This window comes from Aquitalea aquatica (genome assembly GCF_013911085.1).
GTDB classification, from domain to species: Bacteria; Pseudomonadota; Gammaproteobacteria; order Burkholderiales; family Chromobacteriaceae; genus Aquitalea; species Aquitalea aquatica.
In genome coordinates this window covers 115,215-168,510 of sequence record NZ_JACERN010000017.1, presented here as the reverse complement: position 1 = coordinate 168,510, position 53,296 = coordinate 115,215, and the positions used below count along the sequence as shown (strand labels likewise).

Below are 53,296 nucleotides of genomic sequence, written 5' to 3'. Positions count from 1 at the left end.
GTCAGTTAATGATGGCGAGGGTGAGTTAAGCCTGACCTTGAAACTGCACAAGCGCGAATGAGTGTTGTTGCCATGATAAAAAAGCCCGTCAGAGATGACGGGCTTTTTACTTGGAGAGGTGAGGACGATTTTAGTCTTCCAGCACGCTGGCCATGGCTTGGGCGACATAGTCCACGTTGCGGCTGTTCAAGCCGGCTACGCACATGCGGCCGGAGCGCACCAGATAGACAGCAAACTCTTCACGCAGGCGGTCTACCTGTTCCGGGGTGAGACCGGTATAGCTGAACATACCTTGCTGGGTCGTGAAGTAGCTGAAGTCACGCCCAGGCAAGCGGGCGCTGAGTACGGCAAACAATTGCTGACGCATGGCCTTGATACGGACCCGCATCTGAGCCACTTCGCTTTCCCATTGGGCAAACAGTGCAGGATCGTTCATGACGGCGGCGGTAATCTGGCCACCGTGGGTGGGTGGGCTGGAGTAGTTGCGGCGTACGGTGGCTTTCATCTGGCCCAGTACGCGCTCTGCTTCTTCCTTGCTTTGGCAGAGGATGGACAGGCCGCCACAGCGTTCGCCGTAGAAGGAAAGATTCTTGGAAAAGGAGTTGCTGACAAAGAAGCTGACTTCTGCGTTGGCCAGTGCGCGGATGGCGTAGGCATCTTCATCTAGCCCTTGGCCAAAGCCTTGATAGGCAATGTCGAGGAAAGGCAGCAGCTTGCCCTCCTTCAGCACTGGAATCAGCGCATCCCACTGTGCAGTGCTCAGGTCAACACCGGTCGGGTTGTGACAGCAGGGGTGCAGCAGAACCACACTTTGCGCGGGCAACTGCTTGATTGTGGCCAGCATGTCATCAAACAAGAGGCCGCCGCTGTGGGCATCATAATAAGGGTAGTCATGTACCTGGATACCAGCACCTTCAAAGATGGCGCGATGGTTGTCCCAGCTGGGATTGCTGATCCAGGCTTCGCTCTGCGGGAAGTAGCGCTTGATGAAGTCCGCCCCCACTTTCAGCGCACCAGAGCCGCCGATAGTCTGGATGGTGGCGATGCGTTGTTGCTGCACTGCCGGGTGCTCTGCGCCAAATAACAGTTTTTGTACTGCAGTGCGGTAGTTGGCGGCGCCTTCCATCGGCAGGTAAGGGCGCGGTGCGGGAGATGCTGCACGGGCTGCTTCAGCCTGCTGGACCGAATCTAGCAGTGGGATGCGCCCCTCTTCGTCATAGTACAGGCCGATGCCCAGGTTTACTTTCTGGCTGCGAGTGTCGGCATGGAAGGTTTCCACCAGGGTCAGGATGGGGTCGCCGGGATAGGCTTCGACATGTTCGAACATGAGATGGCAATTCCTTGGTAGCGATCGTGATAAGTAGTGGGTAGCAGCTCGTCGGCAAGACAGGGCGGCAGTGATGCATAAGTCATGCATCTTCGCGCAAAGCGGCCAATAGCAGCAAGTCATGCACGGCTTGTGCCGCAGGATAAGGGAAATTGCGTGTGCAAAGGGTGACTCTGCGGCCGAGTGCTGGCATAATCCGCCACTCGGTGCGCCCATGGCGAAATTGGTAGACGCAAGGGACTTAAAATCCCTCGACTTCGGTTGTGCCGGTTCGACCCCGGCTGGGCGCACCAATACCATTGCCCGGTTCAAGCCGCCTGGCTGGCAGACCATTGGTCGATGCCGGCTTTTGCTGGCATGCGCTTGCAAGCTGCATTACCATACAGGGCGCAGCAGCGTCGTGAAGAGAGCGACATGCTGAGCTAGCGACGGGTTGTACACCGTCACCCCGTCTGGCAGGCTTGCCTGTCATTGAAAAGCATCACTGGATCTAGATAGAAGTTCATGAAGCCAAATACCGAAACGGCACTGGGTGCTGCTCTCAAGTCCGCAGTGCAGAGTCTGTCGAAGAAAAAGCAGACTGAAATGATTGCGGAACATGTTTACAGCAAGTTCGAAGTGTTTCGTCAGTTCCGTCCGCTGGCTCTGGGCATCCATGAGAGCCTGATTGCAGCCTTGACGCAATTTGATCCCACACTGATTTCCCGTGTGGTCGCCAATCATTGCCGCAAGCCTCGCTATGTCAAATCCCTGGCGCGTGGCGGCAAGCGTTTCGATTTGGCCGGCAAGCCGACTGGTGAAGTGACCGCTGAAGAGAAAAAAGCGGCCCAGCTGATGTCGGCACCCAAGGCCGCAGTTGAAACTACTGCTGTGCCCGAAGCCAGTACTGCCCCGGTTACGCCGGAAGGCCAGTCTGCTGAATAAGCGTTAATTCGCTCCCGTTACCAACCCCTTCTTGCCTTGGCAAGAAGGGGTTTTGCATTTATGTTGACCGTTTTCGGCTGGAGGATGACCTATGCGTTGGCTACTTGCACCGGATTCCTATAAAGGCTCGCTTGATGCTGCTGAGGTGGCAAAGGCGATGCAGCGTGGTATTGAACAAGCCGACTCGCAAGCAGAATGTATGCTGCGGCCAATGGCAGATGGCGGCGAGGGTACGCTGGATACCTTGTATGCCGCGGTAGGTGGTGAGTGGCTGCAGTTTCCTGTGTGCAATGCCACGGGTGAAACCATCATTGCACCTTGTCTGCTGCTACCGGATGGGACCGCCGTAGTGGAGGTGGCGCGCATTATCGGTTTGCCCGAAGCGGGGGATAGTCTGGTGGCGCAGCGTAGCAGCCGTGGTGTGGGTCAGATGCTGGCTGCTTTGCTGCAGTCGGGGCAGCGGCGTATCGCCGTCGCGTTGGGTGGTTCCAGTACCAATGACGGTGGGGCTGGCTGTCTGGCCGCTCTCGGTCTGCAGTTGCTGAATGCTCAAGGGCAGCGATTGGTCGGCGCGCTGCAGGATTTGCCGCAGCTGTTTACGCTTGATGCCGATGGCGTGCTGGATGCGTTTGCCGGTGTTGAGCTGGAAATCTGGTCGGATGTGGATAATCCCTTAAGCGGCTCGCGCGGTGCAACAGCGGTATTTGGCCCGCAAAAGGGCGTGGCCGCGGCGGATATCGCCCGCATTGATGGCGAGATTACGCATTTTGCACAGCTATTGGATGCAAGATTGCAGCAAGACACTCGGCACCTGCCGGGGAGTGGTGCTGCCGGTGGCTTGGGCTATGCCATGCTCTTGCTGGGCGGGCGCATGCAGTCGGGAGCCCAGGCGGTAGCACGTCACCTGGGCCTCGAACCAGCACTGCAAATGATTGACTGGGTGTTCACCGGAGAAGGGCGCAGCGACAGTCAGACGCTGGCCGGCAAGGCCCCGGCCTGCGTGGCTACTTTGGCACGTGCGGCTGGTGTTCCCGTCAGCCTGTTATCCGGCGCGGTGATCGCAGATGAGGAAGGCGTATTGGTCACCAGTTTTGATGGTTGTTACTCCCTGTGTAACCGGCCGATGTCGTTGGATAGTGCGATGCAGGAAGCTCCGCAACGTCTTGCCCAGCTGGCTGAACAAGTCGCGCGCACCATTCTGGCTGCCCGGGGTAGTCCTCGTTCTTGAGCTGATTTGTCAGGGCTAGCTGACTTCGCCCTTGGCTGGCCTGGGCAGTGTGCCCCCGCAATGCTTGCAAAAGCGGGCATCCCAATCATGGCCTTCGCTGAAACAGTGAGGGCAGAGGCGGGTTGCCGACTGATCATTTGCTGGCGTGGCGGAGGCCCCACGGGCGATTTCTGCTGTCACGATGCCGGTAGGTACGGCAATGATGCCATAGCCGGTAATCATCACCAGGCTGGCCAAACCCTGGCCGAGCGGAGTTTTGGGAGTGATGTCGCCAAAACCAACCGTGGTGAGGGTGACAATAGCCCAGTAGATGCCAACCGGAATGCTGGTGAAACCATTGGCCTCGCCCTCGATGACATACATCAGCGTACCCAGAATGATCACCAGCAGCACCACCGTGCCCAGGAAAACGATGATCTTGCGGCGGCTCGCCAGCATGGCTCGTTTCAGTTCACGCGCCTCGCCCATATAGCGGGTGAGCTTGAGGATGCGGAACATGCGTAGCAGCCGCAGTATGCGGATATCGGCGAGGAAGCGGCTTTCCGGAATGAACAAACCCAGGTAGAGCGGCAAGATGGACAGCAGATCGACCACACCGAAAAAACTACGGGCGTAGCGTAGTGGCTTGTGGATGCATGCCAGGCGCAGCAGGTATTCCAGCGTGAACAGAATGGTGAACAGCCAGTCCAGTACCTTTAATTGTGTGCCCCATTGCTGGCGGATGCTGGCCACACTCTCCAGGATCACGGTGAGCAGCGACAGGACGATGCTGACAATCAGCGCCAGATCGAACAGCCGGCCGCTGCGGGTGTCAGCTTCAAAAATGATGATGTACAGCTTGCGGCGCCAGCCGCTCAAGGGAATCAGCTCTTCTTGGGTCGGCATGATGAATGTGGGATCTGTTGGTTCATTGAATAGAAGTAAACACTATTAGAGTTTTTTTGCCGCTCATATATTATAAGCGTCATTAAACCTTGCATTAATGTTGCCCGGGAGAATAAGACGATGCGTATCGCCAATACCGTAACTGACCTGATCGGCAATACCCCTCTGGTCAAACTGAACCGTGTTACCGATGGCTGCGTCGCCACCGTGGTAGCCAAGCTGGAGTTTTTCAATCCGGCACACAGCGTCAAGGACCGTATCGCGGTTGCCATGATCGACGCTGCCGAGCAGGCTGGCAAGATTGGGCCGCAAACCACCATTGTCGAACCGACCTCCGGTAATACGGGTATCGGTCTGGCCATGGTCTGCGCTGCGCGTGGTTATAAGCTGGTGATCACCATGCCGGAAACCATGAGCCGTGAGCGCCGCCAGCTATTGAAAGCCTACGGTGCGGAGCTGATCCTGACCCCCGGGCCGGATGGCATGGGTGGTGCCATTGCCAAGGCACGTCAACTGGTGGAAGAGAACCCCGATAGCTGGTTCATGCCGCAGCAATTCGAAAATGCAGCCAATCCGGAGGTTCACCGCAATACGACGGCTGAAGAAATCTGGCGCGATACCGATGGCCAGGTAGATATTTTTGTGGCCGGTGTGGGTACCGGCGGCACCATTACCGGTGTCGGCGAAGTACTGAAGGCCCGCAAGCCGGGTGTACAGATCGTTGCGGTGGAGCCGGATGCTTCGCCGGTGTTGTCGGGTGGTCCCAAGGGCCCGCACCCCATCCAGGGTATCGGTGCCGGTTTTGTCCCGCCTATCCTGAATACCGAAGTCTACGACGAAATCATTCGCGTCAAGAATGACGATGCTTTTACCACTGCACGGGCGGTAGCTACCCAAGAGGGTGTGTTGGTCGGCATCTCTTCCGGGGCTGCTGTGTGGTCGGCCATTCAGTTGGCCAAGCGTACGGAAAATGCCGGCAAGCTTATCGTGGTGGTCATTCCTTCCTTTGGTGAGCGTTACTTGTCGACACCGCTGTTCGAACACCTGGCCTGATCGTTTCTGCCCAACAGCCTCACCCGGTATCGCCGGCCGCGCAGCTCCTGCCCGGCCGGTTTTGCGTCTGTGTGTGGGCTGGCAGCGAACTGCATTACGGCGTATTTTGTCCAATCTCCCTCTACATCCGCTACACTACCGCCCATGCATTCCACCCTTAAAGTGCTTAGCCGAGTAGCCGGCCTGTCGCTGATGTTGTCTGCCTGCAGCTTGCTGCAACAGCCGGCAGCCCCGCAAACTGGAGGGCGACCGGTTCATCCGCCAGTGGCCCAACCGGTGCCGGACAGCAAGGTCGACTTGCTGTTCAAGGAAGCTAACCGCCTGGCCAGCAAGGTGAAAAGCGGTGAGCTGAACCGTGTGGCGGCAGCAGACCAGCTTAATGTCTACCGCTTGCGCCTGATTGGTGCCAACCTGGTCGACGACAATAGCTTTGCCATGTATCGCTATCTGGCCGTGGAGCGGGATGCTGGACGGCTGACTCAAGAAGAGTCACAGGCACGCATGGAAATGCGCTTGCGCGAATGGATGCGTCGCTGGCCCAAGCTGCAGCCCAAGCCGCCGGTCCCGGTATTTACCAATTTTCTGTTGAAACTCTATGGATTGCCCGCCCTGGGCTGATAAAGCAATGAGCAAGAAGAAACATTCCAGTGCTTGCCCCTGTGGCCTGACTGCCTCCTTTGCCGACTGTTGCGGCCGCTATATTGACGGCGCGCAGCTGGCCCCTACCGCTGAGAGCCTGATGCGCTCCCGCTATGCGGCCTACACCATGAATAATGGCGACTATTTGCTGGCCAGCTGGCACTCTTCCACCCGTCCGGCAGAGCTGGATCTGTCGCGTGAAGAGCGCTTTGTAAAGTGGCTGGCACTGGACGTACTCAGCACCCAGGCCGGCACGGCTGCTGACGATGCTGGCGTGGTGGAGTTTGTTGCCCGCTATAAGGTCAACGGCCGTGCCCAGCGGTTACATGAGGTCAGCCGCTTTCGCAAGGAAGATGGTCGCTGGTTCTATGTGGATGGCGATGCTGAAGAAGGCTGAGCAACCAGTCTTGCGCCTGGGCAAATCATCGCCCGGTCAAGGTTGACCCCACCGCCCCATCGCGCCAGCATGGGGCTTTTTCTTGCCGGATATTTCCATGCTGACCATCTATAGCGACAAACACCGTCTGCAGCACGGCAAGGCCGAGTTGATTGATGGCACCCTCAAGCCTTGTTTCGAAAATCCATCACGTGCCGACATGGTATTGCAGGAAGTCAGATCACGTGGCCTGGGACCGGTAATCGAGCCGCTGGCACATGGGCTGGAGCCGGTGTTACGGGTGCATGATGCTGGCTATGTCGGTTTTCTGCAGACCGCCTGGCAACGTTGGACGGCCATGGGGCGTGACTATGATGCCCTGCCCAAGATGTGGCAGATCCGCCGTCTGCGCGCGGCCATTCCCGAGCATGTGGAAGGCCAGCTTTGCTATTACTCGATGGACTGCGGCACGCCGCTGACTGCGGGCACCTGGCCGGCCATCACCGCTGCAGCGGATGTGGCGCTAACGGCTATCGATCAGCTGGAGGCTGGCCAGCGTGGTGTATTTGCACTCACCCGGCCGCCCGGTCATCATGCCGCCCGTGATTATTGTGGTGGCTATTGCTTCTTCAATAATGCCGCGATTGCGGCGCAAAGCCTGCTGGACCGTGGTGCGAAACGGGTTGCCATCCTGGATGTCGACTATCACCACGGCAATGGTACGCAGGATATTTTCTACCAGCGTGATGATGTGTTGTTCCTGTCGATTCATGGCGATCCGGCTACCGAATACCCGTTTTTTCTCGGTTTTGCCGATGAACATGGCGAAGGTGCTGGGCTGGGTTTCAACTACAATTTTCCGCTGCCGGCAGCATCCAGTGTCGCCTTATGGTTTGCCGCACTGGAAACTGCGCTGGGCGAAGTTCGTCGCTATGCTCCTGATGCGCTGGTGGTGTCCTTGGGGGTGGATACCTTCGAGGGCGATCCTATCTCGCGCTTCTCCCTGGCCAGCACAGACTTTCTGCGGCTGGGCGAGCAGATTGGAAGCTTGGGTCTGCCAACGGCTTTCTGCATGGAAGGGGGCTATGCGGTGGAGCCTATCGGCTTGAATGCTGTCAATGTGCTCGAAGGATTCTCAATGTAACAGTAGCCCGCGCAGCTTGGACGCCCGGTACATTTCAGACTCTTGTTACTGCTATCCGGTCTGTCTTCCCATCGCCCTGTCATGCACTTGCATGGCGTACTAGCGGCAGAAATTAGGCCTATTGATGGCTATGGCGTATGAATATTTTGTTTCAAGTCAATATCTTGCTGACGTCAGCTTGGTTTTTTGACGGGCCAGGGCTAGCGTTAAAGTGTAGGCGAAAGGAGAGGGCAATGGGACTAGCTTTGAAAGGCTTGCTGGGTGAGCTGGAAAGCTGCCGCAGCAAGGGAGTGGATACCGATGCCGTGACACGGATTGAGGTAGTCCGCACTCTGGAAATACCGCTGGATCTGCATGCATGTCGCGAGTTGCGTGTATTGGCGCATGTGTTCAGTGGCGACCAGGCCGCATTGGCCGCCATGGTACTCAAGGCTGCCTTGCTGGATATGCAGGAACATCTGGATGAAGATCTGGACAAGTTGGCGGAAAGTGCCCGTGTTTTGCTGGAAGATCCTTGCCATAAGGCAAGCGAGGTTATCTAGATGGGATATAACAGGAGTCACCGGGGAATGAGGGAATAACAGGGTCGGCTTTGCCGGCCCTGTTTCTTTAAGTCGGTGCTGCTTCGCGATACGGTGTCATTCCTGTAGTAGTAAATTATTTACATAGGATGAAAATAATTAAAAAAAATGCCAATTGATTTTTTGTTGAATAAAAAAAGGGACGTTACGGCAAGGGGGAACCGCGACGTCCCAAGAAGAAACCATATGCTGTATTAGGTTTGCTGCTGAAATCGAGTAAGCCACAGTTCATCCTAGAACAGGCAGCGGAAATTGCCCGACAGATTTTCATGCGTATGAAATAAAAAAGGACAGCGCAGGCTGTCCTTGTCGTAGCGGCTTGTCGCGCAAGGCGACTATCAGGGACGCGGTAGTGTGACGCCAACCTGCCCCATGTATTTGCCGGCGCGATCAGCATAAGACACATCGCATACTTCATCAGACTCGAAGAACAGCACTTGTGCCACGCCTTCGTTGGCATAGATCTTGGCCGGCAGCGGGGTGGTATTGGAGAACTCCAGCGTGACATAGCCTTCCCACTCCGGTTCGAAGGGGGTGACATTGACGATGATGCCGCAGCGTGCGTAGGTTGATTTGCCTAGGCATACGGTCAGCACGGAGCGCGGTATGCGGAAATATTCCACCGTGCGAGCCAGAGCGAAGCTGTTGGGCGGGATGATGCAGTAGCCCTTGCCTGAGACTTCGACAAAGGAGTCCGGATCGAAATTCTTCGGGTCGACAATGGTGCTGTTGATATTGGTGAATACCTTGAATTCATCGGCACAGCGGATATCGTAGCCATAGCTGGAGGTACCGAAGGAGATCACCTTCTCGCCGTTCATGTTCTTGATCTGGTTGTATTCAAACGGCTCGATCATGTTGTGATCCTGTGCCATACGGCGGATCCACTTGTCGGATTTGATGCTCATGGTCGGGGGTCCGTTGCTGAAATTTAGATGGCTCCGATTCTAAACGGTATGACCCGGCACGGCCATATCTAGTCATGTTTTGCCGGCGCAGGTGAACGACTTGGGTTTGCCGGCAGTTGATATCGCGCAAACCTTGCTCAGATGCCGGGCAAGACACCTTATGGCAGTAAAGGTCTTTGCGCTTATAATAATGCAAACTATTCGCGTTATGGGTATGCAAGATGTTGTCACTCGACAAGTTTCCACCGGGGTGCAAAGGGGTGGTGGACAGCCTGGATTTGTCTGATGAGGCTTTCCGCCGTGTTGCCGCTTTTGGGCTGATTCCCGGCAGTCACTTCAATCTGACGCGCTGTGCACCCTTTGGCGGCCCATTGGTATTGGAGGTCGGTAGTACCCGCTTTTTGCTGCGTCGCAGCCTGGCCAGTTTGATTCAGGTACGGGTGGCTGAATGAAGCGTTTTGCTCTGTTAGGCCTGCCCAATACCGGCAAGTCCACGGTATTCAATCGCCTCACCGGTATGTCACAGCGCGTTGGCAATTGGCCCGGACTCACGGTCGAACTCACCAGCGCACGTCTGCTGCTGGGCGGCAAGATGGTGGAACTGGTTGATTTGCCCGGCGTGAATGATCTGACCGGCTATAGCGATGACGAAGCCGTCGTACGTGATGTGTTGATGAGCACCGCATTTGATGCAGCCATCCTGGTGCTCAATGCCGCCCAGCTGGACCGCCAGCTGCCGCTGGCCCTGCAGGTACTGGCCAGTGGGATCCCCGCGGTGGTGGTACTGAATATGGCGGATGAAGCCAGACTGCTGGGAATTACGCTTGATCTGGACGTGTTGCGCCAGCGTCTGGGCGTACCGGTGGTGCTGGTGTCGGCCAAGCGCATGGAGGGCTGGCCGGCGCTGATGGAAGCACTGAACCGCCAAGCCGCCAGCGCTGCCACCGCCAGCCACGCCCAGCTTGATCGTGTACCCGAGACACAGGATGCCATCATGCAGGCGCGGGCGAAGTTGGCTGCTTGCTGGAATTTGCCTGCCGTGCTGCCTGAGGGCATGACGGAAAAAGTGGATGCCTGGTTGATGCATTCCTGGTTGGGTTTGCCGCTGTTTTTCGCCTGCATGGCAGTGCTGTTCAATCTGACTTATCAGATTGGCACTCCGCTGCAAGGGCTGGTCGGTGATGGCCTGGACTGGTTCAAGACCGCAGCGTTACAGCAATGGCTCGCGCCATTGCCAGCCATTGTGCAAAGCCTGTTGCTGGAAGGTGTCTGGCAGGGGGTATCCACTGTCCTCACGTTTGCGCCCATTCTGTTCGTGTTTTTTATCCTGATGGCCATGGTGGAAGATAGTGGCTATCTGGCGCGGGCCGCCTATCTTACCGATGCCTTCATGGCCAAACTGGGGCTGGATGGTCGTGGTTTTGTCATGCAGCTGATGGGTTTTGGTTGCAATGTACCTGCCATCCTGGGAACGCGGGTGATGCGCGAGCGCAAGCAGCGTTTGCTCACCATGCTGATCATTCCCTTCTCGCTGTGTTCTGCCAGGTTGCAGGTGGTGGTGTTTTTTGCCGGTATTTTGTTTACCCCGCAGCAGGCTCCGTGGGTTTTGCTGCTGCTTTACCTGCTGAGTTTTGTGGTTGCCATTTTCACTGCCTGGGTGTTCAAGCATCGTTATCGTGGTAATGAGGCGTTCTTGCTGGAAGTACCGCCTTATCGTCTGCCGGGCATGCGTCATATGTTGATCCGTGCGGTAGCCGAAGTACGTGCTTTTCTTGAACTTGCCTCCAGTTTTATCCTGATGGGGGTGGTGCTGGTGTGGCTCGTCTCGCATATTCCGGCAGGGGATAACAAGACGCTGGCGGATGTGCTGGGTACGGTGATGGCACCTGTGCTGGATCCCATCGGTATCAAGCACGAACTGGCCGTGGCCCTGCTGGTGGGATTTGTTGCCAAGGAAATCTTGCTGGGCGGTCTGGCGGTGATCTATGGCGTGCCGGAAGCCGGATTGGGCGCTGCGCTACTGCACCACCTGGATTGGGCCTCGGCCATGAGTTTCCTGATCTTTACGCTGGTGTACGTGCCTTGTCTGTCTACTGTGGCAGCGATCCGTCGCGAATCCAAAAGCCGAGCCTTTACTGCGCTATCCGTCGGTTGGTCAGTGCTGTTGGCCTGGCTGATCTCTTTTGCCTTCTATCAGGGGGTACATCTGCTGCGCTAGTGTGTTGTGTCCTGCCAAGTAACGACCGCTGCGGCGGTCGTTTTGCATGGAGGCTTGACGTGGCGCAGAGCGACTGTGCTGTGGCTGGCGCAGACTGGTTTTTTTGTTTTGTCGGGAAATCCAAGGCATGTATGTAGACCTGTCTGTCTCCTGGCTTGGTCTTGCCATGGCCAATCCTCTGTATAACGCCTCGGGTGTTATGTGTCGTAGCGTGGCCGAACTGGAGCAAGTACGCACCTCGGCCGCGGGCGCGGTGATCACCAAGAGCTGTACGCCGCAGCCGCGTGTGGGTAATCCGGAGCCGCGCTATTGTGCAACGCCGCTGGGCAGTATCAATTCCATGGGGCTCCCCAACGCGGGCTATCACTATTACCGTGACTATGCGCGCAGCTATCCCTACGCCGCAGGCAAACCGCTGTTTCTGTCACTTTCCGGCATGACGCTGGACGAGAATCTGGACATGCTGCGTGATCTGGCTGCCGCAGAGCTACCCTGTTTGCCGGAAGTCAATCTGTCCTGCCCCAATCTGCCGGGCAAGCCACAGCTTGGTTACGATTTTCAAGCTTGCCGCGAGGCCCTGACACAGATTGCGCGTGTTTATCCCGGCGATTTTGGCGTTAAGTTGCCGCCGTATTTCGACCCGGTGCATTTTGCCCAGATGGCTGAGGTGCTCAACACTTTTCCCACCTTGCGCTTTGTTACCTGCATCAATTCCATTGGCAATGGTCTGGTGATTGATGTCGAGCATGAAAGCGTCGTGATCAAGCCCAAGGACGGACTGGGTGGCCTGGGCGGCAGCTATGTACTGCCGACGGCGCTGGCCAATGTGCGCGAGTTTTACCGCCTGCTGCCTGGCAAGCATGTGGTGGGCTGTGGCGGTATCAATAGTGGCCGGGAGGCCTTCATGCATATCCTGGCCGGGGCAACGGTGGTGCAGATTGGCACCTGCCTGTATGAGGAAGGCGAGGGGGCGTTTGCGCGTATTCTGGATGAGCTGCGGCAGCTGATGGCACAGAAGGGTTATCAATGCCTGGATGACTTCCGTGGCAAATTGAAAACCCTGTGAGCTGAGAAGCGGACTTGGACAGTAACAGGGCCATCTTGAAGATGGCCCTGTTACATTTCAGTCGAAGCGCCAGCAGGCCATGGATAGTGAGCCCATGCGCCAGTCATCGTGCAACTTGTGTGGTGGTGTGTCATCGGATGCCGCCCCCATGGCCACCAGCAAGGGATTGAAATGCTCGTCGCTGGGGTGGTTTTCCCGTGCATGGGGGGCCAGCTGCTTCCAGTTGAGAATGTCCTGTGGTCGGTTATGGCTTAAGGCATCGTCCATCCAGTGGGCAAAATCCTCTGCCCAGGATGCTGGTGCACTACCATCGCGGCCGAGCTGCCACAGATTATGGGTATAGCTGCCAGAGCCAATGATCATCACATTGTCGTCGCGCAGTGCCCGCAGTGCCCGGCCCATCTGGTAATAGGTGTCAGCCGTCGCGGTATGGGGTAGTGACACCATCACCAGCGGAATATCTGCCTGCGGGTACATCAGCATCAGCGGTGTCCACATGCCGTGGTCCAGGCCGCGCTGATCGGTGCTGCCTACACGCAGGCCGGATTGGCGCAGCAGATCCATTACCTCTGCCGCCAGGGTCAGATCAGTAGTGGCGGGATAGCGCAGGGTGTAAAGAATGGGCGGAAAGCCGCCAAAGTCGTATAGCGTGCCTGGTTTCTCGGCCAGATTGACCATGGGCAGCGTGCTTTCCCAGTGCGCAGACAGCACCACGATAGCCCGTGGGCGGGTAAGCTGCTGGCCAAGCTGCTGCAAAAAGTCGCGGGTAGGACTGTGTTCGATGGGGAGCGTCGGGGCACCGTGAGAAATAAACAGGGCGGGTTGTCGTGTGGTCATGGTGGTATTGCCTGCATTGATTGCCATGTGAACAGCTTAACCAGCTTTTCCCGTCAAAAAAACCGTGAATTTCTCACTATATTGTTTACTAATAGTAAATAAATGTCTGGCTCCAGCGTGGATGTGCCGTGCCTAGCTTAAGCCGGGCGACTGGCCACCGGCTGCTTATCAATATTGCTGTGTCCTGCTGGCTGCAATATCAAGGCCCAGCCTGCGCAGACGATGGCAAGGCCCACCAGTCGACGTGCCATCAGGGGAAGGCGGCTACGTGGTAATGCGGTGTGCTGTTGTTTCATGTCGTTCTCCCATTGAATGATCTCATTCTAATGAGAATAATTCGCAAGTAAAATTAATCTTTTAAAATTGTCGATTTGTTTTGACAATGATTGGCGGGAGTCGAGGCTTAGGGGCGGGGTCGAGGGAGTGTGTGGTAAGAAAAACCGGACAGCATGTGCTGTCCGGTTGATTTGGTCTGCTGTGACAGCGCTGGTAAGCGCCAGGTCGATTAGTTCAGATCAAAGCGATCTGCATTCATTACCTTGGTCCAGGCCGCCACGAAGTCCTTCACAAACTTCTCGCGACCATCGTCCTGGGCATAGACCTCGGCGTAGGCACGCAGCACCGAGTTGGAGCCGAATACCAGATCGACGCGGCTTGCCGTCCACTTGGTGGCACCGCTCTGGCGATCGCGCAGCTCGTAAAGATTGTGCGCGGTCGGTTTCCAGGTATTGGCCATATCAGTCAGATTGACAAAGAAGTCATTCGTCAGCTGGCCAACGCGGTCGGTGAACACGCCATGAGCGCTGCCGCCGTGGTTGGTGCCCAGCACCCGCAGGCCGCCGATCAAAGCGGTCATTTCCGGGGCGGTCAGGCGCATCAGTTGGGCGCGGTCCAGCAGCAGTTCTTCGGCGCTGACCGTGTAGTCCTTCTTGAGCCAGTTGCGGAAGCCGTCGGCCACCGGTTCCAGCACGTCGAACGATGCCGCATCGGTCTGCTCGGCCGTGGCGTCACCACGACCCGGCGCAAACGGCACGGCGATGTCGAAGCCAGCGGCCTTGGCCGCCGCTTCCACCCCCACGTTGCCGGCCAGCACAATCACGTCAGCCACGCTGATGCCGAACTTCGCAGCGATCGGCTCGAGCACCGACAGCACACGCGCCAGGCGAGCCGGCTCGTTGCCTTCCCAGTCTTTTTGCGGGGCCAGGCGGATGCGGGCACCGTTGGCACCACCGCGCTTGTCCGAGCCACGGAAAGTACGGGCGCTGTCCCAGGCGGTGCTGACCAGATCGGCCGTACTCAGGCTGGTGGCGGCGATGGCAGCCTTGACGGCGGCCACATCGTAGTCACTGCGGCCAGCCGGCACCGGGTCTTGCCAGATCAGGTCTTCCTGCGGCACATCGGGGCCGATGTAGCGGGTCTTGGGGCCCAGATCGCGGTGGGTCAGCTTGAACCAGGCGCGGGCGAACACCTCGGTGAAGTAGGCCGGGTCCTTGTAGAAACGCTCCGAGATCGCACGGTAGGCCGGGTCCATCTTCATGGCCATGTCGGCATCGGTCATGATCAGGCGGGTGCGCTGGGAGGCATCGTTCTCGACGTCGGCCGGGTACTCATCGTCCTTGGCATCGATCGGCTCCCACTGCCATGCGCCGGCCGGGCTCTTGCGGAGCTCCCACTCGTGGTTGAGCAGTATGTCGAAGTAGCCGTTGTCCCATTGGGTCGGGTGGGTGGTCCAGGCGCCTTCCAGGCCGCTAGTGACCGCATCGCGGCCAATGCCACGGCTGCTGTGGTTCATCCAGCCGAGGCCCTGCTCGTGCAGATCCGCGCCCTCAGGAGCCGGGCCCAGCTTGGCGGCATCGCCATTGCCGTGGGTTTTGCCCACGGTGTGGCCGCCAGCGGTCAGTGCGACGGTTTCTTCATCGTCCATGGCCATGCGGGCGAAGGTAACGCGCACGTCGTGGGCGGTCTTGAGCGGATCGGGCTTGCCATCCACGCCTTCCGGGTTCACATAAATCAGGCCCATCATGACGGCGGCCAGCGGGTTGTCCAGATCGCGCTCGCCCGAGTAACGGCTGTTGGGGCCGCCACTGGGTTCCAGCCATTGCTTTTCGGAACCCCAGTAGATGTCCTTCTCAGGGGCCCAGATGTCTTCACGGCCGAAGGCGAAGCCAAAGGTCTTCAGGCCCATCGATTCATAAGCCATGTTGCCGGCCAGGATCATCAGATCGGCCCAGCTCAGGCGGTTGCCGTATTTGCGCTTGATCGGCCACAGCAGGCGGCGTGCCTTGTCGAGGTTGCCGTTGTCCGGCCAGGAGTTCAGAGGGGCAAAGCGCTGGTTGCCCGTGCCTGCACCGCCGCGGCCGTCGGCGATGCGGTAGGTGCCGGCCGAGTGCCAGGCCATGCGGATCATCAGGCCGCCGTAGTGGCCCCAGTCAGCCGGCCACCAGGGCTGGCTGTCGGTCATCAAGGCCTTGAGATCACGCTTGAGGGCTTCGACGTCAAGCTTTTGCACTTCTTCACGGTAGCTGAAGCCCTCGCCCAAGGGCTGGGTCTTGCTGTCGTGCTGGTGCAGGATGTCCAGATTCAGGGATTTGGGCCACCAGTCCATATTGGACATGGTTGCCTGGGTCATCCCGCCATGCATGACTGGGCACTTGCCTGCAGAACTTGCGTTATTGTTCGCCATCACTTGCTCCTGTTGCGTGGGGTGTGGACTGTTGCGGGCAGGTTTCCCGTCAACAGATAGGGTTTTCAAGAATCCAGTGCAAGGGGTAGCGCTGTTTGCACTTTCAAGGCAAGCTCAAGCTCATCGTAGCCAGAGACATTGCACCTGATCGTTCTATTGCAAGCCTGCAAATGCGGCCAGCATGTCGAGCAGGATTTCCTGCCATGTCTGATTGTTTTGCATGACGTTCTCCCTGTGTACTGGATTGATAGCTTAATTTGTACTGCATCACCTGTTCTTTGTTACTGGGATAATTCCTTAATCTCGATAAGAAATTTCCTATCAGGTGCTTGGGCTGCGAAGTGGGTCGCCAAGTTCAAGCCTTCACTACCCAGTCAGTAACAGGGTGATGTGCTTAGTATGGTAATGATTGATAGATTTGTTAAATTGATTGTTGTTAATTGATTGTTAGATTTGTGCTATCAAAAAAAAAGAGCCCGCAGGCTCTTGGTCAATCCGAATGGGTGGGGTCTCAGTCCCAAGGCAGTTTCTCATCGCTGCCATTTGCCGCTGGCACCGCAATTTGTCCTGTCGGCGCTGGTGTAGAGACAGTCTCAGGCGATGCCTGGCTGTCTTCCAATCCACCCAATGCTTCAATCAAGGCTTCCACCAATTCACCCAGTTCTTCGCTCATCAGGGTGAAGGTGGCTTCAAACAGGCTTTCCCTGTCATCACCTGCCTGGCTGGCTTCTTCCTGCAGAACATCCAGAAACTGGATGCGCTTGAGTTGCAGGGTATCGGTCAGCATAAAGCGGACCTTCTCTTGCCAGATCAGACCCACGCGGGTTACCTGCTTGCCGGTTGCGATATGCTGGCGGATTTCATCTGCGGTCAGATCCATGCGCGTGCAACGAATGACTGCGCCATTCTCACTGCCATCTTTCAATTCGCAGTCGGCATCCAGTTCGAAGCCATAAGGCGCTTCACCAGCCGCCAGCCAGTCGGTCATGGCCGTATGCGGGGCCAGCTTGGTGCGGGGCAGGGCCGCCGGGAAGGGGGGGAGGGCCTCGCGCAGTTTGGAAACCAGTGATTCGGCCTTACTGGCCGTACCTGAATCGACCATCATCCAGCCGCGGCGGCAATCCAGATAAGCCGTTGTACGGTGAGTACGTACGAAGGCTCGTGGTAGCAGATCGTCGGTAACCTGCTCCTTCAGCGCCAGCTTCTCCTTACGGCCAACCTTGCGCAGCTCCTTCTCTTCGATCTCTTGCACCTTCTGCTCGACAAAATCGCGGATCACGCCAGCGGGCAATACCTTGTCTTCCCGTTTGAGTGACAGCAGCTGACAATCGCGGGCGGTGAACACCGGACTATCCAGGTGTGAAGCCGGTGCTACCCAGCCCTCACCGAACCAATCCAGCCCTCCACAATGCTGAAAGGGGCTTTTCTCCAGCGCAGCGGCTAGCTTGTCGGTTTCGTGGATAGATTCGGAAGTCAGACGATAAAAAGATAGTTGCTTAAACCACATAATTGTTCCATAATGCGCGTCCTCTGATGCCGCTGATTGTAACCCGGAAACGGGCCGCGCAGCAGACAACAGATTGCAGATATTAGTGGGAAGCGGAGTGTAGCTTAGCCTGGTAGAGCGCTACGTTCGGGACGTAGAGGCCGGAGGTTCGAATCCTCTCACTCCGACCAAAAATATTGCAAAAGTATTGTGAAATACTTGGATTTGAGTTAAATTGCTGTTCTCGCGCTGATGCACGAAAACACAAAATCGGAGTGTAGCTTAGCCTGGTAGAGCGCTACGTTCGGGACGTAGAGGCCGGAGGTTCGAATCCTCTCACTCCGACCAGATTCAAAAAAGCCTTGAATTTCTTCATAAGAGACTCAAGGCTTTTTTACCAAGTTGGTTCGCCGGTATAGCTCAGTTGGTAGAGCAGCGCATTCGTAATGCGAAGGTCGGGGGTTCGACTCCTCTTACCGGCACCATATAAAACAAAGGGTTACAGTGATTTTTCCTGTAACCCTTTTTAATTTTTCCTGTTGTGTAACCACCATGTAAGCAAATTTGGGCAATGTGCATCGCCGTTTTCTCTATTTGTAACCGCGCAGATTCTTTTGCACACTTTCGCACACGCTTTTGCACTGAGTCATCGGCGGTACAAATGCAAAAGAGCCTGCAAAAGCAGGCTCTAAACATGGTGTGGCATTTGTCGATCAGGCATCAGAGGGAAATGGTGGCCTAGTCGGGAGCTTCATTGAGGAGTCAAACGCTGTGGCGCGGATGATCTCCCTCAGGTCATTACGATACTCGGCCCACTCCGATGGCACCTGAATGGACTTCTCATAGCAGCGCAGTACCGTTCTGTCAGACGCATCCAGCTCAATCTGTGCCTGCTGGCGCAGGTTATAAAAGACCATGGCATCTTCAGTATCCGGCTCTCGGATACTTCCAAAATCCCCAGCGACAGCCCGCGCAAACAGCTCCCGACCATGTTCTGTCGTGTCATCAGGAGCGGCCGTAAATGGCACGTCCCCCAGCGAGTTGAAACTTACGGTCATCGTGACTGCCGAGCGCGCCTCATTCGCCCACTGCAGATCAGTTACCGCCGTATATTCAAGCTTCATGCGACTCTCTGCGCTAAAAAAATAGTGAAGTTACCCGGTGCTGCGATCAGGGAATGCATTGCCCTCCAACTGCCCACAGCAGATACCCCCACAACCGAATAGACCACGGACCCCTGTGAGACAGACTGCGACGAGCCAGAGGTGTAGAACTGCGCATAATACAGCTTGGCCCCGGAGTAGATGGTTCCCGCTGCAATGGGGGTATTCGCGTTGGAATAGAACATCAACGCAAACGAGCCTATTTGCCCCGCACCACAATCCGTCGCCAGCTTATTGGTGAATAGGCTTTTTATATCACTACCTATTGCCGTAAAAGCAGACGCAATGCGTGAAGACAGCGAAGGCATGTTCAGCTCTTAGCGGCAGTGTACGCAGCCAGAAAGTCGGTTGTCGGATCACCTATCCCCAGATTTGTACACGCCTGGAGCTGCTGGGCAGCCGTCAGCGACTGGGCATCGGTAAAGCTGAGCCGGTTGCCGACTGCTATCAGCAAGTTAGCCAGCGCCGTATCGTCGCTCCCCAGCTTGGCCTCAATCTCCAGCAGCGTGTCGTAGGCAGAGGAAGCACCACCCAGAATCTGGTTCTTCAGGTCTGCCATTAATGTAGTGATTTTGCTGGATGAGAACGTCGAGCCAGCACTGACTGAGGCATCATTGATCGCCGCGCCAGACGAAGAGCCTGCCGCCTGGGCCAACTGCAGCACCTCGTTGATCGCTGCGACTAGACTGGCTTTGGCCGTGGTATTCAGGGCATCCAAGTTGCCCTGTGCCGCCTTTAGTACCTTGATGTCAGCCGCGATGCTTTGGGCGAGTACGGTGATTCTACTTTCGAGGGACATTGCCACTCCTAGAGTTTTGCAATTTGATAAATAAGGTCGAGGTCTACATCGAATCCAGCATCACCGGGTGGTCCTGGTGGTCCCTGCCGGGCCATCTCGACGATGGTTTCACGCTCGGTAACAACCACTTCCAGCACCTCTCTTACCGGGGATGGAGTCAGTTCAATCACCTCGTTCATGCCAGTACTCCAGGACGTACTTCGAAGCGGCCAGTCATAAAGGGATCAACCCTGCGCGGCTCGGAGCCTGGCCACTTCACCCGCAGATCAAAAACTGCATTACGCCAGGTATAGGCGCGGGTGATGTCCTCCTCGATGCGAAGGCTGATGGCATTGCCGATCACCGTGACGCCTGCATTGTCGGTAGTGAGATGAATCAGGACCGCGTTGCTATCCGTGCTGGCCTTGGCGACCAGTTCGAACTCGGCCCCAGTCAGATCAACGGGCTGGCCACCCGCAAGCCATTCCCAGGTATGCAGGAAAGTGCAGCCCTGGACGATGGTTAGCGGATCTTTACGGACATAGGGGAGCAAAGTGGCCTCTCAAAACAAAACACCGGACATTGAGTGCCAAGTGTCCGGTGTTTCTGCTGTGGAGGAACGGGGGAAGGGGTTCGGTTAACCCGCTGCGATCCGTACCTCATTCACGATGTACGCCACGCAGTTCATACTGTCCAGGAACGCATCAAAGTGCCATGTAACAAGGCCACCCGTCCCCATGGTCGGCCAGTTCACTGCACTGCCATCCTTCATTTTCCAGCGGCCTGCGGTACCACCAATCTGGACTGGATTGCCACCATTGCGCACCAGCGTGACCCGGAAACGGTCACCGGGGAAAATCGACACAGGGGACAGCATCAGAAAGACCGGGTCCGGGCTATCGTATGCGCTGATATCAATGGATTGGGCTGGCCAGTCAATCTGCAGATTGGACTGATACATGCCGGCACCGACATATTGCGGATAGCCCATTGCAGCCTGCAACATGGCGGCAGTCACCGTCACAAACACCCGGCACGGTACAGCGTCCCAGCTGATGGAATTTTGGTCTACCCAGTTGCCGGCCAGCATGACTGGCTCGGCCCCACGGATGATCTGATCTTCCGATACCCGCAGCTCAATGATTTCGCGCTGACTACCGTCAATGGCTTCAATCGCTACGCGCATCGCAGTATGCCCCACCAGCATTTCCCTGGTCGGGCTGGCATTCGGCCACACTGCAGCCACAAAGTTACTAGCGTTGCCAAATGCCTGCTGATCCAGCCCCGCCAGCGTGACATCAGAGTTATTAAACATCGAAAACATACAAATCTCCCGTTAAACCCAGCACAGCTGCTCTGCAAGCGAACTGCCGGCAGCTGGAACACTGACCGCAATTTGCCCGGTAACTGGGTGTTTACTGGCATAGATAAACTCAAACTTATGCCCCTGCTGAAACGCCAACCGCTGGGCATCGCTGAGGCTCCCCTGGTTCAGCTTCTGACCGGTCACGACATCGACAAGCTGCCATTTTGCGGACTCACTATCCGACCATGCAGCAACCAGCAGATCTCGCCCCACTACATAACACCCCATCCACACAACAGCATTGTCCCCATCATTTAGCGGGCCACCGCCAAGCAGTGGCTGTCCATTGGCATCAGCATCAACACCGCCAGCGCTCATGACAACCCAGCTATCCCAGATATCCTTATCCCACACCGCACTGATGACCTCAGTACCCCCAAACGCGATCCGTGTCGTCACCCGTCGATGCGCCTTATTGCTGATACGGACAGACCAGAGCTTGGTTTCAAGATAAGAATAAGGAGAGCATGCAAAGTCCTGGGTCAACACGCTGCGCGCCTCACAGGTAATTGGCTGCGGCTCTTCACCCCGGTAGGCATAGCCGACGATGCGGCTAAAGGTATGGTCGTGTGGATAGTAGGCAGCCACATTAGTCGCCATCGGCTGGAGCGCCAGGCGGTTTGACGTCATGCCGTATTGCGCATCATAGGAACGGGCGGGCAGCGTATAGTCCCGCAGCTCAAGGCCACCGCCCTCTACAGGAGCAGCCTGGGTTACTGTAAAGCCATCAAACTGCGTGGGAATGCTGCTCGTATTCGGCAGCTCTGCCAAGGATATCTGTGGCGTGCCACCGACTGGCCAACTCACAGTCATTTCAAAAAAACGGCACTCTGCATACCACAGCTTCATACCGATGTTATCGCCACCCAAGGCCGTGCTGGCCGCAAACACGGCACGGTGGCCAGCGACGTCTAGCAGCTTCCAGAATGGCAGCTCATTGATTGCAGAAATGCCGGTCACGCTATGTATTTTCTGAGATGGCCAGATAGTCCACCAGATGGCTTTAATGGCACCGCCAGGAATGGTGATCGCCAGATTCCGGTTAGTACCAAAACTCATGAATACGGCAGCATCACCACGATAGCCAGGCTCATTCATCAGCTGCTGGCCATACAGCTGCCCACCGGCAACGATGGCATAAGGCAACCAGTAGCGGCCTGCAGCCTGCTCAGCAGCGGCATCGGGATCAACACTAGCGACAAAGCCCGGCACTGATACGGCATAGCAGAAACCCGTCCCAGGGAAAGCATAGCCATCCTGCTGCAGGCCGTTGGCCATGCTGACCGTGCCGTTTTTACACAGCCCATGTGTGGCATGGCCAAGCCGGTTAATCTGCAGCGGCAGCGGGCCGCTGAGGTCAGGAGGCGGTAGGCTGGACATAGTTAAACACCACCTCCCGGCCAGATTTATCTTTCATCACAACGCTCTTGATTGGCTGGTATGCGATCTGCAGCAGCCCATCCGAGGTGACAGCTTGTACGGTCGGCCAGTAGCTTCTGGACTGCTCAGTCAGCGGCGAGTCAATCCCGCCACCGCTTGTTGTACTAGCCGACTGAGTGGCTGTTCCTGTTGCCGTGGCACTGGGAATCCCGCCACGCGCCGGCAGTGCCGGCAACCGCTTTGATGAGGTAGCCGGCTGCTTCAGTGCCCTGCCGATAGTCTGGGCATCTTGCTCAGTCATGCCGCTCATAGTGCTACCTCTTTCACTTCGGTACTGGTGATCGTCAGGCCGCCATGGCTGCCCGTTGTGATGTGGGAGCAATCTACTTGCAGCCAGATCGCTACCAAGTCATCCAGCTGGGCAGGCAAGGCAATGTCTGCACCTGGTACTGCGCTGCTGAGATCCACTTGGCTCAGCGCCAAGCGGAATGCGCTGGGCTGGACATCACCGGTTGAGACGACCGATAAGCGGATCGGCTGGCCATCCGTCGACATCGTCCGCATGCCGGCAGCAGGACCAACATACAGCCGCTGCTGGAGCGGACTGGCAAGGGCATCGTTAATGCCGGCTAGCGCCAGCTGGGTGACTGGCTGGGTCCGGGCGGCGTCGTAATACAGTGCAAAAGTGAGCGCCATGGCTACCTCAGTTCAAAAGGGTCAACCGGTATGGCCACACTGATCTCATAGGACATCGGGCGGTCAATCGGGTCAGTCATATAGGGGTGGATAGCATTGGTGGTTAGCGCGACAGAGCGCGGATATTGCGAAGTCGTGTCACCCGTCGCCCCCGTGGTCCAGGATGTGCCCGCAATCAGGTTACCTCGGCCTTCCCAAGCACTAGGCACCGGCACCGTGGCCGACTGCGAAAGATTGGCCGCGCCGGTAATAACTGGACTCTGAAGCGGTTCATCCTGGGCGGTGCCGACACCGACCAGCGCACTGATCGCCAGCTCGATGTCCGTCTCGGCCCGGCCGCTGTCGATGGTGTAGCGCTCGACAAACCGGGCAACTTTGCCAATAGCGTGCAGGTCGGCAGAATCAACCTGCAGGCGCTGCGGCAAGTCCAGCGTCGCACTGGCCACGGTGGTGAATGTCACCCGGCTGGCGCGGTGGCTGGCCAGGATCTGGCGACGAGCCTTCGCCGCCAGGCAGACAAGGGCAGCATCAATATCGGCGCGGGAAACCGTCGGCAGACTGGTGTAGTCGGTGCTGGTCTTGATGACCGGCTCGACCTTTAAGTCCTTTTCCCAGGCATCGGCATTAAAGCTGCTCGTAGCATCCACGGCAGCCGTCGCCCCTTGGGTTTTACGGGTGCCGAGTGCTGCGACAGAGTCCGGCGCGGACACCGTGACACGCCAGCGCTCAGTCACAGGCTGTGCAATACGACGATGCAGCCATAGCGTTGCCGACTCACAGCGTGGGTCCAGTTCTACCGCGCCCGTGTACTCGTTCTTGAAGATCAACACTTCAACGACATCAGCGGCCGGGCCGGGGGCACCATTGATCACATTGCCATTGCGGTCGATATAGCCAACGACGGAGCTACCTTGTTTCGGAGAGGTGTATGTCGTCTTGTCGACGATCCAGCCGCTCTGGCTGGCAGCCGATTCAAACAGTGACCGCTCCGGGAGAATAAAAGCATGGCCATTGCGACCGAGAACAAGCTCCGGGTAGGAAATGCCCATGGACCATTGGTATATGGTTTCGGCCAAATGCAGGCGCGGGTAGCGGTATTCCAGGGTGCAATCGGTGCTTGCCACTTTTTCACTTGTCGCCGACGATACTGCCCCTTCATTCGCCTCATCAGCCGTGGCCACGGTGAACGACGTTCCCCAAGCCTCCCACGTCCAACTGCTTGTAACAGTGATATGCGGAGTATGGATGCCGGGGGCCAGCGCATACGGCGGCTGTACTGCAAAATAGCCCGTACCTGACGCCGTGGTCACCACGCTCTGACCACCGATAGCCAGGGTGACCGTTGCACCTGGTTCAACCGTTCCACCGATCAATGGTCGGGTATTGGCGGTCAGATTATCGGTCGCAGACTTGCCGGTATCGTTTGCACTGTCGTGGATCAGGCCGCAAATGCTGGTCGTCGAAACCGCACCCAGCCCGACCTGGTCATTTGTCACCAGGTTGGTGACATCGCTCAGCGCTACCGGCCGGACCTCGAGCGAACCATCCTTGATATCGTCGTCAGTCACCGTCGCAGCCTGGCCAGATCCGGCCCAGTTGGTCAGCCGTGGATTACCATAGGCATCCAGATCAAAGCTGCCTGCAACGGTTTCCAGTCGGCCTTCGGCATACTGCAGACTGTTTGCTGCCTCACTGCCGACATGATCGGACCAGTAGCCACCGAGCATAGCTGCAAGGGCTGAGCGGCTAGATTGTGCTAGCAGCTCATGGCGGTTATCGGTACCGTGCAGGGTGACGCGGCCAGCTTCAAGATCAAACTGCGGCAGGGAGACTTTGCCGGTAAAGCGCCGCACCCACGCACCACCGATCATCGGCTGGACATCAATCACCAGGCTTTGCCCACCAAAGCTGGCCAGGCTATCTCCGGCCGCAAGACTCAGCACCACCGATGCAATACGCGCTGCGCCTTCCTCCGCTTCAATTTCCAGCTCTCCCTCGACCCGGCCGGACAGATCAACACCGCCCACCAGCACCCGGACATCCCAGCCTTCTGCCGGCAGTGATACCGGCAGCACAGCCAGGCTGATCGGGGTAGAAAGCGATCCGGTCGGTAGCGTCGACACGTCCAGCGTAATCGGTACCGACAGTTTGCTGGCACCCGGCTGTGGCGTACCGCCGCCAGCGGAATAGGCATTGATTGGTGCGCTATTGATGGCAGAGCCGTTGATCATCTCAAGCCTCTTCCAGCATCAGCGACCAGGTGTAATTCAGGCTGCGCGGGTCGCCCTGGTCGCTGACGGCGGTCAGATAACCGGTCAGGCGAGGCCAGTACCAGCAGACGTAGCTGTCCGCATTGGCGACTGGGTTGAGCGTCAGCACCGTGCCGGCCAGCACTGCATGCGTCGGCACCAGTTCGCCATTGACCACGGCAAAGCCCCTCGGCGGGATGTCCTGACGGAGTGCCGGCAGGGTAAACAGCGGCAGATGGCTTTGCAGCGCACGGGCGGTCACGCAGTCCAGGGTATGCACGGCCGTCTGATCAATGCCCGCAAAAGGCATGACATTCCAGCCGCTGCCGGACAGGACGGTTTTAACCTTGGTCCAGTGGCTCTGCATCCGGGCCTTACCGGTGCGGGCCCGGAACAGCTGGCGGCCACCGAGCTGTTCATAGGTCTGGTTCACTTTCAGACCGGCCCGGATTGGAATGACCTGGCCATCCAGTGCAAAAAACTGTGCATATCGATTTGCATTCATGGTTTATTTGCCGAATTTGAGGTTGTGTTTTAACGCGGCATCGCGCAGCTGTTTAACGGATGCATCCGGGGCCTGCACGGTGATGGGGTCGGCTGCACCAGGTAGCCAGATGTTGAGTGGGCTACTGGACTGGCCAATGGCAGCGCTGCTGGTACTCGCCTGCAGGGATGGCATGGCCGACATCGCCCGGCTCACTGCCGGCAGTTGGCCCACGACACCGCCCGTGGCAAAGCGCGGGAGACGCATCTGATTGATGGCATGAAGCAGATCCGGCCCGTAGTAGCTGGTAGCCGCTGCACGGACCACGAATTCGCCATTGCTCAAGCGGCTTAGGATGCTGTCCGAGGTGCCGGTACCTGGGCCAGAAATGGCACCACCATCGGCGTGGGACTGGATGTCGGGCAGGCCGACTTGCCGACGGGCCGCCGCAAGATTAGTCGCTGCATCGCTGCCGCCGATGTAGTTCACCGGTACCTTGATAGGATTGGCTTTGGCAACCAGCTGGGCACTATCCAGAAACTGGTTCAGGTCAGCTGTCGCAGTTTTCTTATCAACTTCGGCCGGTATCGTTGCCGCTGCTGCTTTCTTGTCACTGCTTCCAGCAGTGGATGGCCCTGGTGTCAGTTCCGAGGTTGGACGGTCTGGCAGACCAATTGCCTGGCGCGCATCCTGCAGCAGCTTTCCATCGGGGCCGACTAGCGCAGTGGCAATCTTGACTGGATGAGCCTGGGCCGCCTGCTGAATGCGGTTGATCATGCTTTCCATATCCTGGACGGCCTGCTTATCATTGAAGCTCACCGATATATCCAGTTTCTGGATGGCTGCGGCAGCGGCTTTCAGTGCTTCCATCTTTTCCATTGCTGCTTGCAAGGAAGATTTTGCGGTTTTTTCTGCGCCGGCATCCAGACTGTCCTGGGCGCGGCCAGCCTGGTCATTGAACAGCTTGAATTCGCCTTCAGTGATCTTGCCGCCGCTACGCAGTTGATTGATGACATCCATCACTCGGCCGAAAGCTGTTTCAGCAGCGGCTGCATCGCGGGTGGCCTTTTGGAAGTCGCCATCAAGGCCAGTGGTATTGGCTGTCTTCTGGCTATCCTGCGCTGCCCGCGCCAGTGCCTGAGCTTTCTGCAGGCTGTCGTAATAGTCGGTAACGCCTTGTGGTTCAGTGGCCTTTGTCGCAGGGTCTACCGCTTTATTGTTGGCCCAGGCGTCCTGATGTTTCTGGCGTGCAGCAACAGCTGCTTGGAGTTGCTCATTGGCTTTGTCATATAGCTTTTGCTCTCTGGCCAGCGCGACAGCGAGGGTCTCAAGTTGGCCATTCTTGATGGCCTTGATCTGGTTGCTGTAGCCGGTTTCCAGCTTGAGGCGCTGCGCCTCATAATCATCCAGCGCCTTGATGGCTTTTTTATAGGTAATCGCCTCAGCCAGATATTTTTGGTACTCCGGGTCTTTATCAGAATCACCACCTGCCCGAGTGATGTTCCGCGCCTGCTGGACTGCTTGGTCAAACTGGATTTTGTGAGCACGATCCAGATTCTCACGGTAGCTTTTGAGCTGGGCGCTGCTTGAACTGGCCAGCTCACTGGCTGTCATGATTCGTGTGACTGCGCCGGTACCGGTACCACCATCCTGCTTCACACCCTCTCGCTCAAGCCGATTAATTTCCTCCAGTGTTTGACGCTTCTGCTCAAGAGCGTCTATTTCCATCTTATAGAGATCAATGGTATTGCTGATTATTGGTTCAAGCGCCTTATAAGACGCATAGGCCACTGTTCCAAACACCGTAAAACGGGCAATCAATGCAGCTACCCCAGTCAGCGACACTGATGAGGTAAGGGCTACCTCAGATGTCATGCCCATCCAAGCCTTTTTTGCGACATTGGCAGCGGCACTCCAGGCTGCGCCGGACTGCATTGCTGCAGTCTCAGCTGCTTTTGCTCCTTCTACAGCAACACCGGTACCTGCAGCAGCTGGAACAGCTTTAGCCAGACGATAGGTTTCTGTGACGCCTTGTGCATAGGTCGCCCCCTCGATCACACCGCTAGCAACCTTTGTCAGGGTAGATGCCGGCTGTGCCGCCTTGGCCGCTGCCGTCGCCTTGCGGACACTGCCTTTGCCAACCACGGTATCAATGATGTCGCCCACTGTCTGGGCTTCTTTCAGTGTCCGCAGTGCGGTAGCAGCTTTGGTAGCAGCAGTGGCAAAGGTCACCAGATCCGTGGCCAGGCCAGCAAACAGTTTCTTGGCAGCCAGGGCACCATAAACCGCAGCCACAGCAATGATGGCATCGTGATGCGCGGTGATGAACTTGGCGGTACCGATGGCGATCTTGCCCAGGGCCTGCAGCGCGTCTGCAATGTCGTGTGCGATCTGGGACAGTTCGCCGGTTTCCTTCATCTTCTGCAGGGCAGTCGTCAACTGGGTGATGCTGTCTTTGGCGAATTGCAGCAGCCCGGCCTGGCCGATGCTGTCCAGGAACTCCTGCCACAAGTCGGTGGCATTGGACACGATGCCATTCCAGGTCTGCATCTGCGAAGCCGCTACACCGGCTGCATCGTTCTCCATGGCCTGCATCAGCGCGGTGATGGCATCTCGGCCGAGCTGGCCGTTCTCGGATAGCTTCATCAGCTCGGCAGCCGACTTGTTCATGGCCTTGGACAGCAGATCCCACACCGGCACGCCAGCCTCGTTGAGCTGCATGATCTCCTCGCCCTGCAGCTTCTGCTTGGTCCATGCCTGGCCCAGCGCCAGGGTGATGCGCTCCAGCATTTCCTGACTGCCGCCCAGCTTTGCCGCCTGGTCGATGATGGCTTGCATACTGCCAGCCGTCGGGTCCAGCCCGTAGTTGCGCAGCCGGATATAGGTCTGGGTCAGGTTGGTGACCTGGAACGGGGTATTGACTGCCTGCTGCTTGATGTAGGCAAAGGCTTCACCGCCTTTGTTAGCCGACTTTTCAACGGCGTTTAACTGGGTACGCAGGGTTTCAAACTGGCCAGCCGTGGACAGGATGCTGCGGGTCAGCGCCAGCGCAGCATTGAGCGACACCACAGCACTGGCCATGGCGACCAGCTTGCCGGCACCTGTCATCAGGAAGCTGCTGGCGGGCATCGTGCCTTGCAGCTCTTGGCGGAGGGCAGCAATCCGGGCCTTGGTGGCCGTGGCTGCCCTGGACAACTCAGCCATACTGATAGCTGGGTTTTGGGTCAGGCGGGAGAAGGCTGCCGACACCTGCTGGATTTCCCGCTGGATGTCGGTCTGGGAGCGGATGCCCAGGACATCGCGGGCAGCGCTGGTACGCTGGGCTTGTCTGATTGGTGCCGCAGGCGCTGTAAACAGCTTGACCTCCTCAGCACCACCGCGCAGTTCCTGGCGCAGGGAGGCAATCCGGGCCTTGGTTGCGGCAGCTGCTCGGTCCAGCTCATTATGCGAAACCGTGCCGGTCGCTGCGAGGCGGTCATACGCTGCCTGCACCTGGTTAATTTCGCGGGTGATATCCAGTTCGGAGCGGATGCCCAGGACATCGCGGGCGGCACCAGTACGGCGCACCTGGTTGACGGCCGCCGATGGGGCGGTAAACAGTTTGACCTCTTCAGCACCACCCCGCAGCTCCTGGCGCAGGGCGGCAATCCGGGCCTTGGTCGCAGCAGCCGCCCGGTCCAACTCGTTATGCGAGACCGTACCGGTGGCAGCAAGGCGATCATAAGCTGCCTGCACCAGGTTAATTTCGCGGGTGACATCCAGCTCGGAACGGATGCCCAGGACATCCCGGGCAGCATTGGTGCGGCGGTTCTGGATGACGCTTGCAGATGCTTTTGCAATGGCCGTGGCCATTTTGTCCTGCTCTGCTGCCAGATTGCGGGTATCGACACCGGCCGCAGCCAGCGCCTGGCGCATCGAGACAACGGCAGCTACCTGGCCACGCATAGCAGCCTCGGTCTTGTTGATGGCTGCTTCGGTTTGGGCCAGCTGCTGGTTTTGCTGCAGGGTTCCGCCACTGTCTCCCAGCGCTTTGCGCACCTGTTCTGCCGTGGTCTTCAGTTTGACCAGGGCGGTACCAGTACTGTCTGCGTCTTCCTTCGCTTGCTTGAATAGGCTGATCTGCTTGGCTTTGTCGGCCATGCCCTTGAGTGCCTGGCCATAGATGGTTTCCGCCTTGGTCACCGCAGTGACAAAGTCGGAGCTATTGGCCTTGATCAGGTATTCCAGGGTTTTCATGTGGCGTTTCGGCTATTCAGATCATCAATGACGGCGGCAAAGAAGCGCAGCGGGTACCGCGCTGCATTCGGGTGGCCTGCTTCAATCAGCCGGCCCAGGTTGGTTTCCAGCTGGCTTAGCTGTTCAGCTGGGCCAGGGCGATCATCTCCGCCTGGGCCTTCGCCTGTTCCAGCCGCGCCTTCATGCCGAAAAAAAGCGGGTTCAACTCCCGGCACTTATCGCGCAGCGTCTGCAGATCCGAATCAGCTAGGCTGTCCAGCACGTCTGGTTCCATCGGGGCCATGGCGCGCAGCTCTTCCAGGCGGACATCCGGCAGCAGCATGGCATTCAGCACCAGGTCAGCCTGGTCCGGGATAAGTCCGACATCGCCATGCTGCTGCATGGACTCGACCAGCAAAGCACGAATATCCGCAACGGTCAGTTCGCGGATGGTGATGGTGTGGTCACCGATGGGAATGGTTTTTTCGATACGCATGACAAGCTCCAGGGCGCAGCCAGGCTGCGCCCATCGGTGGTGGAATGGCTTACTTCAGCAGGGTTTCACGTACCCACTGCGACAGGCCTTCACCGGTCTGCAACGGGTCGGCCAGCACTTCAAACTTGACGCCGGAACTACGGAAATCCTTGCCCAGCAGTGCGTACTTGTCCGGGAAACCAAACTTGCCCCGGAAGATCTGCATCACCACTTGCTTGCGGCTAGCTTTATTCACGCCATGGAAGATCAGCGAACGCTCTTTCTGGGAGCCGGCCAGCCATTCGACTACATTGGCTTCCAGCGCCTTGTAACTCACCTTGATCTTTGTGCCGTCCGCGATGCCGCCACCGGCCAGCGGAATGATGCCGGCAGCGGTCGGGAAGTAGTCCTTGCCGGCGATAAAGGGTTGGCCACCTGCATCCGGGGTGACTTGAAAGTCACCGGAACCGATGTGCTGCAGCGGTACCAGAACGCCCTTGAAAGCGGTCTGGACTTCATCGGTAATGGCTTGCTCTTCACGGGCATTGGCCACACCCATGGTCATTTCGGCAATGATCTCCGGCTGGAAAGTGGTCACCTTCAGATCCAGCGATACCGACTTCACCGAGTACAGCTTGTCGTAGTTGCCCTGGCCAGTGTAAGAGTCCGCCAACTCCTGGGTTTCCTGCTCAATGGTCAGGTCAGCGGTTTCGACCATAGCAAACGGGGTGAATTTGGGCACGCCGTACTCAGCCATCAGGACCTGGCCGGAGACCGAGTAAGTGTGTTTTTCAGGTGTCAGGATGACGGGTGCGTAGCTCATGCTTCAGGCTCCGAGAGAGTGGGAATAGACTGCTTAGCCGTCGCAGGCTTGGCAATGTGGTTGCGATATAGCCAGGCGGCCGTGCTGGGGGATACGTCCAGCTCATGGCCAACTGGGTAGAGGGTACCGGCGTTCTTGTGCTCCACAATCAGCTCGACACGCTCTTTCTGGGGCGATGCCATGGGGTCTCCTTTCATGTCATGCATAGAAATCAGCGGTAAACAGCAGCGGGAAATAGCCCCAGTCGCTCATATAGGCGGCTGCAGGCGGTGTCGATGCCTGCAGTGGTTCATACAGCGCGGCATCCGGCGTCCAGCCCAGCAGGGCAGCACGGGCCTTGGCCAGCAGCTCACCGGCTTTGGCCAGCATCTGGTCTGCACCGCCCTGGTAAGCGACCACCACCATCCACTGCTGCAGGATGTGGTTCTGGGCTTCCATGGACTGACCATCACCCGGAATGACATCCCGCACGTAGATCACATATAACGACGGCGAGACTTGTTCACCGCTGGTCACATCGCTAAGCTCACCGCGCTGTACGATCTGGCGGACGTCACTGATCTGGGTTTTGAGCTGGGCCACAATGAGCTGGCCCAGGGCAAGGTGGTCGGGCCGCATCAGTAGTCCCTCATGCTGCGGCGGGTGAACTTGCGGTGCGGGCCAGACATGACCACCTTACCGGTGGAGCTGGCCGGGGTTTCTGGCACCGGCAAGCCCAGCGACACCACGCCATTGGCTACGTCCTTAAGCCACTTCACCCCGTCGTCGTAACGCTTGGTCACTTCTTCACCAGGCTGGCTGGAATAGAGGAAGTAACGCACCAGGTCGGCCGCTACCCGCTCCAGCGCACCAGGTACGAACGGCACCGGCAAGGTATAGCGCTTGCCTAGATAGGAATTGACCAGCTCGGTGGCGTCCCCGATGGCACGACTGACCTTGCCCTGGTCAACTTCGCCGGTATTGGTCGGGTCAGTGACGCGCAGCAGGAACTCTCGGCCAAAGCGGTCTTCCAGGCCTTGCTGGGTGATGTAGGGAGTAGAAGTAGTCATGCCCGCATTGTGCGGGCATGGGGAGTGCAAAAAAGGCAGGAAAGGGTTCGGTAGACAGATGGATGTGGGTACAATTTATGGCCATGTAGTGATGACAAATCCATCAACACCAAGGTGAGGCCATGTCCATCGAAATTCATAGAACTGAAAAGCCCTCGACAGTGATCGGTATGACTACTGATGAGTCTCAATTTTTTATTGCAAACACTCGTACGAATGGACTCCTTCATAAGGGTTACTTATCCCCAGTTAAGGATGCTGTCCAAGAAGTCATTGATCTTGAAGTAGAACTGAAATCATTACTTGGCACAGAGAGTCGCGATCACTTTGTGAAAGTTCGCAACGTGTTCGTTGATGACAAGACAAATAACATCACTCTGTATGTTGACTATCTACATGACAAGAATGTCAGTCCCTTCATTAGTGCCGATGAAATTGCTAATCGTTTGGGTAACGGATACGTTGATCAACATGGATCTGGTCGTTACGTAGAGGTTAAAACCATCACAGCTTATTTTGCCTCCGAATCGTTCAATGTGATTGCAGATCACTTTTACAAGTAGCAGGCTGGCCAGGAAAGCATCCTGGCCATCTCACATCCTTCACATCTACCAGTTACAGACGATCAGCTCTGCGCTGGCTTTCCCCTTGTTTTGGTTCACGCTGTACTGGATGGCCACTTGCTCCATCCTGAAGCCCGCAAACACGTCACGAATATCAGGGTGGTCGTTGATGCTCAAGATCACCTTGCCCTTGCAGCTGCGCATCACCTCGGCAAGCGCCTGGTACTCCTCAAACGGGAACGGCACACCATAGCCCGCCGTCTGCCAGTACGGTGGATCAGCATAGAACAGCGTATGTGGCCGGTCGTACTTCTTCATGCAGCTTTTCCAGTCCAGGTGCTCGACGTAGGTCCGGGCCAGGCGCAAGTGCGCGGCCGACAGCTCCTCCTCGATGCGCAGCAGATTCATCCTGGGCGGACTGGTAGAAGCGGTGCCAAAGGTCTGGCCACTGACCTTTCCGCCAAAGGCCATCTTCTGCAGGTAGTAAAAGCGGGCTGCCCGCTGGATATCAGTGAGGATCACATCCGGCGTGATCTGCAGCCACTTGTACATTTCCCGTGAAACCAGCGACCACTTGAATTGGCGTACAAACTCTTCCAGGTGGTGTTGCACGACCCGGTAGAGGTTCACCAGTTCGCCCGATATGTCGTTCAACACCTCGACCTTGGCCGGCTTCTTCATGAAGTACAGGGCCGCTGCCCCACAGAATGGCTCAACGTAGCAGGTATGTTCCGGGAACAGCGGCAGGATGTGTTTGGCAAGGCGGCGTTTACCGCCTATCCAGGGAATGATCGGTAGGTTTTGCATCAGGCGATATCTCTGGCACGCCCTGGTGCGCTGGTCGGTGGCTCGTGGCCTTGAAATGATTGAGTATCCGGCAGCGCGGACACTTAATACTGAGGGTGATGTACTGGCCTTCGGCCATTTTCCGGCCGCAATGGCCACAGCGAATATCGGTGTTCATGTCTCTGCAAGGTCGTTAAAACCCGTTAGAATTGCCAGGCTTTCGTGCACGAAAGTGGCAGCCTTGGGTTGGCCTGCAGGTTCAGTCTGCGGTCAGCTGTCCGGGTAGGTGTTAGTAGCACCCACCCGGTCGCTGTCTCTCTATCGCCTTATGGCGTTATCAGGTCAGTTTCAATTCCACCAGCACACCCGGACGGGCGCACAGCGGCAGCGGGTTAGACTGGGTATGGACATCCACACCACGGTCAAAGTCGGTGTTCTTGATCTTGGCGTAGTACGGCTGGCCCAGGGTACCGACTGCCTCCATGAAGTCACCCGGCGCGTCGTACATCAGGAAGGTCTGGCGGGTACCCTGCGGATAAGCGTGGCCGGTGCCTTCACTGATCAGCGACACGGTGCTCTTGCCATCAGCCTTCGGCACTTCACCGGTGTACTCTTCAAAGATCACACCACCGAACTTGAAGCCGCCACGCACGTCACCGCCGATATTCTCCTGGGCAGCGGCCCAGCCCTGGAATGCCTTTTCCACATTCGGGTGGGTGGTCAGTGCATCCATGAAGTCTGCATCGACGTAAGCGCCGACGCCGGAAGAGACATCACCTAGCATGTTCTTTTCAATGTGACGGCATACATCCATGCAGGCTTTTTTCACATTGAACTTCGGGTCAGACAGCTTGAATTCGATCACCGTTTTCTGGATGTCGAAGGTCTTGTACAGGTCGTACAGCACGTCGCCGTCACCATCCAGAATGATGCCTTTCAGCGCACCCAGCATCATCCATTCCTGGGTCAGATCGTGACGGACCTTCATGTCCTGCAGATGGTTGTTCACCACATTGGCGACGTCGGCCACCGTCAGGGTGTCATTGCTGCCAAAGGCGCGGGAGCCAGTAATCTCTGCGGCCTGAATGGTGTCGTCGTGCGGGATGTGCGGCACCCCGAAGAACTTCACGTTTTTCTTGTCGCGCTTGGTGCGTTGACCCGGACTGCCAACATCCTGGTTGGCCAGCAGGTGAATACGGCCACCGGCATACTCCAGAGCGATGGTGCGGGAATTCACGCCCTTGCGTACAAAGATGCCGGACTGGCCAACTTTGGAGTAGGTATTCGGCAGCAGCTTGATCGACTCGGTCAGGCTGGCGACACCGAAGGCGGGGTCTTTCAGAAGGTCAGCGATAGATTGAGGCATGCTCAGTTTCCTTTGCTTGAGGTCGTGACGGCTGGTGACGCTTAGTCGCCGGCACGCTCGGTGATACGGATGCCACGGGCCGACAGCTGGCGGTAAACGTGGCGGTAGTGGGCGGCGGCAGAGGTTTGCGCGGCCTGCAGCTCCGGCAGCGTGTCCAGAGCGACCAGGCAATCACCGGCCACCGTGGCGACCTCGCGGGAGGTGACGCCGGCATCGGCTGCCGGCAGTGCGTGGCGGGTCACGCCTAGCACGAAAGCAAGCGGATCATCACCGGCATGCCAGGGCACAGCCAGCTCATCGTCCAGCGTGGCCACACCGAGGATGGTGCCGGCCGGCAGTGCAGCCGGGCCGACTACAAGGGTTTCACCGCATTCGTCCGGCTCACCAACCAGCGGGATCTGGGGCGGCAGGGTCTGATTGATCGTCAGGGATTCCATGACTTTCCTTTTCTGGCCAGGGGCCGGGTTGGGTTACTTGGTGCCGGCGCGGGCCTTGGCGTTGGCAATCAGCGGGTTGTCACCACCCTGCTGGTTGTCATGCTTGCTGTTGGCGGCACGCATGGTGGTTTCGGTACCGGGCTGCACCACGGCCGGGGCGGATTTCACAAAGTCCTTGAAGGCCTTCATGTCAGTGCTGCACATGGCCTGGTAGAAGTTGCGACTGGCCGGCGTGATCTTGCCGGCAGCAATGGCTTCATCCAGCACCTTGTCGACTTCGGCGGCAGCAGTACCGGCTTGCAGCTGTTGCAAGCTATTGGCCACGCGCTCGTATTCGGCCTTCGGTACAAAGCCGGTCATGATGCTGTTGGCCACCGTCTTGAGGTCGGCATCGGCAGCCGCACCGGTTGCCTGGCGCAGACTGTTCATGGCGGTCTGGGTCGAGTTGCTGACGTCCTGCAGCGTCTTGATGGCATTCAGGGCGGCAGTCAGTTTGCTGGCAGCGTCCATGGCTTCAGTGATGCTGATGCCCAGTTGCTGCAGCAGCTGGTCAATCGGGTCCATGCGGTTCTCCTGTGAGTTGAGGGCACGTAAAAACAGGTTGGGTTGGTTGGTCAGCCCCACGGCTACCAGGCGGACCACGCGGCCGCTGGCATCAAAATCGAAGACGGGTGACAGGTAGCGCCATTTCTTGGCCGTGATCACCTGGGCGGCATCGGCATTCCACTCAATGCGTGCCCAGGTCTCGCCATTCCGAATCTCTAGCTGCTTGATCCAGCCGGCTGCCTCGGCCTTCTGGCCGGTCTGCAGGCACACCATGCTGAGGTGGTCGTAGTCGACCACCGGATCAATGCCCTTCGCCTGGTTTGCTACAAAGTCGGCCAGCACGGCTGCCGTGTCGGTATGCCATGGTCCACGGTCATCGCGGCCCATGAACGTGCCGGCCGGAATGACCGGGCACCATTCGGGCGGCTCGCCATTCGGACCTAGTGCCAGGGCGATGGAAAGAGCGATGGCGCAACTCGCCCGCTGCAGGCCATCAGGCTGCAGGCTGTTCAAGGCACGGATAACGTCTTCTGGGATGAGCTTCATGGGCTGCATTGTGCGCAGCCTGCTGGGGACAAAAACGGGGGAAAGGGTTCGGTAAATGCGCAGACTGACCAGATGCAATGGGCAGCAGGCTGTCTGAGTTAGGAATTAACACGCGTTAACGGGGGTGTACGGTGTTTTACCCCATTACCACCGGCCCTTGGCGGTCTGCCTACACTGCGCATGCGCCAAGGGCGGTTTATGGGGAAAGTCAGGTAGGCTGGAAATGGGAGGCCAGCACGTCCAGCAACTTGGCTTCTGCAGGATCAGCCAGGGTGCCATCGATATCGACCGGCAGGTACTGGCGCATCGGAATGGTGACTTTCAGACCCCGGCCAGCCTGGCCGCCGAAGTTCTGGATAGCAGCATAAGCATCCAGGCCGCTACCCCAAGGGCCAAACCTCAGGCTGTCGCTAGTGGCGTCGTAGCTGAAGGCGGCCCGGCGTAATGTCCCGTCCACTTGCAGGATGCGCTTGGCGGCCAGTCGCCGGGTACCAGCCGCGCTCAGCTTGCCGTCCTTCTTGAAATTCTTGTTGCCGCCATGGTTGCGCAGATAGTTGGCAAGCGTCAGCTCGGCATTGGGTGCCCAGGGCTGGCCATGCCAGTCGGCCTGGTCGGCAAAGCGCTGGTCTGTCTCGGCCTTGGCCCACTCGGCAAAGTCCAGCAGTGCCGGCCGCAGGTTGTGGGCTTGGGCCAACAGTTGGCCCAGTGCCTGGCCAACACTATCGTTGATAACTTGGATTTCAAAGCTGTTGTCACTCATAATGAATATACCGTGCTGGAATACGTGAAATAGCGCTGTACGTATTGCAACCCCGAAAGGGCGTGCACACGCAGGGGGGTGGCGTCCCTGCCAGCACGGTTTTCCTCCTTCTATAGAATCCGCTTGTAAAGCTGCGGATTATCCAAATCCCGTAGGTCCACATAGCCCAGGGTCAGCAAAGTGTTCGTCTGCAAGGTATAGCGCTTCCCTGACGCATCCTTGTCCTTTGTCCGGTAGTTCACGTTAATCGCTGCTTTAACATGTCGGCTGCCATCAGCGGCTTGCCAGACTGCCAGATAAACAGGCTCATCTTTGCCATTATCAATCTGCTGATAAACCCGCTCCGGCTCCCACATTCCGACGACAGTCTGCATGGCATCGTCCAGGGCAATCCGCTTGTCAGCCTTGGCCCCGGTATCGCGCAGCGCATGCTTCACTTCACTGTCATCGACCGACACCACTGCCGTGGCCAGCGACTCGCCCGTGGCCTGTTCTATCTTGTCGACCAGTTGCGGCGAGAGCGCACCGATGTGGAAACGCTGCTTTGTAGGCCGGTAACTGGCCGGGTCTGGGTAGATCTGCTGCACCAACGGCTGCCAGCGCTCCTGGATGACCTTGTCCAGGGCGTCGATATTGTTGACCGCACTCTGGATGGCATCGGCACCAATCCGTGCCGATGTAGTCGCGGCCTTGTCCAGCAGCAGCTTGCCCACGTAGGCCTGACCAGGGGCATAGTCCCAACCAAAGTCGATGCCATCCGGCACATAGACCACGCTGCCATCATCCTGCTCAACCCGGCGCGTCTGAATGACCGGGGCAGTATCCGGGCCAGCCTTACCGTACTTGTCACGCAGCTCCTGCAGCGACACGGCCCGTACCGTGCACTGGCAGCCCCAGCCATTGGGCGGGTAATGGGTTTTCCACCAGGGATCGTCGGCGCGCAGAATCAGCCCATTCCACGCCTGGTGCTGCGGCCGTGGGCGTAGTACCGAGTCGGAATGCACGTAGAGCCAGTACGGCCGGACTTTCAGCATGTCCGGGTCGGTCAGCTGCTGGTAGCGTCCAGCAGCATAGCTGGTCTGCAGGTTGGTCTGGTAGATGACACGGGTACGCCAGTTGCGGCCGCCCTTGAAGTCCCAGCCGTGGGTGGCCACGATCTTGTCAAAGTCGCGCCGAAAATCGGCCAGCGTGCTGCCGCCTTCAATAGCGTTACCCACTGCCTGGCGCAGATCCTCCAGCAAGTCGCTAGCCATGGCCCCGGCCACCACAAAGGAGCGGTCATGCTGCGCCTTCATGATGTCGGTCCACTGTTCAGTCGGCAGGTTCAGCTTCTGCTGGAAATAGTCCAGCTGCGTCTGCCAGGGCTGCTTGAAGACCGCACTCAGCGGAGCCGGGCTATCGGCCATTGCTCACCTCGTAGCGGCCGGACAACTCAGCCAGGCTGAAGGCGGTATTCATCACCCGCTGCAACTGGTCAACCGGCAAGTCACCAAAAGCACCAGTCAACCAGGCCTGGAAGGACTCTAGATCCGGGGCATCGGCCAGCGCCTGGCGAATCACCTGCAGCGTGGCTTCCATCGGGTCGGTCGTCTTGCTGGTCAGCTGCTCCAGGAGCGGTGCCATCGGGTCTGCAGTCTGGCCCGGCTGCAGTGAATTCATCGCACGATAGCGGTTCATCGCTTGCTGGGCCGGGGCATCCACCGGCACCAGTATTGCCTCGCCCTGCTTGGGGCGTTCCAGTCCGAAGCGGGTATAGGTCGACTCTTGCCCTAAGGGCAGGCCGGCGCGCACTAGCGTGTCAACAACCCCGGCCAGTGCAGTCAGATCCTCAGGCTTATTGATCCTCAGCTTGATTGTCGGGTAGGCCGTCTGCACACCCATATTGAGGTCCACCACCGGCTTGACGTAATCGCGGGTCAGCGTGGCTTCCAGCTGCTTGACGTCTGCGTCCAGGATGTCCTCGCGTACTTCATTGTGGACCTTGCCCAGAGCATAGGCCCCGCCGCCGTCTGCGCCACCGGTATTGGTCGACAAGGTCTGGCCTAGTACGATCTTGCTGGTCTGTTTATCGAAGTACTCCGTCAGCCGGGCATAGATATCGACCGAGGCCGTCTTGTTGCCAGCGTCGACAAAGTCGATCTCCATGTTCTTGGGGATGGCGGCCGCCGCATCCGTGCCCAGGCTGCGCAGGGCCATGAGTAGGGTTTCAATGTCCTGCGGCGTGGCCGACACATCGTACTTGCCCACCCGCAGTGGCTGGCCGTAAGCCTCGGCAAAGGTCACCCAGTCCTTGATGGCGTAATTGCTAAATAGGAAGGCCCAGCAGGCCATGCGCGCCAGGCCGCCCCGGATCAGTACGCCCGACTTGGCCTTGACCTTGTGGGTGATGAATTTGTACGGGGCTAGCGCCTCACCATAGATATTGCTGTCCGAGCGCAGGTAGAGGGTTTCCGGCTCATTGCGCCGGATCTGCAACCAGTAGGGCTGCAGGTAGGACAAGCCGACCGGCATCCACTGCTTGGCGCTGGTTTCCCAGTCGATCTCGTGGACACTAAAACCCTTGCCAATCGCGTCTAGGATATCGAACAGGTTTTCTTTGATCGGGGCCAGGGCCTGCTCTACCAGCTCGGCAGCGCGCTGGCTGACGGCATCGTCGCCGGCAGGCTCCACGTACAGCTCAAGGCCAACCAGGGCGCGCTTGCGGGTCGATAGCTCCGAGCCGTAATGCAGGTACTTTTCTTCCATGTCCTCGGCCAGTCGCAGGTATGCGCTGGCATCCCCATTCACTGCCTGGCGCAGCATGTGGCCCAGCAGCTCCGGGTCTAGCCCGTGGCTGGCCGAGGCAATGATCTGACGCACCCCGGTGGTGGTCGGGGTGGCGATGGTGGTTTTGAGCAGGCCGGTGTTAATCGGTTGCCCGTTGTGATCCACAATTTGCAGCATGTTTTGCACTCCGTATGGTTACCAGGTACCACGCCCGAACCGGGCCGACATGGCCATGGCACCGCGAGGGATGGACTTGTAGCCCCTGGTGGCCAGCGGCGCTGCATCAATCACACGGGACGCATACACGGCGAGGGCTACGCCGACAGCCACGTCACCGTGGCGCTTGCCCTTGTCTTCACCGGTTGTGCGGGTGTCCGGGATGCGCGGCACCCCCTTGATGATCTGCACGGCGCGCATGTCGGCCAGCACATCCTTGTCCTTCGGCAGCCCGTCCAGGTCGCCGTCTTCCAGGGCGGCTTTGACTGGTGGCATGTGTTCGCGGTACCAGCTTTCCGACAGCATCACCTGGTGGATGCGATCCGCCCCATAGCGCTGCATCGCTACCTCGGCCAGATACTGGCCATTGCCTCGGGCATCGAATGCGCCACCAGCAAAGCCCGGTAGGTTATCCAGCAGGTGGAAGGTGATTTGCTCTTGCTGACGGAAGGGGACATTGCGCATTTCCAGGATGAAGGGCACGCGCTTGACCAGGTTCTGCATTTCAATCAGCGGGACGTGGACCGACAGGTCACCACTGCGGGCAAAGTCCTCACCGTCAAAGCTGCGGACGCCGCGTGGCAGCTTGTCCAGTTCGGGCTGCAGTACCGACTCAATCCAGTCCTGGCAGTGGCTGGCGCGGACATGGTCCGGCTCCAGCTCAAAGCCCTGCGGGCACTCATAGCGCAGCACCGGGGTATCGGCAGACATGCGCTTTTCAATCAGCATGCTGCTAAGCCAGTTGCCGCCGCTATTCTTGGGGACGCAGCCATACTCTTCGTCGGCCGACTCGGGGTTTGGGGCGTTCTTGTACAGATCGGCCCGCCACTTTGCCTCGGCCTCTGCTGACCATTCCTTGTTTGTGACGTAGCAGATGCGCTGGTACAGGCCATCTGCAATGGCATCGTCCAGCGTGATGCGGTGGATACTGTAGTCACGCTTGCCGGCACGGGCTTCCAGGATCAACTCATTGAACAGGTTTTCGACCCCGTTGTGGGTGCTGATCAGCCGCACCTTGTTGCCCCACATGGTCAGCGCCAGTGCGGCCTTGAGCAGCTCCTCAAGGGACTCATGGAATGCCGCCTCATCAATCACCACGTCACCCTGCAGACCACGCAGGTTAGAGGGCCGACTGGACAGTGCCTGGATTTTGAAACCCGACTTGGGGAAGCGGATCATGTAGGAGAGGATTTCTTCCTGCTTACCCTCATCCCAGAAGGTCTGCTCGTACACATCAGCCTTGGCCAGCTCATTGAATGCCTTGGCGAACAGCGCGCAGGCGGCGATGTACTCCAGCGCCATTTCCTTTTTGCTGCCCACATAGAAGGTATTGCAGCCCTGACGGCGGCGCGGCCGAGCAGCCTTTACCACGTTGCGGCCAGCTTCTGCCCAGGTCAGACCCGTCCGGCGCGACTTCTCCGCGATCATGATCTGGGACTCGTCCTCAAACCACCGCTGCTGGTAGGGCAGAAAAACCGGCTGCTCGGCCGGGATGGCCTCAGTCACTTCCTGCGGCACTACCACCCCGGCCAGCTCCAGCTCCTCGGCCAGGTTAATTTTACGGGGGCTGCCCAGAGCTTTTAACGGGGCTTGCTGCTGTGTGGTTTCAGTCATCACTCTTTACCCAGCAGGATGCGGCGGATGCTGCTTTCCATCTGTTCCGACATGCCATCCGAGCCACGCAGTTCCTCCAGCTTCTGCTCCTGTTCTGCCAGCAGCGCAGCGCGGGCATTCTGCTCGATGCGTGCTTCCTCTTCCAGACGGAATTTCTTCTGGTTGACACTGGCTCGGCTCAAGGTGGCGATGTTCTTGGCCACTTTGGACAGAATGGCGATCCGGTCTTCATTGGAGATATCCTCGTCACTGGCTTCCTGCAGATTGACGATGGATTCAAATAGCCCGGTCTGCACCATGGCAAGCAAGGCTTCAGAGCGGGTGTCCGTGTCATCCGATGCGCCCTGGGTCAGCAGCTTGGCCGCTTCGGTACTAGCGCGGATCGCAGCAAAGCGGCGTTCGATCTTCTGGCCATAGCGGTGGATGGCCGACTTGCTGATGCTGTAGCCCTTGTCGCGCAGCAACTCCTCCAGTGCCTGGTAGCCACTAAAATTGCCATCGACCAGGGACTGGTCCAGCCAGGCACGCACCTCTGCCGGCAGCATGGAAACGCTGTTGCGTGCGGCCATCTTATTTGTTTTCCCAGTACATAGCGGGACGGGCGATACCGGGCTGGCAGTCAATGGTGTACTCAGCCAGGTCCACGCCATAACGAGTGATATCCGCCCACCAGCGGCCCGACGGTTCCTTGCGCAGCTTCACCATGGCGCGGGATTCCAGATAGTCCAGCTCCTTGCGCACCTCCAGCGGCGACACATCCGGGATGATGGCGCGCATGGTCTGCTGGATCACGTCTTCAGTGATCTCATTGGGCCGGGCGTTATAGGTGGCTAGCACCAGATACCAGCGGATGCTTTCACGGCGTACTTTGGCGGCATCGATATTCATTGCTACTGTCCTTTCAGTTGGACGTTTTCGATTTTGAGGGCGAGGCTATCCAGCTTGGCCTCGATCACGGTCTGGTTGCGGACGTAGTCCTCCCGGCGCACGTACTGCACCGGCAGTTCAGCCTGGAAGCGCAGGAAGTCTTTTTCGATGCGCTGCCAACCATCGGCCTCGCGCCGGTTCTGTTCCATCAGTTCGGCAAAACGGGTGTCCCAGCGGGTGCTGGTGGCCTTGTTCGCCTCATCAATCGCCCTGAAGCGCTGATCCAGACGCTGCTCAAACTGCGCCAGCAGCAGTTTGCCGAAGGTGAACACCACGCCCAGAAAGCCCAACAGCAGGCCGACCAGGTACCAAAATTCAACAGTGACCGTCACCGGCTCCCCCCATTTCGGCGCTCAACGGCGCTCTGACAACGCGTGCAACGCAGGCCTGGTGCCGCAGCCTGGCGTTCTTTCGGAATTTCGCCCCCACAGTCGATGCAATGACTGGCTGGCGGGCCATGCGGGACCAGTGCCTGGTGTTCGGCAATGTGGGCTTCGCGCTCTTCCAGCTCCAATACCTGGGCACGATCAAACGGATCCATCAAAGGCCCCCATCGCCCGGTCTGCCCAGTACAGTGCTTCGGACAGACGTTTTGCAGCTTCTTTTGCACACTCGGCATCACCACCGAGCCGGGCGATCTGGCCAACGACTGCCGCCAGTTCCGCCCCCTTTATTTCCAGGGCATCCATCAAGTCACCCTGGCTATGCGTACTGGTCTTGCCTTCTTCGGAAGCCAGGTGGCTAGCAGCCTCGGTAGCTGCCTGCAGCGAGGAAATTCCTTTAGCGACATCAATTTCCTGCGTCATTCCACACTCTCCGTATGCAGGGTGATGAAGGCATCCAGCTGCTGCTCCAGCTTCTGGCACCACTGGCCGTAATCCACCGAGTGCGTCAGAAGGTCTATGGGTGATAACCCGGCTCCGGCGCTGCCGGCTTGATCGGCTTTTGCAGCATCTCCGGGGTTGGCTGAGGGCAGACTCGGACCACCACTGGCGACGGTGTAGCCGAGGTTTTGGGAATAGAGGCGCAGGCTTGCAGGGCCAATACCAGTCCAGTGCACACCATCAACTTGTACGACATGGGGAATCTCCTGTTTCAGTTGCTGCTGGGTACGGGCCAGTTGGGCGCGGGTCTCCAGCAGGGCCGTACCGACCTGATTTGCTTGCTGTTCCAGAAGCTGCTTGTCGCGCAGTGCCGTGGACAGCTCGGCAGCCCACTGGTCTTTGAACTTACCCAGCTGCTTCTCGTAGTCAGCCACCAGGCCGAGACGGACTTTTTCATCCGTCTTGCTCTGGTCAGCGGCCCCGACCTCATAGCCGAGGTGATGCACCTGGTAGGTAATGAAAGCCAAGCCAGCCCCGATGGCTAGTGCCTTTGCCCATGCAGGGATAAGCGGGACAGACAGATTCATGGTGCGTCTCCTGCTGCCGGAGTGGGCAAGGCATCACGGGCAATGGCTGCCCGCTTGCTGGCCTGGGCATGCGTTACCCATGCAGCCAGATAGAGGCCATACAGCCATTCGGTTGCACGGCCATGGACCACCTCCCAAACCAGGGAAAAGGTGGTTGCCACCAGGGCGACCGCAATGCAGAACTTGCTTTGCGACATGCGCTGGGTAACCGGGTTGGTGAGGATGTCAGCGAGTTGCACGGCGGCGGTTCCTTCGCTTGGCTGCAGCACGCCTGGCCTTGGCCACACCACTAGGGCCACGATGGCCTACCGGTGTGGACTGGCTCCCAGCCACCCGCCACCGGGATAACGGCAGATGATGGGCTGCCAGGGCGTGCAGCAGCAGATAAATGAGTGGCCGGTGCATTAGCTGGCCAGGGTGTTCTTGGCCTGCGGCTTCATGCCGGCAGCCAGCCAGTCCGCAACGGTGAAACCGGGGCAAGTCTTGGTCCATTCGCTGGGTTCCACCGTGCCGTCACCATTCAGGTCCGGGGACAGATCACGGTGGCCAACAACGGGCACGCCCGGATACTTGGCCAGTAGCGATTTCACCAGGCTGGTCAGCGCACCCCACTGCGCGGTGCTGTACTGATCGGTGCCCACCATGCAGATACCGATGGAGTTGGCATTGTGGCCCGCCACATGCGCGCCGATTTCATCCAGGGCACGGCCAGTGGACTTGGTGCCATCGACGTCCAGGACGAAGTGGTAGCCGATCGCCTTGAGATCGGGGTTATAGGCAGCGATAGCAGCCGGCTGGCGGTGGAAACCGCGCTGGGCATGCCACTGGTCAATGACGGCGGCGGCCGACTTGGATGCGGAACCGAGTACCTTGCCGTTGGGGCTAGCGGCGCAGTGAATGACAATCAGATTGATGGTACGGGACACGATTTTTCCTCATGCGAGACATGAGGCCAATCGTAGGGAATGTCGGGAGGTCGGCAGATTGGGAAGGGGTTCGGTACAAATGATACCGCCCCATATGAATGGGGCGGTGTTTATTGTAGAGGTCTGGAAATAACAGATACTCCATTAACTACTAATGTCGAAATCGTCATTGGCGGCCCGTATCTTCCAGCACAGGTTGCTCCCAAAGAAATTCCGGTCCCACTCTTCAGGCTTCCGTGAGGCCAAGTGAATAGAAATACATCGCGATAGCCCTGATTGGTCGCCTCCCCTTGCTCATTAACACCACTACTTGAAAAATCATAACCGATAGAGGAAAGACAAAGGCTTTTGGCTTCAGCATTTCTATCCTCCTCAGGGGTTGGATTATGAATAATAGGTACTTCTTCGCGCATCCAGTTTTCCCAAGGTTTCTCATGAATTTTCCAACCAATAAGTATTGACCATAGGATTATGAAAGCAGCAATTTTCAACTTGGATTCTTTTTTTTCAATTTTTTTTATCCCAATTTTTACATCGTATTGATACCTCTTTGTTTCGTTTAATAGCGTTTCAACAGCATGGTTGTATACAGCCTGATTTCCAGCTGCCATATATTTGTACTTTACAACTAGTGATGCAGTTCTGATTTCAGCAGTTGTAGCTGTTTCTTCAACCTCTAGAATTTCATATAAGGTTGGCCGTTTCATTTGATATCTCCTAGAACAGACTGCCCTGTGCCGTATCTATAGGCAGCAGGTCATCAGCTTTAGCCAAAATCTCTTCAATCCTGCGGTCACACAGCTTGTACTTCGGTACCAGCACATTGTTGACAGTGGCATTATGCCCCAACTCAGCGCACGACATATCATAGTCAGCCCGGATGCTGGCATCACGCAGGGCACGCAGCGCTGCTGCACACTTCGGCACGTATAGCCGGGTGTTGCCATAACGCTTGACCAGTTTGGTCGCTGCATCGACCCCCACAGCCTCGGCCAGTGCAGCAAAATACTGTCCTTCCTGCCGTGCCGTCTTCGGGATCGGGAAGTGTGTGCCACCGTAGGCGTCTACCAGTTTCAGGGTGGTGGCCAGCGTCAGCATCTCAACGAGCTGGCGGGCATTGTCTGGCAGCAAGTGCGCAGCACGGGCCATTGCTGTTTCGTGGTCATTGCGGTTCATGCAGGTCTCCCGTTGCGTTTTGCGTCATAGACCAGGGCGACCATCACCCCATGCAACTGCTCGTAGTCCAGCCATTCCAGCTTTTCGATCTTGTACATGCGCTTGGCCATGCCCTGGGCGTACTCCCACGACCGGCCAGCAGTGGCCAGCTGTGCCTCAATCTTGGCCATCAGGGCCTCACGGGAGTCCTTGGGCTGCGGCCGGCGGCCGTGTTTTTGCGCAGGCTTTTGCACAAAGCCCAGGCGCTTCATTTCGGCCAGCACCTCATCCAGCTGCTGCAGGGTCAGTTTTGTGCTGCTGGTTTTGCCATCGGCCAGGCGTGCCAGCATGGCGCGGTAGCTGTCATCAGCCATCTGCAGCTGCTGCTGGGCGATCTTGATTTTTGCGATCATCGCCTTGCGTCTGTCTGTCATTGTTCTTCTCCAGGTCAAACTCAATGCACGCGTGACCGGCCATGCCGGCTTTATCAGAGGACGGCACCCCAGTAAGTTGGTCGGGGCTGGCCGGTCACGGCTGCATTGAGGGTTAAAACACGTTGCGGAGCCTGTTAACGCAGGCTCGACACCGGGTTCTAAGCAGTGGCTTCTTCGGGAGCGATCTGGATGGAGTCGCAGACCTTGCACAGGTGGTTGATAGCGGAGCGGCCACTTGCCCAGGTAATGTCGTAAACCGTAATGGTCGCGGTCCAGTAACGCTCTTCAGCACACATTTTTTTGAAGTAGCGCTTGCCTACTGCCTTCTCCATGGCCTCCTTATCTTTCTTTCTGCAAGCCGGACGAATTTGCTTGTTCAAGAATTTCTGTTCGGGATATGCCTCCTTACCCAACGCCCACTTACCCTCCCAGCGACCATCCACATACGTGACTACGCGATAGCGCATGCCACTGCAAAGTTTCACGACCAATTCCACTTTATGGCCATCACATAGAAGGCTTACCCGGCCCCATGGGGTAGTCAGCTTGTCGATCAGTTCCTGTTTCTGTTCTTTAGTCAGCTTCATCACGACACCATCAAGAAAGTTGCGGGGTATGACCCAAGGACAGGGTTGTGTCAGCAGCGCCGCCAATGCCATGGTTGAGCTGGGCGTTCTTGCCTGACTTCCAGCCGGCGTAATGCGCGCCGTCATCACCACCCCGGAGGCTTTTCCCAGCCTGCCGGTCACGGGTGGCCAGACTCTCCAGATCGGCGCATTCCTTCGTCATATAGGCTTTCAGGGCCTCGGTATTACGCTGGCTGCCAGCAAACTTGGCGATCTTGCTGGAAACGGCATTGACCCAGCCTTCACAGAACAGATCAGAGCGGCGGATACGGCTGGCTGGAATCAGTCGCTTGCATTCCCGCTTCTGATATTCAGCACGGGCTTTCTTGAGCTGGCGCAGCAGCACCTTGTACGCATAAGTGGCTATCTCTGGTGCGGGGCCACACCCGATGAAAAGCCAGTAGCCTGCTGATAGCGACCGGGTGAAAACAATTTCGCAGCCAAAGGCCTTGGCCACGGTGACGGCTAGCCAGCTTTCCCACTGCACCGGCTTGGCCTTGGCACCAGCCTTTACATGGTCTTTGCACACTTCAGACATCAGGATGTCGTCGTCTTCAACGCCAAACTTTTCCATCAGTGCTTGAGCCTGGCGCAGGGCTGCAGCGGCTTCATGCTCGTTGGCGCTCTTGGCCAGTGCCAGGCATTTCTTGATCTTTTCGATCGCGGTTTTCTTGTCCATGTTTCCTTCTCTCTTGGCTGCTCATCAGTGCCTGGCCACCACGCCAGACAGACCGCCTCTCGGCGGTTTCGCAGAGTTATTCCAGCGCATCCTTCAAGGCCTTAGCAGGGCTGAATGCAGCCACCCGCTTGGCTGGAATCTGGATGGTTTCGCCGGTCTGTGGGTTACGGCCAGCTCGTGCTGCCTTTTCCTTCACGACCAGTTTTCCGAGACCTGGTAGCGTTACGTCCTCGCCGGCTTTTAGGCACACAGCAGCTACATCGCCCAGGGAGTCCATGAATGCCGAAGCGTCAGCCTTGCTTACTGCGCGGTCGTGACGGGTTTTCATGACTTCGGTGATGCTGTCGATCAGTTCTTGCTTGGTCATACTTTTCTCCTCGTACTGCGTTGAAAAAACTGCTTTAAATGGATGTTTCTGGTCCTATCGCTGGGAATCCTTCTCTTGCGATAGAAGGGCATTACAAATTCGCTCTGCTGCGATCAGAATGGAAAAGCACACTCCCAATCCGACACCGGCGATCACCAATGCCAAGCCAAACATCACTCTGTGCTCATTGAGAGAAGAGCACGCAATTGACGGGCAGACTCGTGGCAGTAATTGTCCTCAAGTGATTCGGCAGCCTGTTTGATAGCATCTCGCCACGCTATCGGAACACCCGACACAAGCGGAGCTGCATCATTCAGCGGCCATGCTTGCAAGATTTCGTCACCCTGGTATTCCAACAACCTTTTTCCCGAATCTTCCTCTGTCCATGAGCCATCCTCATGGCGCTTTGCAATCATGTAGACAACGTCACCCTCACCATCAAAGTTGTCTCGATAACGGATTGCGTAAATTCCACCAGGGCTTTGGGCTTCAGCTAGCTGTGCAGGTATAGGCGGCATAGCCTGCATTCCATCCAAGTGGCGCTGGATGCGTTCAGCTACCCTGCGCTGTAGGCGATCACTGATTACTGTCGAATGGCCGCAATCACTCAGTACCATTTCGGCCAGCTGCATCGTGCTGTGGTATGGCTCAATCCCCTGCACCTCCACGGAGTCCGGGGCGCGGGCATGATCCAGGGCGGCGGTAAACTGGTGCCACAGGTCAAGCGGGATCGTTACGGCCAAGCCGTCATCGGTCTCACCTTCCTCCGCATCAGCCTCAATGCGATTGCAGGCTGCCAACAGAAGTAGAAATGCCGCCGACCTTTCCGCACTTTCAGCAAGGGCGGCTTCCCAAGCTCCACGCGCAATATTGCGAAGCGCCAAGCGGGTGCTAGTGATATAGGCAGGTGCGTCTTCCAGCGGGCCGATCTCTGTGTCAGCCCAGCGTTCAAATTTCTGCATACTGGTTGATTGGTCTAGTTGCATTTCACACCCCCGCCATATCCAGCGGGATCGGCTGGTACTGGTCAGTGTCGCCAATGCGCTCGTACACGCGGATATAGGACTTGGAGCACTGGACCCGCACCGACTCACTGAGGGCATTCATTGCCTGCTGCCATTTCTCGTCTTTGATTTCGAGGCGGCGCAGACTGAGGATGCGACCAGTTGAAATCTTTCCTTCTTTGTCGACGTTGAACGCGTCATTGATCAGGGTACGGATCTCGCTGCGGGCACCCTCGGTCCACTTATGTACGCATTCGTCGATCAGGGCCTTCGCAGCCTGCAGACCTTCATCGAAGGTGAGCGTGTCGCTGACAGCACGCTTGATCATGTAGCGACCATCAAAGGTGGCCAGGGACACATTACCCTTGGCACCACCGACCTTTGCCCCGTAGCGCTCACCGGACAGTTCAATGAAGGCCTGGATATCGGCAAAAACCGTGGTCTTGAACTGGGCCAGCATCTTGTTGACGCCCAGGGCCTTATTGATGATTTCCATCACAAGGGAGTCCCGTTCCAGATCGATTTGCTTAATCGACTCAACCGGGATCAGACGGCCCTTGGCATCCTTGCGGTAGCCTTCTGGGGTGTTTTGCGTTGCGTTTTGCATTACTTGCTCCTTACTCCAACAATTCGTTTCACTTGCGCCAGCTGCTGCCGGTTTCGCTCAAGCCATTCCGGTGTTAGCCGGGGTTCCTCTTTTGCATCCCAAAACCGACTGTGTCTTGCTGGTGGCTCCGGGCCGGGAAGGACTGGAGCAGGGACTGGCAGCGCTGGGGGCGGTATTTCCTGCTCCTGGACCGGTTCCGGCTCCGGTTCCAGTGGTGGGGCTACCGGCTTAGCTGCTGTATAGGCAGACGGGTCTTCCAGGTAGTCATCCCACACCGTCCGTTTTGCCTTTGCCCGGTCATGTCCCATGCTCACTAGCCGTGCCACCTCTGCCCGCAGCTTGGCCTTGGTGGCTTCATCCAGCTCGGTCATCGGGCTTGCATGGCCTCCGCTGTCTTGAGCAGAAAATACCCAAGTTCCCGAGCATTCGCGGGGTTGACCAGCAGTTCCTGGCCGTAGCCGATGATGGTGAACATTCCACCCATTTCCAGGCGTGCAGTAACGCGCTGAATCCTCACCACGCGCACCTGGGGTACGGGATCGGAATGGCTGTTGTCGGCATCTGCAGTCACCTTCAACTTTTCTTGAGCCGGTGAGCGGATGCGGCCGACCACTTCTGCGCCGTCTTTCAGCTTTACCGGGATGTCGATTGGCGCGGTTTTGTCATCATCAGTAACCAACACAACCGGCTTTACCCAGTACCAGCGCTTGTCTTCCAGCCTGGCCAGACCTTTTCGCTTCCAATACTGCAGAGCGGTGTACTTGGCGTTCCTACTTCCTTGCACTTCAATCTCCGCAGGGCTAATACCTGCATCACCGGCCTTGATCAGCAGATCACGGACTTGGTCCGACACTGATGTGACTTCTTCCGAAGGGCTTGCATTAACCATTTCAACGGCACGTTCCCCATTCACCTGGCTGCACAGGTGATACATCACTACGGTGCCGGCCACGGTGGAGTTCGAAACCCCGATCTGTTCCAAGCGGTCCAGACCTAACTGGATTTCGTGACGCGGCAGGCCAGTTTTTTCGACCAGGGTGCTGAACGAGGCAGCACCAGCTTCCAGGGCTTCAATCAGCTTTTTCTGGGCATCAAGCGGGTGCATGGGTTATCTCCTGATTGCCTGTTACGAGGTTGGAAACAGACTGAGCCAGCTCGGTCAGATCCGCAGCACCGTTCCCAAGGTGAATCAGGAGATCACGGCAGCGGTTAGCGTTTTGCAGCAGCAGCTTGCTATCCAGCGTGCCGGCTAGAATGGCGCGAATCAGGTCAGCGTTTTCCGTGGTGATCAGGGCGGTATCAATTCCCAGTTCATGGCGCAGGCGCACCATTTCGTCGACGTTGGCAGGTGCCTGGCGGCCGCTTTCATAGCGAGAGCCACCAGATTGGGTCACGCGGACGGCGGTCCAGAATTGGGACTGATTCAGGCCCAGCTTGCGGCGCATTACACGGTAGTCACGGTTTACGGTTTGCTCGGTCATGTCGTTCTCCTGGTCATTCATCAGTTAGCGTTTTCGGTCCAAACTACGCGGCAGCCATCCAGGCAGAACTGGCCTTCGCGAAAGCGGCCAATCTGGCCGAGGCCAAACCCGTAGTAAGCGGCTTGGCCCGACTCAATCAGCTGAGCGCAGCGGGCACTTGTCTGAATCTGGACAGTGGGGCGTGACGGGGTGCTCATGTCGATGTTGACCACGGCAAAGCCGCGACGGCCCAGCTCCTGGATCACCACTTCCACTTTTTTCACGGCCTGCAGCATCAGGGTGTTGATGGGCAGGAATGCAGGCACAGGGCGCTGCGCGTCGGCGGTTTGCATATCACTCTCCTTTGCTGCAGTTTTTGCACTTGCGGCAGGTCCGCCAGTGCGTCAGTTTCAACGGGTGGTGGGTCGGTGCACGGCTGCTGCTGAAAGCGCGGCAATCAGCCATAGTCATTTCCTGACCATTGAATGGGCAGGTCACCGTAGCCAGGACAGCCAGCACCTTCGTGGCGACCGCATCGGTCTTTCCTGCGTATTTGCCAGCCAAGACCAGGCTGATAGTGGTGCGGGAGTAACCCAGCTCAGCAGCAACCGGCTTCTGGCCACGCTGGGCCACGGCTGTGCGCAGGATTTCTAGCCAATCAGCAGTCATGATCTGGCTCCTCTTGCCAAACGATCTGGCCCAAATTGGGGTCATAGATCGACTTGGTACGCTGGATCATCGGAGGGCGCGGCCCGCTATTCCGGGCTGGATTAAAGCGGTACCGGGTAGGAATTCCACCAGCACCCTTGCCATGCCCTTTATCGATTTCAATCAAATAACCAGCGGTGGCCAGGTGCCTCAGATAGGTCCGGGCCGTACCTGGTGCGACTGAAACTTCTGTTGTGCTGGACAGTGCAGCGAGTTCGTGGAAATTGAAGTCGCGTACCATCCGCATGGTTCGCCACATCGCCTCATTGATTAGCCCTTGAATAACCGGCTTTCCTTCGGCTGTCAGACGCGGCGCTTCCAGGCCGTTATCCTTGACCAAGGCAAATTGCTTTGCCTCTGCTAGCTTTACGGTCACATTGCACTGCTGGATAAATCCGCCACGTTCGAGTGCTTGCACGTACGTTCTGACTGTCGCCAGATCGACCTTGGCGGCGCGGGATATGTCTGCCAGATAGAAGCCATCACGATTGGCCCGGATGGCCTCCCAAACTCTCTGACGCCCCCCCTTACCCCCCACCATTTCTAAGTGGGCACCGCGACGTTTTTGCTTTGTCGCTGCCATGGTTAAACCCTTCTCGGCGCATCGCCGGTATAGAGCGGCTGGGTACCCCATGTCGCCCGGTCAATTGCGTCCAGACCATTCAACATGGCGTGCTCCTGAATGTTCACCAGGTTGACGCAAAGCCGACGTACAGAGCCGTGAGCAAGGTCGACCACATAAGCCAACAAGTCATCGGCAATGGCGATGTCCGGGCTGTAGATATCTTTCAACTTCAGGGCATCGCTCATGGTCACCGGCTGCGCAGGCACCCAAGCCAGAACTCGGCCATGGAATCGTTCGAATTTTTTGAGCTTGTTCGGCAACATCTCTTCGCCAACCAGCATCAGAGGTGCCTGGCTGCCTTCGTAGATATCGCGCAGCAACTCCACCATGCCGGGGCGAGACGCCGCATGGTCGGCCTCATCCAGAATCAGCGGCCGCTGGCTGGTCGACATCTGTTCGCAGATCAGATCCAGATTGGCCGAAACCGTGGCAGCAGGGCGCATACCCATTTCGAAGGCGATCTTTTCCAGAAGGGCTTTTTTGCCCCAGGCGCTGCGCATCTGGACGTAGTAGGCACGGGTCTCGTTGGCTACAGCGACGATGGTGGTCGTCTTGCCATAACCACTAGGGCCGTAGTAAACGCCCAGGCCCGGCAGGCCGTCTTGGCGGTTGATCAGCTTGCTCATGGCGATGCTGACAAGGTCGAGGTTGGCAATCGGTGCAATGCGATTCACGTTTAGGCTCCTGTTTCTTGTGGTCTCAGCGCTGGCTGAGGGTTCGGTATTCATTGGTGC

At 57.7% G+C, this 53,296-nt stretch carries 67 protein-coding genes, 4 tRNA genes and 1 other RNA gene (2 of these 72 only partly in view); 16 read left to right on the top strand and 56 right to left on the bottom strand.

The window, feature by feature from the left end; translation table 11 throughout:
* Positions 1–61 carry the 3' end of a nucleoid-associated protein gene (locus tag H2Z84_RS05305; protein ID WP_181835049.1) on the top strand. Its footprint begins 947 nt before the window's first position, so only the last 61 of its 1,008 coding nucleotides appear in the window; its start codon lies off the left edge, out of view; it ends in the stop codon at positions 59–61.
* A 69-nt stretch (positions 62–130) separates the two neighbouring features.
* Here H2Z84_RS05305 and H2Z84_RS05300 read toward each other — a convergent pair whose 3' ends face one another.
* Entirely contained in the window at positions 131–1,327 is a 1,197-nt protein-coding gene (locus H2Z84_RS05300; protein ID WP_181835048.1) for an amino acid aminotransferase, read from the bottom strand.
* Positions 1,328–1,535: 208 nt separating this feature from the next.
* On the opposite strand from H2Z84_RS05300, the gene H2Z84_RS05295 reads away from it, so the two are divergent.
* The 3 genes from H2Z84_RS05295 (at position 1,536) to H2Z84_RS05285 (ending at position 3,479) form a co-directional block, all read left to right on the top strand.
* Positions 1,536–1,620 (top strand) — tRNA-Leu (locus H2Z84_RS05295).
* A 211-nt stretch (positions 1,621–1,831) separates the two neighbouring features.
* Positions 1,832–2,251: a ProQ/FINO family protein gene (locus H2Z84_RS05290; protein ID WP_181835047.1), complete on the top strand. Its 420-nt coding sequence runs from the start codon at positions 1,832–1,834 to the stop codon at positions 2,249–2,251.
* A 91-nt stretch (positions 2,252–2,342) separates the two neighbouring features.
* Positions 2,343–3,479 (top strand): glycerate kinase, encoded by a 1,137-nt coding sequence (locus H2Z84_RS05285; RefSeq protein WP_181835046.1) that lies wholly within the window; start codon positions 2,343–2,345, stop codon positions 3,477–3,479.
* A gap of 15 nt (positions 3,480–3,494) precedes the next feature.
* Here H2Z84_RS05285 and H2Z84_RS05280 read toward each other — a convergent pair whose 3' ends face one another.
* Complete coding sequence (locus tag H2Z84_RS05280) at positions 3,495–4,364, bottom strand: ion transporter (protein WP_181835045.1); 870 nt, start codon at positions 4,362–4,364, stop codon at positions 3,495–3,497.
* A 120-nt stretch (positions 4,365–4,484) separates the two neighbouring features.
* Between H2Z84_RS05280 and cysK the strand changes: the two genes are divergently transcribed.
* The 5 genes from cysK (at position 4,485) to H2Z84_RS05255 (ending at position 8,118) form a co-directional block, all read left to right on the top strand.
* Complete coding sequence (gene cysK, locus H2Z84_RS05275; protein ID WP_181835044.1) at positions 4,485–5,417, top strand: cysteine synthase A; 933 nt, start codon at positions 4,485–4,487, stop codon at positions 5,415–5,417.
* Positions 5,418–5,561: 144 nt separating this feature from the next.
* The gene (locus tag H2Z84_RS05270; RefSeq protein ID WP_181835043.1) at positions 5,562–6,035 is read left to right on the top strand and encodes a hypothetical protein; all 474 of its coding nucleotides are present in this window, start codon (positions 5,562–5,564) and stop codon (positions 6,033–6,035) included.
* A 7-nt stretch (positions 6,036–6,042) separates the two neighbouring features.
* Positions 6,043–6,453, top strand: a complete 411-nt coding sequence (locus H2Z84_RS05265) for a YchJ family protein (protein WP_181835042.1) — start codon at positions 6,043–6,045, stop codon at positions 6,451–6,453.
* A gap of 97 nt (positions 6,454–6,550) precedes the next feature.
* The gene (locus H2Z84_RS05260; protein WP_181835041.1) at positions 6,551–7,576 is read left to right on the top strand and encodes a histone deacetylase family protein; all 1,026 of its coding nucleotides are present in this window, start codon (positions 6,551–6,553) and stop codon (positions 7,574–7,576) included.
* Positions 7,577–7,809: 233 nt separating this feature from the next.
* Positions 7,810–8,118, top strand: coding sequence for a hypothetical protein (locus H2Z84_RS05255; RefSeq protein ID WP_181835040.1), 309 nt, complete (start codon positions 7,810–7,812; stop codon positions 8,116–8,118).
* Positions 8,119–8,495: 377 nt separating this feature from the next.
* On the opposite strand, the gene dcd is transcribed toward H2Z84_RS05255, so the two are convergent.
* Positions 8,496–9,065 carry a dCTP deaminase gene (gene dcd / locus H2Z84_RS05250; protein WP_181835039.1) on the bottom strand — a complete coding sequence of 190 codons (570 nt, stop codon included), beginning with the start codon at positions 9,063–9,065 and terminating at the stop codon, positions 8,496–8,498.
* 221 nt (positions 9,066–9,286) lie between these two features.
* Between dcd and H2Z84_RS05245 the strand changes: the two genes are divergently transcribed.
* The 3 genes from H2Z84_RS05245 (at position 9,287) to H2Z84_RS05235 (ending at position 12,349) form a co-directional block, all read left to right on the top strand.
* On the top strand, positions 9,287–9,517 hold the full coding sequence (locus H2Z84_RS05245; RefSeq protein WP_181835038.1) for a FeoA family protein: 231 nt from the start codon (positions 9,287–9,289) through the stop codon (positions 9,515–9,517).
* Complete coding sequence (gene feoB, locus H2Z84_RS05240; protein WP_181835037.1) at positions 9,514–11,283, top strand: ferrous iron transport protein B; 1,770 nt, start codon at positions 9,514–9,516, stop codon at positions 11,281–11,283. The genes H2Z84_RS05245 and feoB overlap by 4 nt, the downstream gene beginning before the upstream one ends.
* A gap of 127 nt (positions 11,284–11,410) precedes the next feature.
* Positions 11,411–12,349: a dihydroorotate oxidase gene (locus H2Z84_RS05235; protein WP_181835036.1), complete on the top strand. Its 939-nt coding sequence runs from the start codon at positions 11,411–11,413 to the stop codon at positions 12,347–12,349.
* 57 nt (positions 12,350–12,406) lie between these two features.
* Here H2Z84_RS05235 and H2Z84_RS05230 read toward each other — a convergent pair whose 3' ends face one another.
* From H2Z84_RS05230 to H2Z84_RS05215, 4 genes are all read right to left on the bottom strand, one after another.
* Positions 12,407–13,186, bottom strand: a complete 780-nt coding sequence (locus H2Z84_RS05230) for a DODA-type extradiol aromatic ring-opening family dioxygenase (RefSeq protein ID WP_181835035.1) — start codon at positions 13,184–13,186, stop codon at positions 12,407–12,409.
* 137 nt (positions 13,187–13,323) lie between these two features.
* Complete coding sequence (locus tag H2Z84_RS05225) at positions 13,324–13,482, bottom strand: hypothetical protein (protein WP_181835034.1); 159 nt, start codon at positions 13,480–13,482, stop codon at positions 13,324–13,326.
* A 209-nt stretch (positions 13,483–13,691) separates the two neighbouring features.
* Positions 13,692–15,869, bottom strand: coding sequence for a catalase/peroxidase HPI (gene katG / locus H2Z84_RS05220; protein WP_181835033.1), 2,178 nt, complete (start codon positions 15,867–15,869; stop codon positions 13,692–13,694).
* Positions 15,870–16,380: 511 nt separating this feature from the next.
* Positions 16,381–17,376 (bottom strand): recombination-associated protein RdgC, encoded by a 996-nt coding sequence (locus H2Z84_RS05215; RefSeq protein WP_181835032.1) that lies wholly within the window; start codon positions 17,374–17,376, stop codon positions 16,381–16,383.
* A 93-nt stretch (positions 17,377–17,469) separates the two neighbouring features.
* Between H2Z84_RS05215 and H2Z84_RS05210 the strand changes: the two genes are divergently transcribed.
* From H2Z84_RS05210 to H2Z84_RS05200, 3 genes are all read left to right on the top strand, one after another.
* Positions 17,470–17,546 (top strand) — tRNA-Pro (locus H2Z84_RS05210).
* A gap of 80 nt (positions 17,547–17,626) precedes the next feature.
* Positions 17,627–17,703 (top strand) — tRNA-Pro (locus tag H2Z84_RS05205).
* Between the two features lie 61 nt (positions 17,704–17,764).
* A tRNA-Thr gene (locus H2Z84_RS05200) sits at positions 17,765–17,840 on the top strand.
* Between the two features lie 228 nt (positions 17,841–18,068).
* Here H2Z84_RS05200 and H2Z84_RS05195 read toward each other — a convergent pair.
* The 17 genes from H2Z84_RS05195 to H2Z84_RS05115 form a co-directional block, all read right to left on the bottom strand.
* Complete coding sequence (locus tag H2Z84_RS05195; protein ID WP_181835031.1) at positions 18,069–18,479, bottom strand: hypothetical protein; 411 nt, start codon at positions 18,477–18,479, stop codon at positions 18,069–18,071.
* Positions 18,476–18,826 (bottom strand): hypothetical protein, encoded by a 351-nt coding sequence (locus tag H2Z84_RS05190; protein WP_181835030.1) that lies wholly within the window; start codon positions 18,824–18,826, stop codon positions 18,476–18,478. The genes H2Z84_RS05195 and H2Z84_RS05190 overlap by 4 nt, the downstream gene beginning before the upstream one ends.
* Before the next feature lie 2 nt (positions 18,827–18,828).
* Entirely contained in the window at positions 18,829–19,317 is a 489-nt protein-coding gene (locus H2Z84_RS05185; RefSeq protein ID WP_181835029.1) for a hypothetical protein, read from the bottom strand.
* A gap of 8 nt (positions 19,318–19,325) precedes the next feature.
* Positions 19,326–19,496 (bottom strand): hypothetical protein, encoded by a 171-nt coding sequence (locus tag H2Z84_RS05180; protein WP_181835028.1) that lies wholly within the window; start codon positions 19,494–19,496, stop codon positions 19,326–19,328.
* A complete protein-coding gene (locus tag H2Z84_RS05175) occupies positions 19,493–19,849 on the bottom strand; it encodes a prealbumin-like fold domain-containing protein (protein ID WP_181835027.1) in 357 nt (118 codons plus the stop codon). Before H2Z84_RS05175 ends, H2Z84_RS05180 begins: the two co-directional genes overlap by 4 nt.
* 84 nt (positions 19,850–19,933) lie before the next feature.
* On the bottom strand, positions 19,934–20,620 hold the full coding sequence (locus tag H2Z84_RS05170; RefSeq protein WP_181835026.1) for a hypothetical protein: 687 nt from the start codon (positions 20,618–20,620) through the stop codon (positions 19,934–19,936).
* A gap of 12 nt (positions 20,621–20,632) precedes the next feature.
* Positions 20,633–22,042 carry a hypothetical protein gene (locus H2Z84_RS05165; RefSeq protein ID WP_181835025.1) on the bottom strand — a complete coding sequence of 470 codons (1,410 nt, stop codon included), beginning with the start codon at positions 22,040–22,042 and terminating at the stop codon, positions 20,633–20,635.
* A complete protein-coding gene (locus tag H2Z84_RS05160; protein WP_181835024.1) occupies positions 22,020–22,352 on the bottom strand; it encodes a hypothetical protein in 333 nt (110 codons plus the stop codon). Before H2Z84_RS05160 ends, H2Z84_RS05165 begins: the two co-directional genes overlap by 23 nt.
* On the bottom strand, positions 22,349–22,738 hold the full coding sequence (locus H2Z84_RS05155) for a hypothetical protein (protein ID WP_181835023.1): 390 nt from the start codon (positions 22,736–22,738) through the stop codon (positions 22,349–22,351). Before H2Z84_RS05155 ends, H2Z84_RS05160 begins: the two co-directional genes overlap by 4 nt.
* 2 nt (positions 22,739–22,740) lie before the next feature.
* Positions 22,741–24,969 (bottom strand): Ig-like domain-containing protein, encoded by a 2,229-nt coding sequence (locus tag H2Z84_RS05150; RefSeq protein ID WP_181835022.1) that lies wholly within the window; start codon positions 24,967–24,969, stop codon positions 22,741–22,743.
* Between the two features lies 1 nt (position 24,970).
* Complete coding sequence (locus H2Z84_RS05145; protein WP_181835021.1) at positions 24,971–25,492, bottom strand: hypothetical protein; 522 nt, start codon at positions 25,490–25,492, stop codon at positions 24,971–24,973.
* 3 nt (positions 25,493–25,495) lie between these two features.
* Entirely contained in the window at positions 25,496–29,707 is a 4,212-nt protein-coding gene (locus H2Z84_RS05140) for a tape measure protein (protein WP_181835020.1), read from the bottom strand.
* A 115-nt stretch (positions 29,708–29,822) separates the two neighbouring features.
* Entirely contained in the window at positions 29,823–30,182 is a 360-nt protein-coding gene (locus tag H2Z84_RS05135; protein ID WP_181835019.1) for a hypothetical protein, read from the bottom strand.
* Positions 30,183–30,231: 49 nt separating this feature from the next.
* Positions 30,232–30,984 (bottom strand): phage tail tube protein, encoded by a 753-nt coding sequence (locus H2Z84_RS05130; RefSeq protein ID WP_181835018.1) that lies wholly within the window; start codon positions 30,982–30,984, stop codon positions 30,232–30,234.
* Entirely contained in the window at positions 30,981–31,166 is a 186-nt protein-coding gene (locus H2Z84_RS05125) for a DUF7210 family protein (protein WP_181835017.1), read from the bottom strand. The genes H2Z84_RS05130 and H2Z84_RS05125 overlap by 4 nt, the downstream gene beginning before the upstream one ends.
* Positions 31,167–31,182: 16 nt before the next feature.
* Positions 31,183–31,602: a phage tail terminator protein gene (locus tag H2Z84_RS05120; RefSeq protein ID WP_181835016.1), complete on the bottom strand. Its 420-nt coding sequence runs from the start codon at positions 31,600–31,602 to the stop codon at positions 31,183–31,185.
* Positions 31,602–32,033 (bottom strand): gp436 family protein, encoded by a 432-nt coding sequence (locus H2Z84_RS05115; protein ID WP_181835015.1) that lies wholly within the window; start codon positions 32,031–32,033, stop codon positions 31,602–31,604. Before H2Z84_RS05115 ends, H2Z84_RS05120 begins: the two co-directional genes overlap by 1 nt.
* A gap of 122 nt (positions 32,034–32,155) precedes the next feature.
* Between H2Z84_RS05115 and H2Z84_RS05110 the strand changes: the two genes are divergently transcribed.
* Positions 32,156–32,596, top strand: a complete 441-nt coding sequence (locus H2Z84_RS05110) for a hypothetical protein (protein WP_181835014.1) — start codon at positions 32,156–32,158, stop codon at positions 32,594–32,596.
* A gap of 45 nt (positions 32,597–32,641) precedes the next feature.
* Here the strand turns inward: H2Z84_RS05110 and H2Z84_RS05105 are convergent, their stop codons facing one another.
* The 32 genes from H2Z84_RS05105 to H2Z84_RS04950 form a co-directional block, all read right to left on the bottom strand.
* Positions 32,642–33,403: a DNA adenine methylase gene (locus H2Z84_RS05105; RefSeq protein ID WP_181835013.1), complete on the bottom strand. Its 762-nt coding sequence runs from the start codon at positions 33,401–33,403 to the stop codon at positions 32,642–32,644.
* A complete protein-coding gene (locus H2Z84_RS05100) occupies positions 33,366–33,560 on the bottom strand; it encodes a Com family DNA-binding transcriptional regulator (RefSeq protein WP_181835012.1) in 195 nt (64 codons plus the stop codon). The genes H2Z84_RS05105 and H2Z84_RS05100 overlap by 38 nt, the downstream gene beginning before the upstream one ends.
* Positions 33,561–33,719: 159 nt before the next feature.
* Positions 33,720–34,748: a major capsid protein gene (locus H2Z84_RS05095; protein WP_181835011.1), complete on the bottom strand. Its 1,029-nt coding sequence runs from the start codon at positions 34,746–34,748 to the stop codon at positions 33,720–33,722.
* A gap of 41 nt (positions 34,749–34,789) precedes the next feature.
* Entirely contained in the window at positions 34,790–35,185 is a 396-nt protein-coding gene (locus tag H2Z84_RS05090) for a hypothetical protein (RefSeq protein ID WP_181835010.1), read from the bottom strand.
* A 33-nt stretch (positions 35,186–35,218) separates the two neighbouring features.
* A complete protein-coding gene (locus H2Z84_RS05085; protein ID WP_181835009.1) occupies positions 35,219–36,277 on the bottom strand; it encodes a phage protease in 1,059 nt (352 codons plus the stop codon).
* A 208-nt stretch (positions 36,278–36,485) separates the two neighbouring features.
* On the bottom strand, positions 36,486–37,037 hold the full coding sequence (locus tag H2Z84_RS05080; protein WP_181835008.1) for a phage virion morphogenesis protein: 552 nt from the start codon (positions 37,035–37,037) through the stop codon (positions 36,486–36,488).
* Positions 37,038–37,147: 110 nt separating this feature from the next.
* Positions 37,148–38,443: a phage head morphogenesis protein gene (locus tag H2Z84_RS05075; protein ID WP_181835007.1), complete on the bottom strand. Its 1,296-nt coding sequence runs from the start codon at positions 38,441–38,443 to the stop codon at positions 37,148–37,150.
* Entirely contained in the window at positions 38,433–39,980 is a 1,548-nt protein-coding gene (locus tag H2Z84_RS05070; RefSeq protein ID WP_181835006.1) for a DUF935 domain-containing protein, read from the bottom strand. The genes H2Z84_RS05075 and H2Z84_RS05070 overlap by 11 nt, the downstream gene beginning before the upstream one ends.
* A gap of 18 nt (positions 39,981–39,998) precedes the next feature.
* Positions 39,999–41,633, bottom strand: a complete 1,635-nt coding sequence (locus tag H2Z84_RS05065) for a hypothetical protein (protein ID WP_181835005.1) — start codon at positions 41,631–41,633, stop codon at positions 39,999–40,001.
* On the bottom strand, positions 41,633–42,202 hold the full coding sequence (locus H2Z84_RS05060) for a DUF3486 family protein (RefSeq protein ID WP_181835004.1): 570 nt from the start codon (positions 42,200–42,202) through the stop codon (positions 41,633–41,635). Before H2Z84_RS05060 ends, H2Z84_RS05065 begins: the two co-directional genes overlap by 1 nt.
* Before the next feature lies 1 nt (position 42,203).
* Positions 42,204–42,521 (bottom strand): hypothetical protein, encoded by a 318-nt coding sequence (locus H2Z84_RS05055; RefSeq protein WP_181835003.1) that lies wholly within the window; start codon positions 42,519–42,521, stop codon positions 42,204–42,206.
* 2 nt (positions 42,522–42,523) lie between these two features.
* Positions 42,524–42,892 (bottom strand): hypothetical protein, encoded by a 369-nt coding sequence (locus H2Z84_RS05050; protein WP_181835002.1) that lies wholly within the window; start codon positions 42,890–42,892, stop codon positions 42,524–42,526.
* Positions 42,893–43,087: 195 nt separating this feature from the next.
* A complete protein-coding gene (locus H2Z84_RS05045) occupies positions 43,088–43,366 on the bottom strand; it encodes a hypothetical protein (RefSeq protein WP_181835073.1) in 279 nt (92 codons plus the stop codon).
* Positions 43,363–43,971, bottom strand: a complete 609-nt coding sequence (locus H2Z84_RS05040; protein WP_181835001.1) for a hypothetical protein — start codon at positions 43,969–43,971, stop codon at positions 43,363–43,365. Before H2Z84_RS05040 ends, H2Z84_RS05045 begins: the two co-directional genes overlap by 4 nt.
* Positions 43,968–44,210: a DUF2644 domain-containing protein gene (locus H2Z84_RS05035; protein ID WP_220272704.1), complete on the bottom strand. Its 243-nt coding sequence runs from the start codon at positions 44,208–44,210 to the stop codon at positions 43,968–43,970. Before H2Z84_RS05035 ends, H2Z84_RS05040 begins: the two co-directional genes overlap by 4 nt.
* Before the next feature lie 165 nt (positions 44,211–44,375).
* Positions 44,376–44,897 (bottom strand): N-acetylmuramoyl-L-alanine amidase, encoded by a 522-nt coding sequence (locus H2Z84_RS05030; RefSeq protein ID WP_181835000.1) that lies wholly within the window; start codon positions 44,895–44,897, stop codon positions 44,376–44,378.
* Between the two features lie 110 nt (positions 44,898–45,007).
* Positions 45,008–45,604 carry a J domain-containing protein gene (locus tag H2Z84_RS05025; RefSeq protein WP_181834999.1) on the bottom strand — a complete coding sequence of 199 codons (597 nt, stop codon included), beginning with the start codon at positions 45,602–45,604 and terminating at the stop codon, positions 45,008–45,010.
* A gap of 10 nt (positions 45,605–45,614) precedes the next feature.
* Complete coding sequence (locus H2Z84_RS05020) at positions 45,615–46,073, bottom strand: Mor transcription activator family protein (protein WP_181834998.1); 459 nt, start codon at positions 46,071–46,073, stop codon at positions 45,615–45,617.
* The gene (locus H2Z84_RS05015; protein WP_181834997.1) at positions 46,070–46,486 is read right to left on the bottom strand and encodes a gp16 family protein; all 417 of its coding nucleotides are present in this window, start codon (positions 46,484–46,486) and stop codon (positions 46,070–46,072) included. Before H2Z84_RS05015 ends, H2Z84_RS05020 begins: the two co-directional genes overlap by 4 nt.
* 158 nt (positions 46,487–46,644) lie before the next feature.
* Positions 46,645–47,073 (bottom strand): hypothetical protein, encoded by a 429-nt coding sequence (locus H2Z84_RS05010; protein WP_181834996.1) that lies wholly within the window; start codon positions 47,071–47,073, stop codon positions 46,645–46,647.
* Positions 47,074–47,083: 10 nt separating this feature from the next.
* Positions 47,084–47,791 (bottom strand): DUF7168 domain-containing protein, encoded by a 708-nt coding sequence (locus H2Z84_RS05005; RefSeq protein ID WP_181834995.1) that lies wholly within the window; start codon positions 47,789–47,791, stop codon positions 47,084–47,086.
* 11 nt (positions 47,792–47,802) lie between these two features.
* Positions 47,803–47,865: hammerhead ribozyme type II (locus H2Z84_RS05000), an RNA gene on the bottom strand.
* 2 nt (positions 47,866–47,867) lie between these two features.
* Positions 47,868–48,158 carry an HU family DNA-binding protein gene (locus H2Z84_RS04995; RefSeq protein WP_181834994.1) on the bottom strand — a complete coding sequence of 97 codons (291 nt, stop codon included), beginning with the start codon at positions 48,156–48,158 and terminating at the stop codon, positions 47,868–47,870.
* A gap of 173 nt (positions 48,159–48,331) precedes the next feature.
* Positions 48,332–49,144 (bottom strand): hypothetical protein, encoded by an 813-nt coding sequence (locus tag H2Z84_RS04990; RefSeq protein WP_181834993.1) that lies wholly within the window; start codon positions 49,142–49,144, stop codon positions 48,332–48,334.
* Between the two features lies 1 nt (position 49,145).
* Positions 49,146–49,769 (bottom strand): DUF3164 family protein, encoded by a 624-nt coding sequence (locus H2Z84_RS04985; RefSeq protein ID WP_181834992.1) that lies wholly within the window; start codon positions 49,767–49,769, stop codon positions 49,146–49,148.
* 367 nt (positions 49,770–50,136) lie between these two features.
* A complete protein-coding gene (locus H2Z84_RS04980; protein ID WP_181834991.1) occupies positions 50,137–50,874 on the bottom strand; it encodes a hypothetical protein in 738 nt (245 codons plus the stop codon).
* Entirely contained in the window at positions 50,861–51,250 is a 390-nt protein-coding gene (locus H2Z84_RS04975) for a helix-turn-helix domain-containing protein (protein ID WP_181834990.1), read from the bottom strand. Before H2Z84_RS04975 ends, H2Z84_RS04980 begins: the two co-directional genes overlap by 14 nt.
* A gap of 20 nt (positions 51,251–51,270) precedes the next feature.
* Positions 51,271–51,582 carry an HI_1482 family protein gene (locus tag H2Z84_RS04970; RefSeq protein ID WP_181834989.1) on the bottom strand — a complete coding sequence of 104 codons (312 nt, stop codon included), beginning with the start codon at positions 51,580–51,582 and terminating at the stop codon, positions 51,271–51,273.
* A 1-nt stretch (position 51,583) separates the two neighbouring features.
* Positions 51,584–51,898, bottom strand: a complete 315-nt coding sequence (locus H2Z84_RS04965; RefSeq protein WP_181834988.1) for an XRE family transcriptional regulator — start codon at positions 51,896–51,898, stop codon at positions 51,584–51,586.
* Positions 51,888–52,520 (bottom strand): hypothetical protein, encoded by a 633-nt coding sequence (locus tag H2Z84_RS04960; protein WP_181834987.1) that lies wholly within the window; start codon positions 52,518–52,520, stop codon positions 51,888–51,890. The genes H2Z84_RS04965 and H2Z84_RS04960 overlap by 11 nt, the downstream gene beginning before the upstream one ends.
* 2 nt (positions 52,521–52,522) lie before the next feature.
* A complete protein-coding gene (locus H2Z84_RS04955) occupies positions 52,523–53,236 on the bottom strand; it encodes an AAA family ATPase (RefSeq protein WP_309545437.1) in 714 nt (237 codons plus the stop codon).
* A 25-nt stretch (positions 53,237–53,261) separates the two neighbouring features.
* Positions 53,262–53,296, bottom strand: partial view of a Mu transposase C-terminal domain-containing protein gene (locus H2Z84_RS04950; RefSeq protein WP_181834985.1) — the 3' portion only. The gene runs 2,002 nt beyond the window's last position; the window shows 35 of its 2,037 coding nt (coding positions 2,003–2,037); its start codon lies off the right edge, out of view; it ends in the stop codon at positions 53,262–53,264.

Excerpts from the sequence above, each read along its gene's own strand:
- H2Z84_RS05025 (WP_181834999.1), bottom strand. The coding sequence starts at position 45,604 with ATGAAACGGCCAACCTTATATGAAATTCTAGAGGTTGAAGAAACAGCT.
- H2Z84_RS04970 (WP_181834989.1), bottom strand. The coding sequence starts at position 51,582 with ATGCAAACCGCCGACGCGCAGCGCCCTGTGCCTGCATTCCTGCCCATC.
- H2Z84_RS04990 (WP_181834993.1), bottom strand. The coding sequence starts at position 49,144 with ATGCAACTAGACCAATCAACCAGTATGCAGAAATTTGAACGCTGGGCT.
- H2Z84_RS05115 (WP_181835015.1), bottom strand. The coding sequence starts at position 32,033 with ATGACTACTTCTACTCCCTACATCACCCAGCAAGGCCTGGAAGACCGC.
- H2Z84_RS05260 (WP_181835041.1), top strand. The coding sequence starts at position 6,551 with ATGCTGACCATCTATAGCGACAAACACCGTCTGCAGCACGGCAAGGCC.
- H2Z84_RS04985 (WP_181834992.1), bottom strand. The coding sequence starts at position 49,769 with ATGCAAAACGCAACGCAAAACACCCCAGAAGGCTACCGCAAGGATGCC.
- H2Z84_RS05135 (WP_181835019.1), bottom strand. The coding sequence starts at position 30,182 with ATGCGTATCGAAAAAACCATTCCCATCGGTGACCACACCATCACCATC.
- H2Z84_RS04975 (WP_181834990.1), bottom strand. The coding sequence starts at position 51,250 with ATGACCGAGCAAACCGTAAACCGTGACTACCGTGTAATGCGCCGCAAG.
- H2Z84_RS05280 (WP_181835045.1), bottom strand. The coding sequence starts at position 4,364 with ATGCCGACCCAAGAAGAGCTGATTCCCTTGAGCGGCTGGCGCCGCAAG.
- H2Z84_RS05160 (WP_181835024.1), bottom strand. The coding sequence starts at position 22,352 with ATGAGCGGCATGACTGAGCAAGATGCCCAGACTATCGGCAGGGCACTG.
- H2Z84_RS05040 (WP_181835001.1), bottom strand. The coding sequence starts at position 43,971 with ATGAATCTGTCTGTCCCGCTTATCCCTGCATGGGCAAAGGCACTAGCC.
- H2Z84_RS05235 (WP_181835036.1), top strand. The coding sequence starts at position 11,411 with ATGTATGTAGACCTGTCTGTCTCCTGGCTTGGTCTTGCCATGGCCAAT.
- feoB (WP_181835037.1), top strand. The coding sequence starts at position 9,514 with ATGAAGCGTTTTGCTCTGTTAGGCCTGCCCAATACCGGCAAGTCCACG.
- H2Z84_RS05080 (WP_181835008.1), bottom strand. The coding sequence starts at position 37,037 with ATGAGTGACAACAGCTTTGAAATCCAAGTTATCAACGATAGTGTTGGC.
- dcd (WP_181835039.1), bottom strand. The coding sequence starts at position 9,065 with ATGAGCATCAAATCCGACAAGTGGATCCGCCGTATGGCACAGGATCAC.
- H2Z84_RS05010 (WP_181834996.1), bottom strand. The coding sequence starts at position 47,073 with ATGAAGCTGACTAAAGAACAGAAACAGGAACTGATCGACAAGCTGACT.
- H2Z84_RS04980 (WP_181834991.1), bottom strand. The coding sequence starts at position 50,874 with ATGCACCCGCTTGATGCCCAGAAAAAGCTGATTGAAGCCCTGGAAGCT.
- H2Z84_RS04995 (WP_181834994.1), bottom strand. The coding sequence starts at position 48,158 with ATGACCAAGCAAGAACTGATCGACAGCATCACCGAAGTCATGAAAACC.
- H2Z84_RS05005 (WP_181834995.1), bottom strand. The coding sequence starts at position 47,791 with ATGGACAAGAAAACCGCGATCGAAAAGATCAAGAAATGCCTGGCACTG.
- katG (WP_181835033.1), bottom strand. The coding sequence starts at position 15,869 with ATGGCGAACAATAACGCAAGTTCTGCAGGCAAGTGCCCAGTCATGCAT.
- H2Z84_RS05245 (WP_181835038.1), top strand. The coding sequence starts at position 9,287 with ATGTTGTCACTCGACAAGTTTCCACCGGGGTGCAAAGGGGTGGTGGAC.
- H2Z84_RS05185 (WP_181835029.1), bottom strand. The coding sequence starts at position 19,317 with ATGTCCCTCGAAAGTAGAATCACCGTACTCGCCCAAAGCATCGCGGCT.
- H2Z84_RS05020 (WP_181834998.1), bottom strand. The coding sequence starts at position 46,073 with ATGAACCGCAATGACCACGAAACAGCAATGGCCCGTGCTGCGCACTTG.
- H2Z84_RS05170 (WP_181835026.1), bottom strand. The coding sequence starts at position 20,620 with ATGTTTTCGATGTTTAATAACTCTGATGTCACGCTGGCGGGGCTGGAT.
- H2Z84_RS05075 (WP_181835007.1), bottom strand. The coding sequence starts at position 38,443 with ATGGCCGATAGCCCGGCTCCGCTGAGTGCGGTCTTCAAGCAGCCCTGG.
- H2Z84_RS05255 (WP_181835040.1), top strand. The coding sequence starts at position 7,810 with ATGGGACTAGCTTTGAAAGGCTTGCTGGGTGAGCTGGAAAGCTGCCGC.
- H2Z84_RS04965 (WP_181834988.1), bottom strand. The coding sequence starts at position 51,898 with ATGACTGCTGATTGGCTAGAAATCCTGCGCACAGCCGTGGCCCAGCGT.
- H2Z84_RS05215 (WP_181835032.1), bottom strand. The coding sequence starts at position 17,376 with ATGTGGTTTAAGCAACTATCTTTTTATCGTCTGACTTCCGAATCTATC.
- H2Z84_RS05290 (WP_181835047.1), top strand. The coding sequence starts at position 1,832 with ATGAAGCCAAATACCGAAACGGCACTGGGTGCTGCTCTCAAGTCCGCA.
- H2Z84_RS05055 (WP_181835003.1), bottom strand. The coding sequence starts at position 42,521 with ATGAATATCGATGCCGCCAAAGTACGCCGTGAAAGCATCCGCTGGTAT.
- H2Z84_RS05230 (WP_181835035.1), bottom strand. The coding sequence starts at position 13,186 with ATGACCACACGACAACCCGCCCTGTTTATTTCTCACGGTGCCCCGACG.
- H2Z84_RS04960 (WP_181834987.1), bottom strand. The coding sequence starts at position 52,520 with ATGGCAGCGACAAAGCAAAAACGTCGCGGTGCCCACTTAGAAATGGTG.
- H2Z84_RS05110 (WP_181835014.1), top strand. The coding sequence starts at position 32,156 with ATGTCCATCGAAATTCATAGAACTGAAAAGCCCTCGACAGTGATCGGT.
- H2Z84_RS05150 (WP_181835022.1), bottom strand. The coding sequence starts at position 24,969 with ATGATCAACGGCTCTGCCATCAATAGCGCACCAATCAATGCCTATTCC.
- H2Z84_RS05070 (WP_181835006.1), bottom strand. The coding sequence starts at position 39,980 with ATGCTGCAAATTGTGGATCACAACGGGCAACCGATTAACACCGGCCTG.
- H2Z84_RS05130 (WP_181835018.1), bottom strand. The coding sequence starts at position 30,984 with ATGAGCTACGCACCCGTCATCCTGACACCTGAAAAACACACTTACTCG.
- H2Z84_RS05285 (WP_181835046.1), top strand. The coding sequence starts at position 2,343 with ATGCGTTGGCTACTTGCACCGGATTCCTATAAAGGCTCGCTTGATGCT.
- H2Z84_RS05165 (WP_181835025.1), bottom strand. The coding sequence starts at position 22,042 with ATGTCCAGCCTACCGCCTCCTGACCTCAGCGGCCCGCTGCCGCTGCAG.
- H2Z84_RS05270 (WP_181835043.1), top strand. The coding sequence starts at position 5,562 with ATGCATTCCACCCTTAAAGTGCTTAGCCGAGTAGCCGGCCTGTCGCTG.
- H2Z84_RS05015 (WP_181834997.1), bottom strand. The coding sequence starts at position 46,486 with ATGACAGACAGACGCAAGGCGATGATCGCAAAAATCAAGATCGCCCAG.
- H2Z84_RS05195 (WP_181835031.1), bottom strand. The coding sequence starts at position 18,479 with ATGAAGCTTGAATATACGGCGGTAACTGATCTGCAGTGGGCGAATGAG.
- H2Z84_RS05225 (WP_181835034.1), bottom strand. The coding sequence starts at position 13,482 with ATGAAACAACAGCACACCGCATTACCACGTAGCCGCCTTCCCCTGATG.
- H2Z84_RS05060 (WP_181835004.1), bottom strand. The coding sequence starts at position 42,202 with ATGGCCGCACGCAACAGCGTTTCCATGCTGCCGGCAGAGGTGCGTGCC.
- H2Z84_RS05100 (WP_181835012.1), bottom strand. The coding sequence starts at position 33,560 with ATGAACACCGATATTCGCTGTGGCCATTGCGGCCGGAAAATGGCCGAA.
- H2Z84_RS05190 (WP_181835030.1), bottom strand. The coding sequence starts at position 18,826 with ATGCCTTCGCTGTCTTCACGCATTGCGTCTGCTTTTACGGCAATAGGT.
- H2Z84_RS05155 (WP_181835023.1), bottom strand. The coding sequence starts at position 22,738 with ATGGCGCTCACTTTTGCACTGTATTACGACGCCGCCCGGACCCAGCCA.
- H2Z84_RS05145 (WP_181835021.1), bottom strand. The coding sequence starts at position 25,492 with ATGAATGCAAATCGATATGCACAGTTTTTTGCACTGGATGGCCAGGTC.
- H2Z84_RS05125 (WP_181835017.1), bottom strand. The coding sequence starts at position 31,166 with ATGGCATCGCCCCAGAAAGAGCGTGTCGAGCTGATTGTGGAGCACAAG.
- H2Z84_RS05140 (WP_181835020.1), bottom strand. The coding sequence starts at position 29,707 with ATGAAAACCCTGGAATACCTGATCAAGGCCAATAGCTCCGACTTTGTC.
- H2Z84_RS05065 (WP_181835005.1), bottom strand. The coding sequence starts at position 41,633 with ATGACTGAAACCACACAGCAGCAAGCCCCGTTAAAAGCTCTGGGCAGC.
- H2Z84_RS05120 (WP_181835016.1), bottom strand. The coding sequence starts at position 31,602 with ATGCGGCCCGACCACCTTGCCCTGGGCCAGCTCATTGTGGCCCAGCTC.
- H2Z84_RS05090 (WP_181835010.1), bottom strand. The coding sequence starts at position 35,185 with ATGGAATCCCTGACGATCAATCAGACCCTGCCGCCCCAGATCCCGCTG.
- H2Z84_RS05265 (WP_181835042.1), top strand. The coding sequence starts at position 6,043 with ATGAGCAAGAAGAAACATTCCAGTGCTTGCCCCTGTGGCCTGACTGCC.
- H2Z84_RS05095 (WP_181835011.1), bottom strand. The coding sequence starts at position 34,748 with ATGCCTCAATCTATCGCTGACCTTCTGAAAGACCCCGCCTTCGGTGTC.
- H2Z84_RS05180 (WP_181835028.1), bottom strand. The coding sequence starts at position 19,496 with ATGAACGAGGTGATTGAACTGACTCCATCCCCGGTAAGAGAGGTGCTG.
- H2Z84_RS05105 (WP_181835013.1), bottom strand. The coding sequence starts at position 33,403 with ATGCAAAACCTACCGATCATTCCCTGGATAGGCGGTAAACGCCGCCTT.
- H2Z84_RS05300 (WP_181835048.1), bottom strand. The coding sequence starts at position 1,327 with ATGTTCGAACATGTCGAAGCCTATCCCGGCGACCCCATCCTGACCCTG.
- H2Z84_RS05085 (WP_181835009.1), bottom strand. The coding sequence starts at position 36,277 with ATGAAGCTCATCCCAGAAGACGTTATCCGTGCCTTGAACAGCCTGCAG.
- H2Z84_RS05045 (WP_181835073.1), bottom strand. The coding sequence starts at position 43,366 with ATGACGCAGGAAATTGATGTCGCTAAAGGAATTTCCTCGCTGCAGGCA.
- cysK (WP_181835044.1), top strand. The coding sequence starts at position 4,485 with ATGCGTATCGCCAATACCGTAACTGACCTGATCGGCAATACCCCTCTG.